At 39.6% G+C, this 51813-nt stretch carries 28 protein-coding genes and 2 pseudogenes (1 of these 30 running past the window's edge); 19 read left to right on the forward strand and 11 right to left on the reverse strand.

The features are described 5' to 3' along the window. A protein-coding gene (gene gcvP, locus NH454_RS09515) for an aminomethyl-transferring glycine dehydrogenase (protein WP_235382793.1) crosses the window boundary here: on the forward strand, positions 1-118 show its 3' portion. The gene continues 2771 nt to the left of window position 1, outside the view; only the last 118 of its 2889 coding nucleotides appear in the window; its start codon lies off the left edge, out of view; it ends in the stop codon at positions 116-118. Between the two features lie 198 nt (positions 119-316). On the opposite strand, the gene NH454_RS09520 is transcribed toward gcvP, so the two are convergent. From NH454_RS09520 to NH454_RS09530, 3 genes are read right to left on the reverse strand one after another with little or no spacing between them, the layout of a single operon-like run. Then, positions 317-6091, reverse strand: a complete 5775-nt coding sequence (locus tag NH454_RS09520) for an ATP-binding protein (protein ID WP_253038856.1) — start codon at positions 6089-6091, stop codon at positions 317-319. Continuing rightward, the gene (locus NH454_RS09525) at positions 6088-8544 is read right to left on the reverse strand and encodes a hypothetical protein (protein ID WP_253038857.1); all 2457 of its coding nucleotides are present in this window, start codon (positions 8542-8544) and stop codon (positions 6088-6090) included. The genes NH454_RS09520 and NH454_RS09525 overlap by 4 nt, the downstream gene beginning before the upstream one ends. A 3-nt stretch (positions 8545-8547) precedes the next feature. After that, positions 8548-12375 carry a hypothetical protein gene (locus NH454_RS09530; RefSeq protein ID WP_253038858.1) on the reverse strand — a complete coding sequence of 1276 codons (3828 nt, stop codon included), beginning with the start codon at positions 12373-12375 and terminating at the stop codon, positions 8548-8550. 171 nt (positions 12376-12546) lie between these two features. On the opposite strand from NH454_RS09530, the gene NH454_RS09535 reads away from it, so the two are divergent. The 8 genes from NH454_RS09535 (at position 12547) to NH454_RS09570 (ending at position 22985) form a co-directional block, all read left to right on the forward strand. Beyond that, a protein-coding gene (locus tag NH454_RS09535) for an IS3 family transposase (protein ID WP_235374360.1) occupies positions 12547-14078 on the forward strand; the annotation gives its coding sequence in 2 pieces (ribosomal slippage) (positions 12547-12994 and positions 12994-14078; 1533 coding nt in all). Between the two features lie 492 nt (positions 14079-14570). Beyond that, positions 14571-15428, forward strand: a complete 858-nt coding sequence (locus tag NH454_RS09540; protein WP_253038859.1) for a TnsA endonuclease N-terminal domain-containing protein — start codon at positions 14571-14573, stop codon at positions 15426-15428. Next, positions 15428-17707 carry a hypothetical protein gene (locus NH454_RS09545; protein WP_253038861.1) on the forward strand — a complete coding sequence of 760 codons (2280 nt, stop codon included), beginning with the start codon at positions 15428-15430 and terminating at the stop codon, positions 17705-17707. The genes NH454_RS09540 and NH454_RS09545 overlap by 1 nt, the downstream gene beginning before the upstream one ends. After that, positions 17708-19090 (forward strand): ATP-binding protein, encoded by a 1383-nt coding sequence (locus tag NH454_RS09550; RefSeq protein ID WP_105174763.1) that lies wholly within the window; start codon positions 17708-17710, stop codon positions 19088-19090. 2 nt (positions 19091-19092) lie between these two features. Further along, positions 19093-20013 (forward strand): TniQ family protein, encoded by a 921-nt coding sequence (locus NH454_RS09555; protein ID WP_105174762.1) that lies wholly within the window; start codon positions 19093-19095, stop codon positions 20011-20013. Beyond that, complete coding sequence (locus NH454_RS09560) at positions 20007-21443, forward strand: TnsD family Tn7-like transposition protein (protein ID WP_253038862.1); 1437 nt, start codon at positions 20007-20009, stop codon at positions 21441-21443. Before NH454_RS09555 ends, NH454_RS09560 begins: the two co-directional genes overlap by 7 nt. 778 nt (positions 21444-22221) lie before the next feature. Next, the gene (locus NH454_RS09565; protein ID WP_253038863.1) at positions 22222-22512 is read left to right on the forward strand and encodes a hypothetical protein; all 291 of its coding nucleotides are present in this window, start codon (positions 22222-22224) and stop codon (positions 22510-22512) included. 23 nt (positions 22513-22535) lie between these two features. Continuing rightward, on the forward strand, positions 22536-22985 hold the full coding sequence (locus tag NH454_RS09570) for a hypothetical protein (RefSeq protein WP_253038864.1): 450 nt from the start codon (positions 22536-22538) through the stop codon (positions 22983-22985). A 137-nt stretch (positions 22986-23122) separates the two neighbouring features. Here the strand turns inward: NH454_RS09570 and NH454_RS09575 are convergent, their stop codons facing one another. Then, on the reverse strand, positions 23123-23344 hold the full coding sequence (locus NH454_RS09575; protein ID WP_105174759.1) for a hypothetical protein: 222 nt from the start codon (positions 23342-23344) through the stop codon (positions 23123-23125). 271 nt (positions 23345-23615) lie between these two features. Between NH454_RS09575 and NH454_RS09580 the strand changes: the two genes are divergently transcribed. Genes NH454_RS09580 through NH454_RS09610 form a run of 7 tightly spaced genes read left to right on the forward strand, consistent with a single transcriptional unit; the run spans position 23616 to position 36422 of the window. Continuing rightward, positions 23616-27347 (forward strand): ATP-binding protein, encoded by a 3732-nt coding sequence (locus NH454_RS09580; protein WP_105174758.1) that lies wholly within the window; start codon positions 23616-23618, stop codon positions 27345-27347. Continuing rightward, positions 27340-27969, forward strand: coding sequence for a hypothetical protein (locus NH454_RS09585; RefSeq protein ID WP_105174757.1), 630 nt, complete (start codon positions 27340-27342; stop codon positions 27967-27969). The genes NH454_RS09580 and NH454_RS09585 overlap by 8 nt, the downstream gene beginning before the upstream one ends. Then, a complete protein-coding gene (locus tag NH454_RS09590; protein ID WP_253038865.1) occupies positions 27969-29216 on the forward strand; it encodes a hypothetical protein in 1248 nt (415 codons plus the stop codon). The genes NH454_RS09585 and NH454_RS09590 overlap by 1 nt, the downstream gene beginning before the upstream one ends. Further along, complete coding sequence (locus NH454_RS09595) at positions 29203-30075, forward strand: hypothetical protein (RefSeq protein ID WP_253038867.1); 873 nt, start codon at positions 29203-29205, stop codon at positions 30073-30075. The genes NH454_RS09590 and NH454_RS09595 overlap by 14 nt, the downstream gene beginning before the upstream one ends. Further along, positions 30072-30911 carry a WYL domain-containing protein gene (locus NH454_RS09600; RefSeq protein WP_253038868.1) on the forward strand — a complete coding sequence of 280 codons (840 nt, stop codon included), beginning with the start codon at positions 30072-30074 and terminating at the stop codon, positions 30909-30911. Before NH454_RS09595 ends, NH454_RS09600 begins: the two co-directional genes overlap by 4 nt. A 7-nt stretch (positions 30912-30918) precedes the next feature. Then, complete coding sequence (locus tag NH454_RS09605) at positions 30919-31995, forward strand: hypothetical protein (protein WP_253038869.1); 1077 nt, start codon at positions 30919-30921, stop codon at positions 31993-31995. Next, entirely contained in the window at positions 31992-36422 is a 4431-nt protein-coding gene (locus NH454_RS09610; protein ID WP_253038870.1) for a DUF3883 domain-containing protein, read from the forward strand. Before NH454_RS09605 ends, NH454_RS09610 begins: the two co-directional genes overlap by 4 nt. A 427-nt stretch (positions 36423-36849) precedes the next feature. Here NH454_RS09610 and NH454_RS09615 read toward each other — a convergent pair whose 3' ends face one another. From NH454_RS09615 to NH454_RS09645, 6 genes and pseudogenes are all read right to left on the reverse strand, one after another. After that, the gene (locus NH454_RS09615) at positions 36850-37437 is read right to left on the reverse strand and encodes a hypothetical protein (protein ID WP_253038871.1); all 588 of its coding nucleotides are present in this window, start codon (positions 37435-37437) and stop codon (positions 36850-36852) included. Next, on the reverse strand, positions 37427-41008 hold the full coding sequence (locus tag NH454_RS09620) for an HsdR family type I site-specific deoxyribonuclease (protein ID WP_253038872.1): 3582 nt from the start codon (positions 41006-41008) through the stop codon (positions 37427-37429). The genes NH454_RS09615 and NH454_RS09620 overlap by 11 nt, the downstream gene beginning before the upstream one ends. Before the next feature lie 12 nt (positions 41009-41020). After that, complete coding sequence (locus tag NH454_RS09625; RefSeq protein ID WP_253038873.1) at positions 41021-42232, reverse strand: restriction endonuclease subunit S; 1212 nt, start codon at positions 42230-42232, stop codon at positions 41021-41023. Between the two features lies 1 nt (position 42233). Next, positions 42234-44991 (reverse strand): annotated as a pseudogene (locus NH454_RS09630) (type I restriction-modification system subunit M). 52 nt (positions 44992-45043) lie between these two features. Then, positions 45044-45958, reverse strand: coding sequence for a restriction endonuclease (locus NH454_RS09640; protein ID WP_253038877.1), 915 nt, complete (start codon positions 45956-45958; stop codon positions 45044-45046). A 9-nt stretch (positions 45959-45967) separates the two neighbouring features. Then, positions 45968-46140: pseudogene (locus NH454_RS09645) on the reverse strand (helix-turn-helix domain-containing protein). Between the two features lie 522 nt (positions 46141-46662). On the opposite strand from NH454_RS09645, the gene NH454_RS09650 reads away from it, so the two are divergent. After that, the gene (locus NH454_RS09650) at positions 46663-48252 is read left to right on the forward strand and encodes a Na/Pi symporter (RefSeq protein ID WP_253038878.1); all 1590 of its coding nucleotides are present in this window, start codon (positions 46663-46665) and stop codon (positions 48250-48252) included. 242 nt (positions 48253-48494) lie between these two features. On the opposite strand, the gene NH454_RS09655 is transcribed toward NH454_RS09650, so the two are convergent. Continuing rightward, positions 48495-49184 (reverse strand): alpha/beta fold hydrolase, encoded by a 690-nt coding sequence (locus NH454_RS09655; protein ID WP_188726876.1) that lies wholly within the window; start codon positions 49182-49184, stop codon positions 48495-48497. Positions 49185-49543: 359 nt separating this feature from the next. Here NH454_RS09655 and NH454_RS09660 point away from each other — a divergent pair, with 359 nt between their 5' ends. After that, complete coding sequence (locus NH454_RS09660; RefSeq protein WP_199526767.1) at positions 49544-50410, forward strand: hypothetical protein; 867 nt, start codon at positions 49544-49546, stop codon at positions 50408-50410. A gap of 9 nt (positions 50411-50419) precedes the next feature. Continuing rightward, a complete protein-coding gene (locus NH454_RS09665) occupies positions 50420-51502 on the forward strand; it encodes a DUF4785 family protein (protein ID WP_235404569.1) in 1083 nt (360 codons plus the stop codon). Positions 51503-51813 lie beyond the last annotated feature (311 nt).

Raw genomic sequence — 51813 nt, forward strand, 5'->3', positions numbered from 1 at the left:
CCCAGTACCAAGCGTAGCAAAAGACAAATTCTGGCCTACTGTAACCCGTATTGATGACGTATACGGCGACCGAAACCTAGTTTGTTCATGCCCAGCGGTTGAGACATACCGTGACTAAGGTTTGATTAAATGTCACTTTCGAATGAAGTTTGAAACTACAAAAGCAAGTTTGAAACTTTAATAAAGTTTGAGAGTGAAATTTGTGAAAAGCGAGTGGCGATCAACAATTAAGTTTGTGAACGCATGATTAAGAAAAAGGCGAACCATTTATGGTTCGCCTTTTTTACATTGAAATACTCATAGCTAGCTTCAGGTTTCAGTCTTGGCAAACTAAAAAATTAAATTCGTGCTGGTTGTATTCCCTATAACTTTCTTCTGAGCTAAGTAAGGTAGCATTACAGATGTAGCTACTTTTTTGCTGAGTATCATCTAGGCTTGACCATACCCCAAGTTTTTCCTTGCTGACCGCAGTATAAGTACCACATAGGGAGCGAACTCCTTTCGGATGAATTGGTTGCCAGGCGTTATACCAGTATGATGAAAAACCAATAGTCGCTCCGTCAATAGTGTAGCAATAAAAGCCATTGTAGGATGAACCGGTAACCTTTTTGTCATCAATTGTACACATAGGAATGTAGAGTCCACGCGACTCGAGGTCTGAGTGCCAGTGTCCATACCTCATCAATGGGTACGAAGTAACGGCCATTGTAGGATTTTTATGTGGCTGACTCTCACCAAAGTCATATGACAGCTCCTTATCTAGAAGGTTGCCAACAGCAATGCAGTTGGAACGTTCTTTTATATGCATGTCCGGTGTCAGCCCTACTTCAGAGCTCACCTTTACAACAGTTAAATCAATCCAGTTATTGTCATCAATCTTAATAGGTAATGAAAATGCTAAAAGGTTATGGTTGTCATCAGTGTGAGAGAAGTTGGCTAATGCTTCTTTAACATAGTTGGTCAAATGCTCTTCATTCGGGGAGTTATTGCCATTCCAAACTGGTAACCATTTGGGTTTTTGAGGGCGAAGTGCTAGATACGCAGGTTCGATAGGTAATGCTGGTATTGATAAATGTCCCGCGTAAGAATCCGGCATACCGTAAAACTCTTTGGCTAGTTTGATTGTTCTTAAATATGCTGAACGACCACGATGGCTTGCTTGCGTATAAAATTGCCCGGTAGCTCTCTGCCTATCACTACCTAAAAAGTAGTCAATAGCTGTTACCGAAGAAGGCTGATATTTGAATGTAGTGTTCCATTCAGATTGGTAATGGCTGGTAAAGGGTAAACCGGTTCTTCGCTCTTCTTTTTTCAACCAAGAATAGTAAATGCGAGGAACATGGTTTCCCTGATAATACTCGAATCGGTTATTATCATGCGTCAAGCTAACAAGGGGGGAGTATGAGCACGCATACTCACCAAAATCTTTTGATGTCGGGTCTAACTCTGTAAGTAATAGGTCTGATAGGGGGGACCTTGCTTTAATTAAGTGACCTAGATCTTTTGGGCAGGCATAGCCCCTAGACTTGGCGACGAAAAATATGCATAACACTTCTACACATTCTGACTCTTGCTTTCTATTGGCTAAGTCTTCTTTCAATAAAGCTTCAACTTTTGGGTGCTGAGCTATCAGAAGTGTCGAAAGTTGGTCTATTAACCACAATTTAACAGAAGGTATTGGGAGTTTTAGTCTTGAAATTAACGACTTAACCAATGCTTCCTCGAGGGAGTCATCCTGACGCCAATCCCAAGCCGGTTTTGAAAGCTGAAGGTTACGAACGTCATCTTCCAGGCTTTCAACCATCGTTAAAGTAAGTTTACGCGCTTCATCTATCCTGCCACTGTGAGAAAGTAAAAATACTAGCTTGTCGTTGGGAATAATTAAGCTGCCAAATTTATCTTTCCAATTATCTGGCTGCGATGTTGTTAGCTTTATGAACTCATCAATCTTTTTAGGATACAGATCTGCAACGACTTTAAGCCTGTCAATACTACTCTCAGCTCGCTCGTACCAATCAGACCAACCACCCATTGCCTTGTGAGCTGCAACCAAAAGCCCAAAGGCTTTTGCTTTACCCTCTAATTTTTTAGCACTTAAAAAAAGGAAATCTAATAGGTATCGTTTGTCACCAAAACGATCAACAAATGTCGATGCTTGTGGCATTAAATGCTGTAGTAGCTCACACTCTTTACCCTGATCACACCAATATTTGTACCAGGTCCTCCAAAATTCACTAGTACTGTATTTTCCCTTGAGCGCCGTAGTCAGCTCTTCAAACTTGTCAGGCGGATAATCCGATGGCTGCAACGAAATTTTTTCATCAAGCTCACCAGTTGATGAACGCTTATCTTCAGTCATGTTTTGAACTTTAATACCAAGTAAGCTCTCTATTTCATCACTGACATGAATGGCCTTTGGATTTCCTTGTTCAATCTTTTCTCTCAGAATTTGGTAACAGCTCGAGTGCAACCCTGTCAGATATAAATGTTTAGTTATGGGCGAAGAAAAGTCACACCTTTCAAGTAATCTTAGAATTGTCTCTTCAGCATAATACCATTCGCCATCGCTAAGCTCTTGATCATAAACTGAAGCAGCTGTTTGCGGGTTTAATTTTGCTAATAGTGAAGATATGGAGTGCTTAGAGTGCCTAGTTTCATCCCCGTCGGTAAACTTGGATATATTGAAAACTATCGGTGATATCCGCTCTAATATTTCCAGAGCAGAATCTGGATCAGCTTCGGAAAGGTATTCCACAGCTGTTAAAACATCAAATATGGTGGGGTCTTTATGATGCCCGTAACCGAGCACAAAATCCCATGTTTTTCTCATACACCTTTCGAAAAGGGCTAGATTATCGTGTTGGAATGCTATTTGAGCGAGTTCAAGGTAAGCATTAGAATTCTCAATTGTTTCTTCTAGCTCATTTAACTGTCGAGCCTCGTCGAGTTCAATGAGCAGTACAACAGCATCATCGTCTAACAGTTTGAGACCTACCTCCTTATACCATAACCGAAGCCAGTCAACTCTGAATACACCAGAGTCAACAATTTGCTTTAGTTCATCACGCGAAACTTCAGATTTGGTTGTTATCAGGTGACAATCGGCTGCAATTTCAATCCAATCGCGCTTTAAAGCTATATCGGCTCTTCTTGTCTCCCATTTGACCTCATCTAATATTGGCCACATCGGAAACATCGCACAAACTACGTCAAAGTTTAATGTATTCCCTGCTAAAAGTTCATTTGCGATCCAATCTGAAAGCTCATTAAGCAATACATAATGATCTGACACATCCGCTCGATCTGATGTTGCACTAACTGGTAACCAAGAGAAGTCGCCTTCTGCACTTAACCTGGTACAAAGTGAAGAAAAAAACCAGCTATGATAACCGCCAGGTTTTTCAACTTTGAAGACTGTTTCCGACAGGCCATCAAAAAGGTGAGTTTTAATACTGGCAAATTTTTTCTTAGAGAATATATCTAAAAACTGAGATAACGTCTGTGAGGAAAAAGCGCTATATTCTGGCCTACGAGCAATATCTGCACCCTCTATAATGCTTAATCTAATTGCATCGAGTTCGATTTGACTGATATGATTTGAATTACTGGGTAAACACTGCCAAGCCCTGAAGAGCAGACCCAGCTCTTTTTTTGTACGGCATGCACGTCTAAAACTAGCCACATATCCATCGGGCCAATTAGAGAAGTTTTCTCCTTCAAAAATCGTATCGTAGTTAAGGCTGTCAGTTAATACTCCCGCTTTTATCAATACAGCAGCTTCAGCTTCGTTATCTTGAGAGTGTCGAGAAGACAAAAGTTTGGTTTTAGCCCGATATCGATCAATAGCCTTCTGCGATAACAGTTCTGCTTGATCAACTGCCCCTCTATACCATAATGCAATTGCCAATATGGATAATTTGGTTGGTGAATACTCGTTTTGTCCTGATATTAATTCATTTATAGATGCTTCATCAGCTAATATAAGGGAAAGCGTACTTAAATTATTGGAATCCCAAGTCTGGAATTCAGGTCCATTTATAAGCCGGGTTTTTAATGCTCTATGTCTATATGCCTCAGCATATTCAAGTTCTTCAAATGCATATGTTTCAGCTTCAGATAATAGCCTTATGCATGATTTGACTGGCATGCCAGTAATAAGCTTATCAAGTATCCAGTCCCTTACAACGCCTTCTCGTAATTCGGATGTGCTGCCCATTCGAGCCAAACAGGACCAAAGCCAATTATCCTTGAGGTGAATAGGTGCGCTTAAGTTTAGCCATTCACACACAGATGGCAGCAAGGCATTTATTCGTTCTTCGTGTTCTTCCTGACTTCTAACAAACACAACCAAGCTTTCATGAAAAGGCCTTACTCCACAAACTCCTTCAGAAAGCATGTGTGCAACGGCATCAACGCTCGGAGCATATTCATGAATATCTTTGACAACGCAACCAATCGCCGGTCTGGGCCATGCAAATTGAAATCCACTGCAAAGGTGAAGAACATCCTTTTGTCTATAATTGAGGTTACGCCAGAGCTCGGAATAGTAAGTAGTAATATTGCCATCGGAGCATGGCGGAAGCTTCTCAATTTGCCAAGAAGACAGTGCTAATCCATGATGAGACAGATACTCAGATGAGTAGATCACATGCAGTGGATAGCCATTTGTAGCCTTTAATAACGCGCCAGCACTTTTCTGAATTTCTTCATCTACATGATCCTCATGACAGTTGGAGAATAATCGACCAGATTCAATATGAAGTTTTAAATACTCGTATATCGAATTTCCAGACATTTCAGGCAACCAATGCCATTCATTCTTAGGAGAATGAGTAAGCAGTGTGTGAGGGAGTAATTCATCGTCAACTGGTTGCATTCCAACAAGTATCACTAAGTTTTCTGTTGTAGGTAGCAATTGTCTGAAGGTTTCGTCCAATGGCTTTTTATTTTTTGCATTGTCTCGCCAAACATGATCCAGCCCATCAATTAATACTAAAAAGGGTTTTCCCCTGTCTTTGTAATAATTCGCGCAGGTTACCAGCGCATCACGCAGGTTTTCAGGATGGGATGTACTTGCATTTGCTTCTTTGTGAAAGCTATTGATTTGATGTAGCAGCGATTCAGCGACGATTCTTGGGCTTAGTCTGTCTTCTGTTGTATCCCCCAATGATAAGAAATAGTGATGACGTAATAGCGGAATTTCCTGATCTTCCAATTCTTGACACAGAAACGATAGATACGTACTTTTTCCAACACCAGGCTTACCCGTTAACGTAATGACTTCGCCGTTTGAGCTGCTAATACGAGCAAGTAGAGCATTGTGAAAATCTGAATCTGGGAGGCAATAATCCTCAGGCACAGAGAATATTTCAGGTATGGGCTCTGGTCTTTTGGGTGATAAAACTTCTCTAACATGATGAAGATAAATCCAACCATTTTCTGGAGGATTATTCTGAAACATTGCCCATTCACGTGCTCTTGCGACAAGCCGCTCAACGCCTGTATCGTCGGAAAACTTCAAAAGCTCGGCTCGAACACTACGCTTTATCGTAAGGTAGTCTCCATCACTATGTTGGACGGTCAACTTCGAAAAAAGAAACATAGCAGCTTCGTGGTTTCCTAATTGTCGGATAACCTCTTGTTGTGAGTCATCATCAACCTGATGAAAGTCTATTTTTGAACCACGCAGGCAAGACTCCATAGATCTATCCGGCCGCTTGTTGGTCAATAGAACTACATCCCCAAGCTTTGCAGCAGGCACAGCATTAATAGCATCGTAGAGCTTTTTAAGAATGGAACGAGATCTAGCTGTTTTACCTGAGATTTTTAACAACCAATCCCACGTAAGGCAGTTTTCATCCTTCTCTGGGGAGGGGGTAAATTTAACTTGCCAAAAATCTTTAATGCCATTTGGCCGTTCACAAACAATATCATCTATACCTTCAGGTGTTTCATTACTGTCATTGTCTGCTTCAAATGCAACTCGACTATATGATGCAGGACTGTGAAGCCAGTTTGCTAGTAGCTTAATACCTTGCAATGTTTGGTAGTCATATCCGGTATAAATAATCGCCGAATTTTTTACTTTCATTTTATCAACCCTAAACCTAAAGCTTCTTCCTTGCCGTTTTGGCAATCTCTCCACCGTCGAACAAGTAGTGCCACACATGGGTTACCAGCAAGTTGGTTGGAGCGAACCCAGTCAACATCAATTAATGAGGCAAGTAGCTCAGTATTCATTTCTCCTTGGAGTGCGTGCCATTGGCGAATACTTGGTTGTCTGGTTAGTTGTAATTTAGGCGGAGCTAAGCTTCCTACAATGTAATAGCCTTGCTCTGGGTCATGCCATAACCTTTGAATACCTGGAATGTCTCTTAGCCAAGCTCGAATGTCTTGCAATGGAATATCAAATACTCTTGAAGCAACTTTGGCCCAAGAACCGCTGAGGCTTGAACTTACAATTTTTTTGGGCATTTCACCTTCAGGTAACTTATTGTTCATCACACTTAACAGTGCTTTAAATGCATGTTGCTTTAGTTCTTTGTATTCAATTGATGATCGGTTTTCCTGCCATAAAGTACCTAGTGCTTCATGCCAGCATGTTTTAATATCATCAAGCTGCATAAGTAAGGTATTTGCACTTTTCTCTGATAGCTCACCTTCTTCCTTCAATTCATTAATATGCTCTTCTAACACATCTCTTTCAGGTAACTGCCACTGTTTTAATGGCATAGAGATATTCTGTGATTGGAGTTCTTGCAGTGTTTCTGCAAGGTGGTTCGGAAGCATATGAGGCGTATCGTACTTAGGGTCTTGGTAGTAGATAGAAACAGATTCCGCTTTATGTATAACAATGGTCTGCCTGCGAGCAAACCTAGCATACTTTTCTGCATCACTACCAAAACCTTGCATTACCACCTGTGGTTGGTAGCTGTATGGCCATTCTCTACTCAACAATGCAAACAGCTGTTTTACAGAGGTATTAAATTTACCCAAAACTAAATCACAATTTTTTTCATGCTCTGATATGGTTGGATTAAAGGGGATGAGTACTGGTCTGTCATTTAGAACTGTAAACAGGTAACCGTCGGTTATAACAACAAGCTCTTCAGTTAGAACGTCGCGCTCTTCAGGAAGCATTGAGCTTAATTTGACCTGATCATCATGTAGCAAATTCTTTATACTTAATTCTTTGATGACAATTTCTAAATTGCGCTTCAGTGCCTCCATCCTGCTATCTGTCTCAAACATAGATAGAGCATAGTTATAGTATTCGTCTTCAGGTACTAAATATGTTTCATCACTCTCTTCGTCGCTAATTTCATTAATAAGCTTGGCTTCGATGGAGTCACCGTCTAAGTCATATGGGTTTACATTGATGTGCTGGCAAGCGACCTTAGTGCGAAGGTTAGTTGTGAGAGGGTAATGGTCTTCAATAACTCCAGGATATTGATCTAAAAGAACTAAAATTGAATCAGACTTACTGAATTCAAGGCTATCAATATTTTGAGGGGCACAATCAGGTAAAAGATGAAGTTGTGTGTTAATACTTTTTTCAGATAGCGCTTGATTAAGTGGTAACAACATTTGCTCAGCCGATATGTTCTTTGAGAACCGTAAGTCGAGCACAAGAACTTTTTCTAGCAATGCTACACTAGGCATTGTATTTCGAGTTTTTGGACCTTGTTTATATTTAGTCTTGAGAGGTAATGGCCTGAGGTTTAAGATTTTAGGTTTTAGGTTAAAACCATATTCTTGGGCTTTATCAATCAATTCATCTTGAATAGGTTTAAGCAAGCATGGCCAGCTGCCCTTGAAGGCATCTGCATTAGAAAGATCAATAAATGCGCGTTGCTTTCGTTTGTTCTTATTTTTACGTATTTCTGAATACACAGGCCCGGAAGGTTTTTCACCTTTTTTAGGTATCCAGCGCACTAAAACGTTGTTCTTATCATATACCCACATAGAATTGCGGTGTTCTGCGTTGGCTTTTGCACTGTCTAATACACGAAGTGGTACATTCTCATGAAAGAGAACTACTTCGGTCGTATTCCTATCCCTGCGTTGTTGAGTTCTACAATCTAAACTGATTGCATTGACGCCTGTACTTTTTTTAGTGTTCCAAGTATCTATTTTAAGAAGAGGCCTACCTAATGTATGACTTCCTTTGCAATGACTCCCAAATGCAGATACTTTGCGCATTATCAAACGTATCCAGATGGGGTTCATTTCAGCGGAGTATTGGACTTTCTCGGGGCGAATATCCATTCCATCTTTATTGAGAATAACCGGTGGCTTAGTGGTTTCAGAGTCCACAGCTACAAACAAGCCAAATTGCCCTTTGTAGCTGCGCATCAAATATGGGTAGTAGCGATTAGAAAGCTCTGTGTCTAAGTGTTCTTGCCACTCCTTCCATCGATATGATTTGTTCAATGGATAGTGGTAAACCACTAGTTTCTTAGCTTTTTCAGCGTCGATTTCACTGTCTAAGTAAATTGTGTGAGAAAGGGGCAATTCTCTTACTATTTGATTGTTATTGCTCACCTTTTAGTCCTCTTTCTTGTTTTGTTGTTCAGAAACCAAATCCACAAAGTGGTTGAAGCCAGTGGTTACAGTATCTTTAGCATCATGACCTATGCAGCCATTAAGTACGATAATGTCCGCCTCAGTAACAGGAACTTGCTTTAATTGTTCGTTAAATCCTACAAGTGAAGCATCATGCTCAGTACAGACAAAGTTGAGTATGGCTAGTTTGGTTTCAAAGCCTTCCGCATTTCGAATTGCTTGTAGTTTACTAATTAATCCAAGTGGGGCTTTGTCAGGTTGAGCACCATTTATTAGCCATTCTTGGTATTGCTCATCAGTTTTATCGAGGCTGTCACTTCCCCAAAATTTTGCATCTACTCTAAAATCAGTTTTTGAGACTGTAAAATCATAAAGCTCAAGTACACTTTGGCTATTTAAGGTTGTGTGAGTGGTCACGCTTTGCGAATGCAATAAAGCTCGTATTGCCTCTTCACCCAACCTTCCTTGTAATATTCTCTGAGTGATGCGAGGGTGGAGGACATATGTCTCCTCTAATTCACAAGCGATAGGATACATTGATGTCCTGTAGCCCTTTTTGTTGAACCAATCTATGATGGCGCTGTGTGACTGAATGTAGCTGTATAGTCTGTCTGGTCGATAGGGGATGCGGCCCTTACCTGGTTCACTGAAAAATTGCCATGTTTCAGGATCGTACCAGATCTCTGTGAATGAACTGCTGTGAGTTGGCTTTTCAATACAAGCCCAATCTTTTAATGGTGTATGAATTCCATAAACAAAGCTTTTGGGGTTCCAAGCATAATCTAGTTGCAGCACGGCACGCCCCAACTGTGTCCAAAGTTTGGCTATGTCATCCGTAATTTCTGGATACTCGCGTGACTTTCGAATTGCTGGAATTAGCTTATCATCAATAATACTGACAGCGTTTTCACCAGTCTGACTCGGCGTAAACATCGCACTGAAAAAATCGTTAGAAGATTCATCATCAATGGAAGTTAGCCTATCGAGAAGTTTTTGGTTTAAGTCACTCAGTATCTGTCTATGGTTAGTATAAGAAGGCAAGGCTGTAAATTTAATTAGGTCTTGAGCCAGCTGATGCGAAACGTATATTTCAACGTTACCAATATGATCCCAAACTCGTTCCAAACGACCAACTTGTTGCTGTATGTCTGCCGCCGTATTTTTTATGTAGTCCGAGCCTTTTTTATAAACAGAATTATTTAGCTGAGATATTTGGTAACCAGTTCCATCCATTACTGCTGAAATATATTTCCTATGCTCCTTTCTAGAAATTTCACCGTACCTTCGAAGTTTATCTAAATTTCGCATTTGATAACCCGCATGTGCCATTTTGTCTAAATTTTCATCGCTGTTATCCTGCGGTGAAAAATAGTAGTGACGAGACTCAAGTATGTATACACATGTAAGGTCCATACTTTTATCATTGCTCAGTTTAAAGTCTAAGTTGATGCCGTTGGTTGCTGAAGCCGTTTGGGTAATAATTAGAACAGGGTATTCTGCATCAAATGCAGCTTGGTAAGCTTCTTTAAATCCAGGACGTTTTTGGCATTCAGCGTTTAGTAGGCAGATAGTGATGTCTTGTTCGTTTACACTAATTGGAATGAAAACATCTTTGAATAGAGCCAATAGCTTGTTTTGGTTGAATTCTTTGACAACTTTTTCGTTTGTACATAGCCACTGAATGCTGTTGCGGCTAGCTTTTGCTTCATCTTCTATTAACCATTTGCGAAAATATTTCGTTGAATTTACATAAGCGAGCTGGCCCTTATGCTTTTCTTTCGTGCCAGCTACTGCAATTACATTGATAAGTTTTAATAGTGTGCTTTCTCTATGTTCCTTTGCGCTGGTGGAAATACTGCTATCGGAGTCCTGAAAAAATTCGGGAACTAAATTAGAAAGAACGTCGATTTTCTCCTGTTGGGATAACTGGTCGTCAAAACCAGAAACAGTTACTTCTAGGTCGGTTTGTCGTAGTGTTGCCTTTTTATCACTCAGGTAGGCGATCATTTTATTTTGACGTTGTATATCAGCGTCTGGTTGGCAGTAAGGTATAGGCCTTTTACTCCAGTCTTTTGGTTTATCTTTGAACTCATATCCTAAGTAGCTTTTCTGGATATCAGGCGTTCGGCATTCTGCAATGTAACGCAATGCAGAGTTGAGCCAACGAATATCGAAATGACCAAGGGCTCTTTCAATATACGATGTTGCAGATAAGCCAAATACTAAATTTCGGCTGGCTAATGAAAGTAATAATCCTTCGGGAGTTGTCGGTAAGAAAGCTCTTCGGATCTGAATACGCAAGCGGTCTAGATCATTTTTTTGATCATTTTGCTTCAGTTGCCAATTAGTAAGTCCAAATATGTTTGCATGAGTATTGGGTAGGATATTGCTCTTTCGAAGACTGTTAAGCTCTGGCAAACTAGTTTGTGGTAAAGAGAACAATGACATGCTTGGTAAAGCGCTGCTGTAGTGAGATGGGCGATAGTCATTAGCTGCGTCAAACAGTAAACTACTCAATTCTCTTAATAAATCTTGTTCCTCACCATCTGAAGAAGAAAAGTCTGACAGCATTAAACTAAACTGGCGTATATATTTTTCCATTAGTCGAAGGAATTTATCGATATCGATTTCGTCAGCTGTCAGTTTGTCGCCGTAATGCCTTTCTTTTACTGCGAATCCATGTGAGGCTTGAGTCATCGAAAGTTGGCTGCTAGTTACCAGGTGGTCAGCTCGAAATAAATATTGAGACTTAAATGATTTTCCTTCTAGATGGTCCTCTGCTGGTATAACTAGAGCTCTGTCTTCTTTCAAATTAATGTTGTTTTCTTTCAATTCATCTTCGAGATCATCTAATAATTTGGTAAGCCTTTCTCTGATCTCGGGAACTCTGCCATCTTCGTCAAATAGCATCCTTTTAAGTAATCTTCGACCACCATCAAGTAGCTGCCCTAAGCATTCAGGCGGCTCATGTACCAGTTGAGACTGGGCAAGTAATTGCTGAAGTACATCAGATTGATAATCAAATTCATCAACAAATATAACGTGGTTTTTTAGGTCGTTACTCGATATACGTACTTTTTGTGCGCCATCGTAAAAGGAAGAAAATAGTTTCTGCGTTGTCATGATTAACAGGTGTTGCTTATCATCATGCCATGCAATGCCTGGAAATATTCGGCGAACCCAGTCGTTACTTCTAAAGGCGTCGAGTTTACTTTTCACTACCTCTGCTAATTTAGCGTCATCACCATATTTTTCTTTTGCCTTCTTAGCTTCATTCTCAAGAAGCTTCATATTTTTCAACAGCATAAATTCAAGTTGTGCACAAGAGCGTTGTAAATCTTTTTTCATAAGGCGCGAATATTTACCTAACGGAGCTGAAGACTGAAAGCTGTTTTTCTCCAATATATTTGCTTCACGCATTATTTTACGGGCGGTTTTCTGTATGGCTGAATATCCCCATTTTTCATGGGGTAACAACCCCTTGTCATTCAAGGTTATTAAAGTATTTTGAGGATCTGGTAAATCTTGTGATTTGACATCTACTTCATGAGGTAGAGGCTTTCTTAGTAGGGCTGAGATGATGTTTTCATCCTGAGCGTAGATAACACTTGCCGTAAGGGCGGAACCAGTTGAATCCTTGCTCTTAATGACATTAGCGTAAACGTCATGAAGAATATTCCATCTATGGGTGACAAAAATGGACTGGTGCTTTGTTGAACTTATTTGTTCGAGTGCGGGTGGTAGCTCATCGTCATTACCATGTCGGTATAGGGCACTGCTTTTGCCGCCTCCGGTAGGACCTTGTAGCATGCAGAAACCTGCGATACCGCGTCTACCTGTTTTACGAGATTTTGGGGATTGTAATCCTAAACGGATCGCTTGGGTGAGAGTATCATCAATAATCGCATTATCCCCCTGTGTCAGGATAGTTGTCGCCTCAGTTTTTCATAGCATTAAACAGGAGGCGGAAGTTAGGTATGAGTGAGACATTATCCAGAAGAACATAAAAAGGCAGTGGTTAGTAAGTTGATTGAAAGCGGTTTATCATTACGCCAGTTCGCACAAAGAGAAGGTGTTAGCCTGTCTACTTTGTATGGTTGGCGGGATAAGTATACAGAGGCCGATTTCAGTTTGACGAAAAGTAATACGCCAGAGAATTGGACAGCAGAGCAGAAGTTTTCTGCCGTGATAGAGACTGCTGCCATGTCGGAAGTTGAGGTAAGTGAATATTGCCGGAAAAAGGGTCTCTTCCCGGAGCAACTTCAGCAATGGAAACATAGCTGTATCTCTGGTAATCAATCCGAGACGGATAAGCGTAAACAGCAGGCCCAGGAACGTAAAGCGGATAAGAAGCGCATTAAAGAGCTGGAGAGAGAGCTAAAGCGAAAAGACGCAGCGTTAGCCGAAACTGCTGCGCTTCTGGTGCTCAGAAAAAAGTTAAATGCCTACTGGGGGGAAGACGAGGACAATTAACCACGTTCTCAGATAGGCAATACTATGTTTCACTGATTGATGAAGCCGTTAGCGCGGGGGCCAGAAAGCACAAAGCCTGTGACATCATCGGCTTATCCCTGCGCACGTTACAACGCTGGCGTGACGCGGATGGGATTTGTGCAGATATGCGCCAGGAGGCGGTCAGGCCGACGCCTGCTAATAAGTTAACTAAGGTAGAACAACAAGCCATTTTGGATATCTGCAATGAAGAGCGGTTTGCCAGTCTGCCGCCCAGTCAGATTGTGCCCATGTTGGCCGATGAGGGAGTTTATCTGGGTTCGGAATCGAGCTTTTACCGTATACTGAAAGCCAATAATCAGCTTACCCACAGAGGCAAAGCAAAACCCAAAGGTACACTGGCAAAACCTGATGGGTTTACCGCTAAGGGCCCCTGTGAAGTGTGGACCTGGGATATATCGTACTGCCCCTCTACAGTCATTGGTCGGTTCTTTTATCTGTACATGATAATGGATATCTTTAGCCGTAAAGTCGTGGGATGGGAAGTATATGACTGTGAGTCTGGTGAGTATGCCGCTAACCTATTAGAACGCACGCTATGGTCTGAGAAATGCATGAATGAAGAGATAATCTTACATTCTGATAATGGCAGTCCGATGAAGAGCCTGACCATGCAAGCAAAGATGATTGAAATGGGCGTTATCGGCTCGCGTAGCCGCCCCGGTGTCAGTAATGACAATCCCTACTCAGAATCTCTGTTCCGCACCATCAAATACTGCCATAGGTGGCCAAGTGAAGGCTTTAAGTCACTGGAAGAAGCGCGAGCATGGGTGCGCGATTTTGTCCGCTGGTATAACACAGAACATCGCCACAGCCGCATAAGATTCGTTACCCCAGAGCAGCGACACACAGGTGAAGACCAACGGATACTGGCAAAGCGCACTGAGTTATATGCCACGGCAAAAGTGAGAAATCCAAGTCGTTGGTCTGGTGAGACCAGAAACTGGGATAAGATCGGAAGCGTGGAGTTAAATCCGGAGAATAAAAAAGAAGCAGCTTAACAGCTCAGGCGACAACTACCTTGAAAAACGCCGTTATAGGAACGCGCAGACACACTAGTTGTCATATTCCACCTCATTCATTTCGGGTTATCGAGGGTGATTAAAAAACACTTGTAAGGTGTTGTATCAAATTGTAGCTGGTTAAAATTGCACCTGCTTTGCCTAAATTACATCCAATAAATGTGTTCAGCAAGTTCTAGGAGGATAAAATTTGAAAAAGTTTTAAATTTATTCATAAGTGGAAAGTAGCTTTTAGAACATTTGGTTCAATAAAAAAATATTTATATTCATATTAGCTATTAAAATCCATAAAAATACAAAATGCCAAAAACGCGATTCTAAGTGAAATCAATAACATGAAAATATCAAAATGACATTCCTTATATTTATTGGTATATTATGTAAGTGATTGAATTTATTTGTTATTTTTGATCTTTTGTTTTGTCTCATATATATGTTTAGCTATAGAAATATTAGGTGGCTACAGGTTGTATGGGTAAAGTTAATTGCAGAATTAATCAAAAAGAGTTAATTAAACTTAGAGAATGGAAAAAGCGAATTGATGAAGCTCGTAATGGCAAGTTCGAACATCCACTCCAGTACTACAAACCATTTGTTAAAGTCGATGATGTAAATTCGATCAGTCGTCGTCACCTATACCACTGCCCCATTCAGAAGCGCCTCGTTCACCTTCTCTCTGATGGTGAGGCCAATGCTTATAAATTCTTAATTTACCAACCTGATGTTGTTGGAATTCGTGAACAGTTTCCTCTTCATTTACCCAAAACCTTAGAAATTGCGGAGTCTTTACAGGTTATTCATCCCCGAAACTGGAAGACTAAAGAGCTTTACATTATGACCACTGACCTACTTGTTGACCGGGTAGATTTAGAAACCGGAGAAGTTTATCAGCAGGCGGCTAATTTCAAGTATTGGGATGTAATCTATGAATATGTAAATGATCAATTGGTTGTGCGGAAAAGTTGGCGAACCTGGCAAAAGGCCTTAATTGAAAAATCTTATTGGGATGAAAAAGGTGTTGAGTTTGTTCAAAGAACCGAGCGAGATTCATCAAAAATCGCGGTTCAAAATATCACTTGGTTTCAGATGCGGCATGACTTAAACGTTGAGCATGCAGAATTAAAACGGTTCAAAGAGTACTTTATCCAAAGTTATTTGAATAATCCTCGATTATGGTTAGAAGAGCACTTAAATAATGTGTGCAAGTGTTTAGGCACCTCTTTTCGGGATGCTCAGGCTATCTTTCAGTTTGCAGCATTTCACCATGAATTTAATCTTAATATTGAATATCCCATAAGGCTATCAGAGCCTCTAGCGGTGAACATGTAATGTTTAGCGTTAATGAAGTATTTAGCGATGTTAACCAAACTATCCAGCTTAAAGTTTGTCATGTAGCAAAAAATTTAGCGCAAGTCGCAGTAGTTGATTTGGTACGCTTAGAAGATAAAAAACCAATCTGTAAACCAACTGTTTTCCAATTCGATGATTTTGCTCAGTACATCAAAGATAACAAATTAAAACGCACCATTGAGATGCTACCAAAATGGATTAACTTTGATGATGATAAGTTGCTAGCCAACGGAAAAGATAACTGGATAAAAAAACGCGACAAAAAGCTCAAGTATATTTCTTCATTATTGAATGAAGAAACTGTGCGTGAATATCTTTATGGTAACGGTGTAGGTCAACAGATAAATGAACTATTAAGTAATTGTAGCCAATGGAAAAAATCGAGTAATTATTATCGTCAACTGAATCGTTATATTACATATGGTTGCGTGAATAATGCACTTTTACCGTTTGATTATCAAAACTGTGGCAGTAATTACTTCATCCCTGAAGAGCGTGGAGAGAGTAATGTAAAGAGAGGACGAAAAACAATACCGTCCAAGTTACCGAGCCACAAACCTCAGCCTGTCTATTCTGTCGCTCCAGGCATCACCCAAAAAGAAATAAAGAAAATTAAAAAAATTGTTAGAGCTGCTCTTAGTTCTAATCGAAAAAATATTACTTCTCGGGCAAGGTTAATGTATCGGCGGGAAAATGAGTGTCGATTTATCGATGAGAAAACTCCTTACGGAACGAATAAACAACTAGTATGGAACAACGATAATGAATGTTTGTCAGAAGGTCAGTTTTATTACCATTTCCAAAAATTTCTGACTGAAGAAGACAAAATCATTGCATCAAAAGGCAAAGTTACTTTCGATAAAGATTATGCTGAGCGAAGTGGTTCTACATGGGGGCTTTTAATCGGTCCAACAGACCTATATGAAATAGATGCTACTAGCATGGATATCCATATTCGATACCCCTATTCGGATAATGAGCGGTTATCGATGGGGCGAGCAGTGCTGTATGTAGTTGTGGATGTTTTTTCTACTTGCATAGTTGGTATCTATATAGGGTTTCATGGGCCTGATTGGGCTGGAGCAGCAGAAGCTCTAGTGAATGCATTTATGGACAAAGTTTCATTTGCTGCCCGATACGGATTAAAAATAGGCCCTAATGATTGGCCTTGTCATCACTTGTGCTGTTCTTTGAATTCAGACAATGGAGGTGAATACTCTCTTGGCAATATATCATCTTTATTAAAAGCGAATCTTGGGATCAATGAATGGCAAAAAACTAGAAGCTTTATGGGGGTCGCAAAGGCGGTTTCTGAAAGGAAGTTTGGTGTTTTAAATGATAGCTTTATTCATTATCAGCCTGGAGCTGTTTATGAAGTCAGGCGCGAAGAACAAGATCCTTCACAAAATGCAGTATGGGATTTGGATACGCTTTATTGCGCAATAATTAGTGAAGTCATTTATTACAACCATACGGCGATTAGAAAAGAGCACCATGACTTTAAAGCAGCAAAGTCACATGTGGGTTTCTCCCCTCAGGCCATTTACGATTACTTTCTAGAAGAGGAAATGGCTGGTGGAAGGCCAACTGTATCAGAAGATGAGGGACGTATTCGGTTAGCGTGCCTACCTGAAGCTGAAGCCTCGGTGACAGATCAAGGCGTGTACTTTAACGGTGCTTACTACACATCGCCGTATGCACATAAAGTAAAGTGGTATTTCAAAGCAAAGAATTTTGGACGCTTCTCTATTTCAGTGAAGTGGTCTAGAACTTCAACAAATACAATATGGTATCAAACACCAGATAATGAAGTCATTGCTTTGAAAATTAAAGCAGACAAAAGTAGGCGCTATAAAGATCAATGCTGGGAAGCTGTATTAATCAGACAAATAGAAGAAGCTCGTGAAGTGCATATTGCGAAGCGCAAAAAAGCCGAACATGAATTGCAAAAAGCTCACTTTCAACAAGTACTTTTAAATCAAAATCTAGAGCAAATTAAACACCAGCCTGAAAATACCGTCAAATCTCGTCAGCGAGGTATTCAAGAGCGGAAAGAGGAGCAGTCGAAGGTTGATAAGGCCAATATTGATAAACGGAATAAGCAGGCTATTTCAAAAATAGAGTCTGATTATTCCTCTAACAGTACTACAAAGACTCCCGAGACCAATCAAGTATCAGCTGAGCCTAAAAAAACAAAAAAACGGCAAAGTTTAAATTCGCGACTGCAAGCCTCTGCAAAACATAAACAGGAGAAGTAAATGAAATTCTTTGACCCAGCTTTTCCGACCCCGGTGTTAATTGAACACGCTATTTATAAAGACCATCCTGATGAATGGCTTAACCAGAATCCATTAATCAGAGCAATTCAGGTTAAAGATTGGAATCAACTGAACAATGAAATCCCCTTTGTGCCTGAGCTTCCTGAAAATATTCATGAACTCTCTAAAGTTTACCAAAAAACGGTCCTTCGACGTTTAAGCTGTATCAATGTTCTTCACCCTTGGTCCATCGAGTTGTATGAAGATATCATGTCGTCCATTTTATTTGGTTATGTCAATAGAGATCCTCGTAAGCCTGAACTGGCGAGGTTTCAGCGTGAACTATCAGAATTATCTAAGGGTAAGAATAAAGACGCCATATACGAAAAATTGATTGTAGCGCCATTGAGCCCGCTTACCTCCACTAATAACGCTGTGGTCACAGGACCTTCGGGCAGCGGTAAGACGACTACTATTCGACGTACTTTATTAGCTATACCACAGGTAATTATTCATCCCGAGTTCGACAACACCCCTCAACGACTGACTCAGATTGTATGGTTAAGCTTCGATATGCCTGCAAGTGATTCTCCAAAGGGACTAGCTTTGGCATTTTTCAGAGCGATTGACATGGCAATAGGCACTAATTATTACAAAGATTGGAAAGGGAGAAAATCTGAAAGTATCGAACATCATTATGCGGCAATACAGCTTTTAATTTTAGAATATAACATTGGTTTTATACATATAGACGAGATGCAATTCATGTTGAAGTTCGGCTCTGGCCGAAACTCCATAACTCTACAAGCAATAGAAGCGTTATTTAATAAACTCTCAGTGCCGACTATGATTAGTTGTACACCGGAAGGACTTAAGTTATTTGACGCACAACCAGCACTGTCTTCACCAGAACTAGACACAATCACTACAACTCGACGAGTATACTCAGATCAAATTTACGTGTTTGAACTAGCTCCCGTGGACTCAGAGCTTTTTGAAAACTTGTTTTCTGCGTTTTTCCCGCAACCTCTTAGCCGTAACCCTGAAGGCTTCAGCACTTCATTCAAAATTAAAGTGGCGACTTTAACTGCTGGGTTGTTAGCTGTGATAACACGCTTAGCGCAGCTATATCATCGTATTTCTTTGAGTATAGATGACATGGATGAAGAAGATTTATTAGAGGCTGTGTTTATTGAGCAATTTGGTCCTTTGAGTGAGGCGTTGAAGCGCTTGGGGGAAACCGGTAATGAAAAGTTATTGGAAAGCTTATTAGTTAGAGATGATTCTAATAACTGCATTTGGGTGGCGGAGGAAAGTGAATCAGCTCCTAAGCAACGGCGCGAAGAAGTTCCTGATTTAAGCAATGAACACAAAAGGCAGTAGGCATGACCATTCCAAACTTTCCTGCGCCGATGCTTAATGAACATTTAATAAGTTGCTTAATGCGTTATGCGGTGTTGCAGGGCCCGAAGGAGTATATAAAAGTAGCTAAAAGAATATCTCCAGCTGTAAGTATATTAGGCAATAATAGTTTTTGGAGGCCTGTGTATAACGACATCTTGTCGTTATACATGCCAAAGTATTATGAAAAAATCGCTAGAGAGAACACGTTATTAAATGTTTACTCACATTTAGCCGGTATGGACTTGAATGAATTACTCAAACAGCAGTTAAAACAGCCTGAGCTGTTACGACTTCCATACGAGAAACTCGAACAAGTCCACAAGGGCTGGAAGTGGTGCCCAGAATGTGCCAAAGAGGATGAAGATAAATATGGGTTTCCATATTGGCATGTGGAACATCAATTTTCATTAAAGAAGCGTTGCAGTATTCATAAACAATTGTTGCTGTCTAAATGTAATCATTGTGACTTTGCTTGGACGTCCATTCTTAAAAGGGCAATGAGTGTGGGTTCCTGTCCCTGTTGCAAAAAGATAATGAACGCCAAGCGTAATGAAAGTGAGATTGATACTTGGATAGAAAAAGCCGCAGATGGCATTTTAACCGGTCACTTTGAATTGAATCGCCAATCTATTCAGAAAACCTTTAAACAGCGCTACGGTATTTTTCAAGCAAAACGATTTTGGAGTGTAGCTGAACGAAAGCAAATTTTTAGAGAGCAGCAAATGTTTAATCAATGGCTTGATAAACTTACGCTCTCAAATCACCTTGTTCCATTAAGTAACAATAAACCTCAGTCAACACGACCTGCATTTAGAGTAAGCTCCTTCGTATTTAATAATGATAAAATCACACCATTGGTAAGCCTTCTCTTTAAACGTTACTGGGAAGAAGTCTTGTGTTAATTCTTCCCGGAGAGACGATATATAGCTATCTGATTCGTCACTGTTTGAGTGACGGTTATCCCACAATAAGTTCTTCGCTAGCTAATTATTTTGATTGTACTTCAAAACAATGGAGTGCCCAATTTCCTAGCTTTATACCTCGCATTTCTGAGCTGTCAGGTGTCCCTACCATACAGTTGATAAATAACCACACCGTATTTCCGGCGTATCGACATTTTATGCCCCTGAATTTAATTAAACAGACAGAGAGATTGCTGACCTTTGGTGGTGATATGAACTTAGAATCCAAAATGTCGCTAACGGCTAATCGCATTAAACGTGAAGGTGTATTAAAGTTTTGCCCATTGTGTGTTCAACAAGATGAGATGAAATTTGGCTGGATCTATTGGCATGTTGAACATCAATTACCCGGTGTACTTGCATGCACTCATCATGGATGTTCATTGATGAGCGTACTTACAAATAGAAAAAAACTATTGTTACCACCTACTATAAATACAACTTTTATTGATGCTGAGTTTAAGGCTTTAAAAATTTCTCAGTTGAGTGAGGATCTTTTCAAACTCAAAATCCCAGCTTGGTCATTTGAAACATTAAAGGATATATATAAGCGAAGGTTATTAGAAAGAGAGCTAGCGACTCAGAATCATACAGTTCGTATTAGGTTAAAACGGTGGCGAACCGACTTAAGGGCATACTGGAAGCCGATAGGTAATGCAGCTCAAGTGAAAACTATTTTAGCTCAGAGTAATTCTTGGCAGTTTCCTGCGAATGCCATATATGGGCGAGATAAGGTCTTGCACCCTTTAAAACACTTATTAATTATTGGGCATCTATTCGACACACTAGAAGACTTTTTGTCTTTCAGCCAATCATTTGACTTCGACGATACTTGCAAACCAAATACAGAGGCTATGAGAAAGGGTCAGCTCCAAGTGGAGGTTGAAGAAAAGCCAGATGCGCAAATCATCGAATTATTGGAAAAAGGTTCCAGTATTAGAAGTATTGCCGCCGAATGTAAGGTGAGTCATGGTTACGTTAAGAAATTGGCACAAGTTAATCAGATTGATTTTGATAGAAGAACCCAATTTATAGATGATTTAGTGAGACGTACCATTTGGCGAAAATTATTTACCGGTGAATCTACAGAATCTATTGCACAAAAAGTTGGAGTTTCAAAAGGAGCGGTTGAGCAAGTTTTGTCATGTAACCCTGAGCTAGTTTTGCTAAGGAAGAAAATCCGTTATTTCAAAGCCCGTCAAACTCATCGACAAAACATTATGGAGTCAATACAGAAATATAACACCCGCAAAGACATTAGGTGCGAGAGCTCAGCAAGTTATGCTTGGTTATATAAAAATGATCATGAATGGCTATACGACAGCTTGCCTGAGGCGGTTCCAAGAAAAAAACGGTTTTTAGGTAGTTAAAATGTTGATTGCCCAAGGAGCAGAGGTCTAATGTAATTTTTTTAAAATTGGTAGACAGTTATTTATTGTTATCAATTAATCTTGTTATTCCGCAACTGCGTTGCGAAGAAAGCCAGTTAAGTAAGATACAAGCAACTCAAACAGCTAATTAATAGGTTTTTAATGCCTATCTCTCACCAAAAACATGTTTTATTGTCTCCAAATAAGAGACTACGGTTTTCAAAAAAAATTGCAAGCATGAATTTGCTAAGTCATTGATTTAGGCTATTAGTTTGCTTGTTTTGCAACCAAAATGGTAGAAAAAGTGCTTGACAGGAAAACTGTAAATTTTGGTAATTGGTTTATAAATCAATTTATTATATGAAGCCTGTTGCATGTGTTTTCTGTTTGTAGAGTATTCGTTTCTTCGGTTTTAAAGAGTGACATTGGAAATACAGAGAACTATCGAAAATGGACTGTTTGCGGCTAATTTGCTCTCAACTTATCAAAAATGGGGGATAGCTCATAATGCGTGGTTATGTTTAATGGGTTTTCTCCTCTGATTTTACTGCTATTCAAGTTTGTTAATGGGGAATTTTACAGACTTGAACTAATTAGATTGCGATAGCTTCGTTTTTTGAGTGTTTAATCGTTTTGCTGCTTGTTCGTAAAAAGTCATTAAACAATTTTTTTGCGAAATTTTAGTGACACTTCCGAGATTTAAGTGACACTTCCGAGATTTTTCCCTCTTTTTGTCTCATTCTATATAGAAGGTTTTTTATCGCTATAGGGGGCTCATATGTATGCGACTGCACTTGAACAGCACCTTCGTGAACATTCTCCGAATGTTCTTATTTACACCCCTTTGCTGGTGGACGATAAGTTTGTGTTCATTATGCGTCGATTGCTTCGGACACTGTCCGGCATGGTTGAAGACGGTGCAGTAGAGGTGCTTCATGTTGAGATATGCCCTGAAGCACATATTCCGACTGTACATTTAATGCTTCCGTTTTGGCTCAAAGAAAAAGATGTCGCATCATTATTTGATGAGACACAGCGTTTATTCCAAAAAGCGGCTGAGCGAGCCTAGAGTCTGATAGAGGAATTCATAAAATGAATATCTTATTTTTATGTACATCGAATTTAAATCGCAGCAAGACAGCTGAAGACCACTTTGCTGTGAAAGACCCACTACGCGTCTATCGCTCAGCGGGTTTGAGTGAGAAAGAGTGCAAGCGAAACAGTACAACATTATGCAGTGAAGAGCTGCTCGAATGGTCTGATGTTGTGTTTGTTATGGAAGACGAACATGTGCGCCGTATCGAGCAATACACTGGTCAGCGCTTCTTAGACAAAGTCATCAACCTCAATATTCCAGATGTTTATCAGTATGGTGAGCCTGCTTTGATAGAACAACTTGAAAAGCGCAGAGATGCAATGCAATTTGAAGAGTTGTTTGCTCGTATTGAATCGCCATCTTCAGCTCGCGCTGCATTGCGGCTATTTAACGTCAGCAGTGGAGAGTTAGCGGCAACTTTTAAGCCTAGCCCAACTGAAAACTAATCTTAAAAATTAGTGACATTATGGAATGTTCCAGAGCGGATTTAGTCTGACACCAAGGCTAAATTCAATAAAATGGGATACAAAAAGATTCATAGCAAGTCATTAACATACACGCGAGCTTTGGATGCGAGACTTCTCTATTCAAAATATTTTGGGTTCAATACTTCGATCCTAGCCAACGAACCTTGCGCTTTGATTTGTTCATCGCTTAATGTTTGGTCTTTAAATTTTTCAAGTTTAATTGAACGATTATCTTCCATGACTGTGCACAGTAAAATATCACCGATGCTTAGTTTGCCATCCTCTAACAGTTCATCAGGTAGAGGGAGGGTTCTATTTTTACCAACAGTTAAAATCATGAATAAGAACCTAAAGTATGTTGAATGTTTTCATTATAGATAAATTTCTAATATTGGCACTTTTACGAAATTCGGCTGTGAGCGAGGTCAGAAACAACGAACCAGTGATACATGGCGGTTATTCATTAAGGTTCTAGGCAAGTTTGATGCGTTGTAACTATTGGTTCTCATTTTTCAAAATGTTCAAAAATTATACTGTTCAAATAAACAGCTTTCATATATATTGTTTTGGTGTATATTAAAACGATGTACATGTATTCTGGGTGTTTAAATGGAAACTGGGTTAGAGCAAATTTATCTTCATCATTCATACTTCAAAGGTAGGCTAACTCCAGTTGAATGCTTGGGGCATACAAATAACACTGGAGGAAATGGAGCCGGTAAGACAACCTTACTTAGTTTAATACCTGTTTTTTATGGGATGGAGCCGAGCAAAGTAGTTGATAGGGCCGCTGGGAAGTTATCTTTCGTCGATCATTATTTGCCAACAAAATTATCTATGATTGTGTTTGAGTATAAGAAGGAAGGTAGCCTCAAATGTGCAGTATTGTATAGATCTCGTGATGCAGTGGCTTATAGGTTTGTTGATGGCTCAGCTAATGAAGCGCTGTTTAATCAAGTTACATTAGATACCTTGAACAAAGTTGCAAGTGTTAAAGACTGGTTGAAAGATGTAGTTGCAAGCAGCTTTGATGTTTCAAAGCAAATTTCGACCAGTATTGACTATCGCTCGGTCATACAAAACGACAAGCAACGTTTAAGGGTTAAAAGAAAAGCACAAGCGTCTTTGGCACCGGAAGCTCATAAATTTTCTCTATGCACTCATGACTCACAAATGAGGCATATTGAGTCATTGGCATCGGTTTTGATGAGACATGACAAACTGTTAGCTCAATTTAAACTTATGGTGGTTGATAGTTTTCTTACAGATCAGATTGAAATCGGAGAGGCCCCTTATCACAAAGACGACTCAGAGTATGTGAGTAGTATTGAATCATTAATTGAATTAGATAAGCACAAAGATAAGTTTTCTGAATCCATACACCAATATGAAGCATTAAAAGAATCATGGAGTTACTTACTTGCTTATCAAGCTAGTCTTCAACAGGAATTAGCCACTGTTAAAGATAAATTTGAGAAGGCGGCAAAGAGAATTTCAAGTTTAAAATCTGAGAGAAGTGAACTACAACAAAAATACAACCAAGATACTTCTGTGCTCAACACAACATTCCAAGAGCTAACCAATCAAGCTGAAACGAAGAAAAACCTTATCGATAGTATTTACGATGAGCGTGAAAGGTGGGATGAAAAAGTCGATATTGCCACGAAGCTTTCTGAGTATGGTTCATTAGAGGCGTTTAAATTCAGAGCAGAGCAAGATGCCGAACACTTTAAGCAGCTGCTCGATTCAGCTAGCGCTGAGACGCAAGCTTATGATGCAAATGTACGTAAAGTAGAAAAAGCTTCAGAACAATTTGAGAAAGCTGAAACCCAGAAAATTGCTGACTTGACCCAAAAACTACATGAAGTTGAGGTGGCTACTGAACAAAGGCTACTAGAGAAGAGCGATGAATTTGCTTCAAAGATGGAAGCTGTTAGCGAAGATAGAGCACTCTTGAGTAAGTCATTGTCTGAGGAATTGAACAATTGTCGAGTTCAGTATGAAATTGCAGGGAAGTATACAGACACTGAGGATTCGGAGTTAAAAGAGTTAAATAGTAAAGTTGAATCCTTAAAAAATTACGTTATATACGACATCGCCCAGAAAAAGTCGACTTGTGAAGCTGAAGTTCGTGATGCAAAAGTGGCTAGGGAGGACTTGCTTCAGCAAATCAAAAGACTAAAGAAAAAGTTGGAAGATACTGAAGAAAGAAGAGTTGAAATAACACGTCAGTTAAATCCAGACGATGGGACCGTAAGAAGCTTTCTTAATAAAAATATAGTTGATTGGAGAGAGTCTATAGGTAAGGTCTTGAGACCCGAGTTATTATCTTTCAGAACACTATCTCCTGAAGTATCTGATGATGCTGAAACAAACAGCATATTTGGGTTATGCATAAACCTAGAAAATGTAGTGCCTCCTGAAGAAGCTTTATCTGATGATATTTTGAATCAACGAAGAGAGGAGTTAGGGAGAGAGATAGAAAATATTAAGTCTGATATAGGTGCGGTTGAGAAAAAAGCGAATGATCAAAATAAATCAATCGAGAAGTTAAAACTACAGGCTGATGGCTTAGTGAGGGAAGAGCATCGTATCAAGAAAGAAATAGAAACTTGTACTTTGCTTCAACAAAAGACCAAACAGCGAATCGATAGCAATATCGAACGCCGACAGAAAGAAATAAATGTAAGTATTTTAGTGTCGGCTAAAAAACTCGAAAGCTTTGAGCTAGAAACAAATAATATTAAAGAAGTGGAAACTGCTAAGTTTCAGGAAGACAAGCTTGCATTTAGGGCAAATGCATCGGCAGAAATAGGTCTTTTACGGGAAGAGATTTCTGTCAAAAATGACTCTATTACCAATAGCCAAGAAGAGCTAAAAAAACGATTAGACGACTTAAAAGCTGCTTTCGATAGTCAGTTAAAGAAAAAGGAAATAGATCCCACAACAATTGATGCCGCCCGCACAAGAAAAGAGCAATCTGAAAGCAAGTATAGAGAAGTTAAGGCTTTTGATAAGGAAATTTCGGAGTATAGGTTATGGGAAAGTTCGGCTTGGGTTAAATTAGAAAATTACGAGAGTCAGCTATCTGCCCTATTAGATAAGGCTTCAGTGGCTCATAGAGAGCTTGAGTTAGCAAAAGAGCAATATGAAAAAACAAGAAAAAGCCTGACCGATGATATTGAGAGCCTCGCCGAACAGCACGATAAGCTCGAAAAGGAAGAGAAAGCGATTATTTCTATTCTTGAATCTATAGAATTACATACACAAAAGATTCCTATTGGTCACCAGCCAATCCAATTAGATGAATCATTCCCATTAGAACTACTGATTGAATCTTCGAAAGAATGCTTGAGTTCAATTAATAAACTTAGACATAAAATCAGTTCTGCTGTTAAGAAAGTTGGCGACATACTGCTGAGTACAGGCAGTACCAACAATAAGGTATTACATATCTGGAAAAACATGGAAGAGCAACGTATAGCGTTGTCTCCTCATGATAAATTTTCGGAAGAATTTCATATTGAAAGTGTTACTGATGTAAAGAGGCTAATTGAAGAGTCGATACCAGACATCAAAGCAGTAATACTAGAGTCAATAAAAACTGTGGGCGCAAGGTACATACGCTTTTATCAAGCTCTCGATGGCCTAAAAAGAAAAGTTAAAAATGTTTCTTCGAAGCTGGTTAAAGAGATTAACACTTCAAATAACTTTAATGCATTAGACAATATTAGAGTGGAGTTGGTATCCAAAGTCGATGAGTTTGACCTTTGGGGAGATCTCAGGAGCTTCAATAGTGCTTGGAATAAATGGGGAGAAACAGGAAGAGAAAGCTTGCCTGAAAAAGAGTTCATTGTGGCATTTTCCAATGTAATAGCGGAGCTAAAACAAAGCAAAATTTCTAGCTCAATAGACTCATTGGTAGATATTGATATCTCTATGACGGAAAATGGTCGACCTGTAAATATCAGAACAGACGCAGATCTTAAGAATATAAGCAGTACCGGTATATCCAAACTAGCAGTGATTGTAGTTTTCTGTGGAATGACTCGTTATTTATGTAAAGACAGAAACATTACCATTCATTGGCCTTTAGATGAGCTTGGAGAATTGTCAGATGAAAATGTGATGCTTTTATTTGATTTTATGGATCAGAATAACATCTCATTGTTTTGTGCCCAACCTAACCCTTCAGTTGTTCTTCTTAGATATTTTTCTACGAAAAATCATGTGGATAAAAATCTTGGAATTAAGAAATATGTATCTAACGAAGCTAAGAAAAAGAATCCGCTTAAATCTAAGCTATTAGCTGAAAAAGAACAGGAGCAAGCTAATGTCTAGTCGCTTTGAGAACTGCGTAGAGGAGCTTCTGAGTCAAAATATTATTTGTGAAGTCACGAATCCAGAGGGCTTCGCTTATTTAGATAATTCGGGACATGAAGAAAGCATTAATAATTTTCTCTATAGAATAGGTCGAAAGGTAGTTAGAACTAGAGATAAGAAAGGTTTTTACTGCGTATTTAGTTCCATTGAAGAAACAAAAAAGAGAAATGCAGTCGAACGACATTTTGAAAATGTCATCGTAAATTTGGAAGGCCTAATCAATTGGCTAAGGCTCGTCAGAAATGCTGGTAATGAGTCTAGGCCAATTGAAGCAGGAATGAGGTTACATGAATCCGAATTGTTGTCAGCAATAGAGGAATCCTCTTCTCTTAACTTGCAGTTGGACAATATTGCTCATCAATTTAATCGAGCGCAGAAATCTACAGAGGTGAAGTCAAAGCTACGTTCTATTTTAAACTTCTTAGAAAATGAAAAGTACTTCACTAGCATTGGTAATACGGGTTCAGTGTATATAGCTACTGCAAAGTGGTCACTGATTTATGATCAGCTAGAGTTTATTCGAATGTATGACGGCTTCGAGGAGGAAGAATCTGTAGAGCAACAAACGGAGTTGTTTTAATGGGAAGAAAAGAAGATTCAAAGGCTGCAATTCGAGCTCTTAATAAACACGTAGAGATCGTAGATGAGTCTTGCTATGTCGCTAGAGGGCAAATTGAAGATTCACCAGAAAATGAGAAGGTTATTGACTCTCTTCGCAAAAATAGACTGGCTTATTACTTGGATGAGTCCCTAGGAGTACAGCTCCATAGTAAAGTTCGCGGTTTACTCGATCATGTGACTAGTAGGCACCGCTTTAGAGAGAGGCATGGTGCTTTTTCTGGATTAATTGATGATTTAGAAAATTCAATTCAAAGCTATAAACAAGCAAAGTCACGTCGATTTAATGATGGAGAAAGATTCTTTGATGAGACAAGAGAAATCGTCATGGAACTCATGGACACACTCACTGAGACAGTAAATATGTTCCATCACGTTATTGGTGACGAATTTAGCGTGGCGTTTGATATCGATGAAAAAATTAAACTTACTACGAGATGTAAGGACGAAATTACCAAACTAAACCTAGTATTTGCTCAACTGAGTGTTGAAAAAATGAGTGATTGGGTTGGACTAGATCTCCAACTTGAAAGGTTACTGATGAAAGCGCTTAAGGGGCATGTAGACAAATGCTTAAAAGACTTGGCAGCCAGCAATCGTAAACTCGTAAAAATGCTGGATAAGTTATTGAAAGATAAAAGCGCTCAAAAGCTCAATAAACTTATCGACTCCTTTCATAACAAGTATGTATCAGAGCCAGGCTATAGGCCTAGCATTTCAGCTTTGTCTGATCTGCCTATTTGTGTCTCAATTGCGGATAAGCTTTCTCTAGGCGGTTTCGCCGATTTGGAAAGTGCAAAAGATGAAGAGCACTTAATTAATGCGGCGGTCTCGGCTCTAAAAAAATCAAAGAGTTCCAGCTTAGAATTAAGAGTTGATGAGCAAAAGGTAGAAATTACAGATGGTCGAGGTGAAGAAATTGCTGAAGAGCTAGACCCGCTCATACAAAATGTAGAGTTTTTCTTTGATGCAATCTTCGACGATGAGTATACCCAAGATCTATCCGCTATGGCTGTATTTCATAATTTGAATGTAGAGTCTACTCCAGAAGATTGGATGTTGATGATCATGAGCTATTTTGAGGCCCAGAGAAAAGCAGTACTGAAAGTAGCTGAGGTGGAAGAAGTTAGAGAAATTATAGCGCCTTTCGATGGGGCTATATATGTCAAAGACATACTCTTCAGAAAGGTTGCTCATGAAGCTAGATAAAAAGACTATAAGAGCTGCCCAAAATTTAATCAGAAGATCTCCCTGTCAAATCAGCGAATCGGCTGTTCTGCGTGCAATTGTTCAAGAACTCGAAATTGGCATAATCAGAAATAAAAAAATATATTTCACACCATCAAACCTAATTGAAATAGAAAATTATTTTAACAAGGTATTGGGAAAGCCAATTTTAGACATCGATTTAGATGTGGAAACTAGGCTTGAGGCTTCCTCCTTTTTTAGTAATGAAAAATGGGCATCTGGAGGCGTTTTTGAAGTGATGCTCTCAATGACGGGCAGAGGAATCATCCCTGGAATTAAAGACGCAATCGAAGCACAGCCAAATATTGTCTATTCCATGAAGCTTCGCGATATTGATGTCACTAAGATAAGTAAGTTAATCATCGTTGAAAATGGGGAACTCATAACAAATTGGGAACTAGTCATTCCTTCTTTACCGCTTGAATATCAAAGTGCCATCGCCGTATTTCGCGGTTATGGTAAAAATCAAAAATACTTAAACGAGTTAATTTGCAAAGTTCGGCCAGACACTAAGGTTGGAGTGTTCTTTGACTATGATGCTGCGGGAATAGACATGGCATTAAAGCTCGCTGAACATAGAGTGATCGACCTGATCATTCCAAGCATACTTCCTGAGGATGTGATTGCCAAATCAAAGCTGGAGGAGTTTGGGAATCAGTTTGAACAGTTAACACGAAGACTTAACTCTCCTGATACGCCCTATGAAATTAGAGAAGTTTTAAAGAACCTAGAAAATAACAAGTTGGCCATAACACAAGAACACCTAATCACGCATGGTGTTCCCCTGAAGTTAATTAAAAATGTGGGAGAAACCATATGATTAATGGAGGATTAAATACAAAGGAAGTAAGACTAAAAGCAATCGAGATGTTTGCGTATTGGGAAGGGGTTGTAAACGCTTCAACGTTGGCAAAATTATTTAAAGTCACCATTAGCAATATTACTAAAAGCCTCACGGAATATAGGGACCTATATCCTAATTCATTGAAATATAATAAAAGCTTAAAACAGTATGAGCCAACTTCTAGTTTCACCTGTCACTATATTGATGAAACATGGCAGGAGTATGTGGCATTTTTAAGGATTAATAGTCAAGTATATAAATCCGATTACTGGGGAGCTTTGGCTGTCGATTTTGGTCCTTTACATACTGGAAACGTTGACCCAAAAATAGTTAGGGTTGTAACTCAAGCTATAAACAAGAAGCTATCAGTTAAGGCTACTTATTACTCTCTAACCAACCCCAATGGCATCGAAAGGATTATTCATCCTATTGCATTAGCTGATAGTGGTGTTCGTTGGCATTGCCGAGCATATGATGAATATCGTAGTGAATTTAGAGACTTTCATCTTGGTAGAATCACTGCTGCGGAACTGAATGAGCCGTCTGAGGTTCAGTATGAACAAGATGAAGCTTGGATGACCATGATTAAACTGAAAATCGCGCCGCAACCCGCCTTAACTGAATCTCAGAAACAGGTAATTATGATGGACAAAGGAAAGGGGGATAGCTTCACTGTAGAAGTTAGAGCTGCTATGGCTGAGTATTATATTCAGTATCATCTTATAGATAAGGAAATAAGGGAAAGTAATCCCTTAGTCAGACCTTTGTATTTAGAAAATTATGACCAAGTGAAAGCTTGGTTGTTTGGGTAGAGATTGTATGGAAGATATGGAGTTACTTATCATTCACGATCGGCTGGAAGAAATATTACGAGCAGAAACGCATGTATTAGAAAATAAACTACTATCAGATCCTCTCAATGTTAACAGGAAAGGACATCCAAGTTTGACTGATATCTGGTATTCACCAGGTGTTGAATTTAAGTGTCTATTGGACAGGAATGTAGTTTCTTATTTGATCAGCTTGGTTAATGGTTTAGATATTTCTGAACAGAAAAACCAACAGCCCTATAGGAGTGTAGCTGCTCTGCAAGCTGTACTGAATGCAGGAAATATTTTATCGGAAACAGGTTATTCCTATCACGAATATATAGAGCGAAATGGTTTAGATAAAGCAGATGATGAGCTAGCATTATTTCGAACAGCTGATAACTTAAATCCTAATATTTACTTAGACTTATTTCTAAAGCAAAGAGATAGCATAAGTCGTAATGAACTGTCTTTGTTTAAGACTGGCGAGCTTATAGGTGGCAAGTTACCAGAGAGATTAACTTTGGTAGAGAGAAATGCAGTCATAATAAAAAAAGCGATATCTCTAGCTCGTTCTAAACGAATATCTCCATATCAAACCATGCTTGAACTGATGGATTGGATATATGATGAGTATATGTTTTCAGCACCATCATTTCACTTTTTATCTGTTTATTTTAGTAGCTGGAAAATTTCAAAAATGCTCAAATCTCATGGGCCTAAAGATCTTAGGAACGCTATATGGGATATTTCTTTCATTCAACTTCTAATTAAATACTGTTGTGAAGACAGCGACTCTGTTTGGTTATTTAGTTCATTTGATAAAGCAATTCATTCCGTTGTTGACCTCACATTCGTCAGAAGGGAAGAAGATGAAAGCATGTACATGGAAAGGCTTGAAAACTCATATGCGTCTATGTGGGGAAAGAAAAATGGTTACGGTAAAAAGTTACTGAATAAATTGGTAAAAATTAGTGAAAATGGCGACGATCCTCAGAGGAATATAAATCTGTTTAATGGCAGTGCAGAATACCAATTCGATTTAAGGGCGAGAGTTCAAAGGGAATATGAGGAGGCTTTATCTTGAATAATATAGCGACTATGGAGCCAATTAAAGAGCAAAACATTGGTATTAAGGCAGAGATCTTAGAAGAAATAGTTCGCCGAAAGGAAGTCTATAAAAAGTCCCCAGCAGATATGATTTCTGCGTTCAACCGTGAAGTTGAAACTGAAAAAGAGTACAACGGAAGACAGTTACTTGAGCTTCTTCAAAATGCTGATGATGAAAAGTCAGATGAGGTAAGAATTGAATTAGATACTAAAGCTAATTTGCTAAGTATTAAAAATAGAGGAACTGGCTGTAGCGCTTTTAGCTCTAACGGAATTAGATCTTTAATGATTTCTAATTTGAGTACTAAAACATCTAAAAAGTTCATAGGAAATAAAGGACTTGGCTTTAGATCGATCATTAATTGGAGTGAATCGATATCAATTAATAGCAACAACCTAAGAATTGAGTTTTCAAATGAAATTGTAAATGGTGTTTTTGATGAGCTGTTTTTACCAGGAGAGCGCAATGCTATTAGAAAAGCACAAAATTTACCTGATTCAATTTATCCTATTCCATTCCTATCTATTCCGAAGTTAACAGAGGAAATAAATCAAGACTGGATCACGTCAATTGATATACGATACAAAGTTGGCTTCCTAGGTGATATTAAAAAGCAAATAGACGAGTTAAAGAGTGAGATCCTACTCTTTTTAAACTCTATTAAGACATTAACAGTTTTTGTTGATGGAAAGTGTATCAAGGCAATAGATAAAACGGATCTTAGTGAAAAATGGAACGTCTATGAACACAAAGGAGAATTACCTAAAGAGTTATGGGATAAAGAAAGTGAAGAAGAGTTCTTTGATTTAAAAATTGCTCTGCAAGATGAACTCTGCTGTGATATTCGAGAAATTTTCGCATATTTCCCTACTAAATTAGCTGTTGACTTTCCTTTTATTATTCATGGAACCTTCGAATTAAACAGCTCCAGAAATGAGATAAATGACAGTGAAAAAAACCGCTTCATTTTAAGAGAGTTAGTTAAGTTAATTATTGATACAGCGAAATCTTTAACGAAAGGTAATATTAGTTACAAAGCTATTGAGCTTTTGTCATACAACAATCCTAATAACATTCTTATGGAGCTGGGGTTCTACGATGCTATTGATGATGCGATCAATACTTTGGAGGTGTTTCCTTGTGTTGACGGAACTTATAGAAAAAAATCAGAAGTTATATTTATAGATGCGCTTTCTAGTTTTGTGTGCTCTATTAACCAAGAGTTCGTCTTTGAAAATTTGTTAATCCCCTTAGATGGCACTGCCGACCTTTCGAGTTTAAATTTAAATGGAAGTGTAGATACTGAAAAATTGAGAGTTTTAAGTAAAAATATAAATAGCATAGAAGACAGAGCTTCTATGATTTATATGTTTTACCACACTTTCAAGCCTGATGAAAAATTAGAGCTTTTAATTGACTCAAGTGGAGCATTGATTTCTCTTGAAGATGAAGTATATACGCCTTCATCGATAGATATTAGTGTACCTGATTATGTCAGTATCAAGTTTATTCATAGAGACTTGTTTGAATTATTGATCAAAAAATTTGAGATTGATTCGAATGAAAAAGCTCGTGAATTGCAGAGAGCTTTGAGACAAATCACAAATATTCAACAGTATCAGCCTATACCGGTACTTCAGAAAATAGTTTCAAATGCAAACCGTTTAATTAAAGAAGACAATAACAAAGTTGAAGAAATACTAACCAGTATGGTTCGTTCTCTTTATGAAAATTTCAATAAATTGAACTCTCCACAACAAATACCTGATTCAAAAATCCAACTTTACAATAAAGAACATACTCTGACTGATGCAAGCGATTTATATTTATCTAAGGACTACCCTTCTGGAACTTTAAATGAGTTCTTATTTGAAGGCATATTCAGAGATAATGTATTTCTATGTGCACCTTCCAAATATAGGTTAGGTGAAGAGGATCCTGATAACTTAGAACAGTTCTTTTTATGGCTAGGAGTTAACAAAAATAGTAAGTTTAACGAAGTTAAAGGTAGAAGAAATTTAGAGTACGAAAAATTTGTTTTTCAGTGTGTTCCTCGCCCTTCAGGTTATAGATTTGGTTCTTTTCATTACAAGGAGATCGATAACTTTGAGCTTATTGCGCAAAATATTTCTTTAGAAAAGCTAGTCATATGGTTTATCCAAGATAAAGACATTTATAATCAGTTAGATGATTCAGCAAATACTGACAAATTTAGTTTTAACAAGGACAGAGAATATCATGGGTCTTATAGCCATAACATCTCACGTAAACCTTCATTTATTAAGTATCAAGTAAAATCTCTCGGGCTGTTTAGAGACTTCTTTTTCGCTAATGAGAAGCTAAGCCCTCTTGTAAATAGCATCAGCTTCAATTTTGATTATGAGCAATTCAATTATTTCGGTATTAGTCGATCAGATGTTGAAAGTTTGTTATTAAAAATTGGTGCGACTGATAAATTTGAAAAACTATCTTTGGAAGCAGTACAAAGAATCATTAGTGAACTTCCGGTAAAGTCCCCTGATGGGCGACAGACTCAGGCAATATATAAGTTGGCGGTTAGGCATTTTGAAGTCAATAAACAACCTTTGGACAACCAAGAAACGAAGCTTTTTGCTTTAAAAGGAGAAACTCGTTCTTATCAATCTGCTGATAAAGTTTTTTACAATGGAAATATAAAACTACCGAAGAAGATTGCCGCTAGCGTACCAGTGTTAAATTACCCAAGAAGACAAAACACTCAAAATATTATCGAGTTTTTTGGAGTGCAGAATCTAAATGAACTAGATGTCGAAATTACAAGTACATCCTCTTTACCTTCTTTAAGTAGTAGCTTCTCGTCATTTTTAGAGGAAATTGCCCCATATATTTTGGTTTATCGAATACAAGATATTGAAAAAGATCAGTCTGCGAAAGCAGAACTAGCAAAATTGAGACGGTACAGGGTCGTTTTATGCGATGACGTTAAGTATCAGATTAATGGAGAAAGTTTTGAGCTAGAAAATAATGACTACATTAAACAGGATAACGACTTTTTCATTAAAGTTAGACCTGAGTCAACGGTCGGAGATCTTAGACATGATTTCGATTTTCAAGAAACCTTTGCAGATATAATAGGATTAATTTTCGATATTCAGGACACCCGAGTATTCCGAGATGTTGTCAAAGAGGAAGCTTCGTATCTAGAAAAAACTATTAAAAATGATATTGGTGAAGAAGAGTTAATCAGAACAAGAGAATTACTAGGAATCTCAGATGAACTGTATTCATTTTGGAAAACAGTCTATTCCTTATTAGGTAAAACTTATAGGTTTGAGTCTGATGATAATTTGCTTGAAAGTGTGTCGGCTGAGCTTGAATTGCAAATTGATGTTAAAAGAATAGATTTCAAGGAGTTGGATGGCCTTGAAAGTTGCAGCGCGATAGAAGAGCTTTTTGCGGAGAAGGGAATAAATGTCGCTGACTTCAATTGTTCAGAATTTGCGTACTATAAGATAGATTTATCAAAGTATCATGTTAGTAAGCTAAAACAGGCGTTCGAGAGAGCTTTATATTTGTTTAAGAAGAAGTTGTATCAATGGTGCATAGTAAATTCTAGAGAATCTCAATTTACTCATTACATATCACAATACGAGAGTAACGATAATTTCATTATTTTATCAGCTAGACAAAATAAACAATCTTTTGAAATGAACTACGAAGAGTATGTAAACAACTATATCTCAGATGTTTTAGGGCAAGAATCTATCGAAGAAGCACAAATTGATTTTGAAGCCGTGTACGATAAACACGCTGAATTAATTGATATTGATAGGGTTGAAGGTGATCAAGAACTAATGAGTCTAATGTTTTTTTCTCATAAGTGGGACGAAGTTAAAACTCGTATAAATGAAAAATTTGAGCCTGAGAATGTTACAAAGAAACCTCACGGTGTTGAGGGTTCTGTTCGACAAACCAAACGAATAAAGAGTGCATCTCTTAGTAAACCAAGAAATATCAAAAGCAACCAAAGTAAATCGAAGAAACCATTTAAACACTCAAAGTCATTATCGGATAACAATAGAATCAACGGTAAAAGATCTGAAGAAGACGTTTATAATTCTCTTGTTAAACAGTTTGGTAAACAAAAAGTTACTTGGGTATCTAAAACTAGTGATGGCGATGGTTACGATATTAAATATATCAATGAACTTGACGTAACGAAGTATGTTGAAGTTAAAACTTACTCTGGTGATAGATTTCATTTGAGCAGGAATGAGCTTGAATTTGCTAGGAAGAATATTGGGAATTATGAAATTTTCTTAGTCTCTAATGAGATTCTTAGAATTGAACATATAGACTTTGATGATAAAGAACGGTTTCATCTAGAAAGCAGAGAATATGTTGTTTCGTTTACAATAGAGTAGTGAGTCTCACACTTGTTAACCATTTGTGAGATGGCGAGGGAATAATTAAGTTTAAATAGTTAACTTAATCATCTATGGATAGCAGTGAAAACACTAAAAAACTTTTGTAAATTGGGAAATTGTAAAAATAGGAGTTTCAAACTTTATTTTTACAATAGCGTCCAAAAGTAAGGTTTTAATTGTTATGTTTCAAACTTACCTTTGGTCTTAATTCCTTTTAAAACAATGTACTTAAGTTGCAAACTTTATTCTAAAATGACATGATTGTCGATCTCGAATAAAGATTGCAACTATCGGAATTAAGTTTGCAACTTAAATAAAGTTTGCAACCGATAGTTGAATTCTGAGGTCATTAAAATAAAAAAGCGAACCAGAGATGGTTCGCTTTTAGTTTAAAGTGCATTCGAAATTGTTTGAGTTACTCCATTCATCTATATAAGTTCACATTAATGTGAACCACATTGATCAGCTCACCACTTGAATGACGATGATGGCTGTTGTAACTCCATTTCATAGTACGGTCTTCGGTACATCCTACTTGTTCAACTGGTAATTCTCTGTCAGCTCTATTGCGAAGCTTGAGCACGATATTCGATATATCAGGGCTTGCAACATATTCCAGAACATAACCACGGCTTTGGCGACCTGTAGAATAGCGGGAAATCAACTGAGCTATTGCTTTTGAGTGATAGCTTGGCCCTGAATATATTTTTGCTTCGGCTAAACGTTTTTCTGTGGATTTAACGCTCTCGGATTTAATCGTAAGATCAACTCGCCCATTACTGTAGCCTTCGCGAACAACTGATAGCCCAGGCATGCTTAACGCCGCAGCTAGGAAAGCAGAAAGCTTCTCCTCACAGTCACCATTCAAGTGATGGGCTTCTGCCTCCATGCGTTGAACACATTCTTCAAAATGTAGATCTAAAAAATCGTCGAATTGCTCGGCCGTCTTTGCCTCAAAAAGTTTCCTCAAAACAGGAAACCACTCAAACAACACTTTTAAGCTAGTGCTCATGAATAGCCTCCATGTGTTCAGGAACTAGCCAACGTATAGAGAACTGCTCAGCCCAATCAGCCGAATCGCTTTCAACAGCAGCCACTTGTACCTCGTCGAAATTGTAGGATTGCAATTCATTCGACTTATCTAAACTTATGAACTCTCGGCGAAGCAGACCCACGTCGCTGGCAGACAGAAGATTTAAAATGGGAAATAGTGTATTCCTGATAGACAGGCCACTGATTTTTTCAAGCGCTTCTAAATCCGATAGTTCAATATAACCTTGCTCATTCACATCTAAACGGCCTAATAATTCTTTAACAGCGCTAGACCAAACATCTGCTTCTCCAAATTCACTCGTAACAATATTAATTGCTCTTTTCAATAAAGCAGGGTACCCAAGGTTCTCTATATCAATAACATCAATAGAAGAGTCAATTAAAAGTGAATCGTCCTTTTCAAAGATAAATGCTCTAAGATGCTTATCAATGAGCACATTCACTTTAAATGGAGGAATCGCTCTACCTTCCAACTGCTCAAAGAATGCTTTAGCTTTATCTTTGTTTACAGTAGATTTAAGAGTATCAAAACGCCCAAAACGGTTAATGTTTTCTTCATTGAACACGCCATTGGTAAATTGTAGTAACAGGTCTTTGTCTAACCCTAGCGCATTTACAATACCGTCGATGCGAGCTTGTTCTGCCTGGCTTTGATAACGATTAATGTAATCTCTAAAACTATTGCCTTCACTAAGACGTGCATCACCACGCTGTAAATCATTCAAGAATAATCTAGCATGTCGTTGTTCTTCTTGTGTGAGGGATGAAAATGACTGATGCAGCTCATTCAGCGTCCGCTCTGTCTCCTCTGCACTAACCCCGCTATTTAACACACGTAAATAACGCTCGAATCGGCTATTCATGTAGTCAGAGTCAATTCGACCTGTATCAATTTCAGTCAAATAGCCCACTATATCGAATGGAATTTCCGATTGTGAGTTGCTCTGGTCGCGCTCGCTTTTATTTGCCAGTTCTCGATATCGCAAAGCCAAACCGAGATACACTTGTTCATTACACTCAAGTGATTCATCTGTCCAATCTAGACCTTGAATTTTCGCGGCTTCAAGGTGTTTGTTGAAATCACGATACAGTGCTGCAAATTTCGCACAAGCTTCGTCATCTTCTGGCAGATGTTCTAAATCTTGTACACCCGCATTGCTAAACACGGTTTGGATTTCAGAAAAAATTTCGTTCATCGCCTCAATGTTGCTTTCTAACTTGTCCGCGAACAAGCCTAAAGGCTTATCTCCAGAATAGAGCTTCACTGCCTCCTTAATATAGCGTTCCATCGTGTCTGGGTAGCGATAATAACGGATGGTACCATGCGGCTTGTCGGGGCCAAATAAACGGTTAGTGCGTGAGAAAGCTTGGATAATGTTCTGGTATTTGATCACCTTGTCTAAATAGAGCGTATTCACCCATTTAGAGTCAAACCCGGTCAACATTTGGTCAACGACAATCATTAGATCAAGCTGTTTCTCTGGCTCTTTATGGATGCCTTCATACGGCTTTTTGTGCGACATCCGCGCCGCCATATCTTGCTTGAACTTCGCGTGACGGCCGAAGTCGAAGTCTTGACCAAACTTCGCGTTATAATCCGCCATGATTTCTTCGAGACCCTCCGCCTTAAAGGTTGGACCGCGCTCTGCACAGCCATCCACACTATTTTCCCCTTCATTGTTGATGTTAGGGTCAAACAGCGCCGACACTTTGAGCTCAGGTTTGGCGGATTTGAATCGACGATAGTAATCGATCGCTTCCGCAATGCTACTGGTGGCCAAAATGGCATGAAATTTATTCGCTTGGCTTAATATTTCCCACTGCTCAATGATATCTGCAACGACTTGCTTTTGATGCGTAGCCGTTTCATATTGAGTTTTCGGTACGTAATCTTCAATGCCTTTTTCATAGCTACCATCAGGCAACGCTTTCCCTGCCAGCGGTACATCATTCATAAAGTGGTTAAATTTTTTCTTCTTTTTGGGGTCTACTATTGCTTCAGAGACGGTTTGCGCTTTTGCTTGCTGCAAAGCGACCGCTTGTCTTAACTCCCGCTCTTTGAAGGTGCGTATTTTGTATGGGTCAAAACCCAATACATTTTTATCGCGGATACCATCGGCAAGGCTATAACGGTGCAGTTCATTGCCAAAAATATCGGGCGTAGTGGTACCTTTAATCTCATTTTCAGCTTGAATCGGTGTACCAGTGAAGCCAAAAAACAATGCCTTAGGAAACGTTTTTTTGATGATGGTTAGCATGTCACCAAACGTTGAACGGTGTGCCTCATCAACAATAAACACCATGCGCTTTTCACGGATGAGTTCAATATCCGCTGAGTTGGTGGCGGTACCTTGGTCGTCAACCGCTTCATAGATGTTGCTCATTTTTTGAATGGAGCTAACGATCAATGTCTCTTTCGGGTCTGAGCTTTTTAGCTTTGTTACCAACACATCGGTGTTTTCGGTGGCTTGCACCTCTTCTCTGTCATCAGCAAAGTTGCGGTACTCTTTAAGCGACTGCGAGCCAAGCTCGATGCGGTCCATTAAGAACACCACTTTATCGGCATCACGAGATTGGGCAATTAACTGAGCGGACTTAAAACTAGTCATGGTTTTGCCCGAGCCCGTGGTATGCCAAACATAACCACCAAGCCGATCAGCATTCGAGCTAATCTGTCGCCATTTGGTTTTCGCGACCTTATCAGAGATAGCATTCGCGGCGTAGTATTGATAACTACGCATCACCTTGAGCACCCCATCGGTATTATCCGCTACCGTGTAAAAACCGATTAACTGATGCGCCATTGGAATCGAAAGCAGTTTTGATGCCACCTCTTTCCAGTGATTGATGGGATCATTGTTCACATTGCCCCAATTAAACTGGTAGTCAGGGTTAAACTTGCCATCGGCACCTGGGTTGGTGAAATATTTCGACTCTTCTGGCTGCATGGCTACAAACACTTGCACCAGTGAGAACAAGCCACTAAAGATCCCCTCTTTGGAATACTTCTCAATTTGGTTCACCGCTTGGCTCACAGGAATACCACTGCGTTTTAATTCAATGTGGAACACAGGCATGCCGTTGATCAGCAGCATAATGTCACCACGGCGATCATTCCGCAGTGGACTACCACGCTCAAACTTAGGTTGCTGCACGATTTGATAACGGCTTTGACCTGCTGCTATCTCTTGTCTGTCGTAGATCTTTAAGCTGACTTCTTTACCCAAATGTTCTGGGTCATTCTCGTTGTCGCGCTTGATCGCAACAGTTTTACCATTAATAAAGCCATTGAGCTTAAACGGGGTTTTAAGCTCTTTGATTTGCTCCATGATCTGTTGCATCTCACTATTCGTGAGGGGCACATCATTGAGGCGATCACGTTGGCGGTTGTTCTCAAATAAAATGTTTGCCCAGTTTTGTAACAAGTCGGCTTCGGTTTTGTTTTTAAGAACCTCGCGCTCCCAACCTTTATCAATCAGAACTTTGATAAAGGCTTGTTCAAAATCCGCTTCTCTATTAAAAATGGTCATCGGCTATCCTTGTTACACGAACATTTTATCTAAGCATGCTTGCTTAATGTTTTTTAATTTAGTGATTTGTTGTTGGTGTTGATTGATCAGTCCATCTAACTTTTGGAAGTAATTCCCTATTTTTGATTGCTCAACCAAACATGCTGGTAATTGAACAGTAAGTTTAGATAGTACTTTCTGACTCACTCCTTTGGCTGTTCCGCCACTCGCTAGTGCAGAGAGCTCTCTAAACACTTTGGGACTTCTTAACAGGACTGCTAAAAAGTCCTCTGTGATAACTTTTGATTTAACTCTGAATGCTATCGTTCTCTGGCTCAGTATGTATTTATCAGAATCTGGAACTTGAGCTACATTTCCCATTGGAGCTTCAGTAGTAAACAACACCTGCCCCTTGTGTAATTCTGAGCCTGTCATCCAGCGCTCATATAGATTTTGGTCACCAAAATGAGGATCAACGGAAAAATCGATGTAACCCTGCTTTACATTCAAAGCAGATAGAGCCCTATATCCAGTTGGACTCCAATCTAATCCCAGTTTTTTAGGTGTACGTCCCCTAAAGTCGATTATGGATTCAATATTTTCCAACAACGAGCTATCCAACCAATCCCCATTGAACCCATCAAAACGAATTTCTGGCACATTTTCACCTGCCTTTGGAAACATTTTTTCCAGCATGGCTTTTTTCAGGTTGCTGAGCTTGTCGTGCTTTTGTTGGTGTTGGTTAATTAGAGTGTCGAGCTTTTGAAAGTAGTTACCGATTATTTCTTGCTCATCATTATCAGTTATGTAGACCGGCAGGTTCCTGCAAACATCCTGATTAATCTTAGGCTGTGCTGTCCCTGTGTTGTACTTGTCATAACGCAAACGCTCTAAGCTTTCGCACAAGAAAAGATTGTTATTACCTTGCTTCGCTTTAAGTACATGCGCATGATTGTTAACCCAATACTGGCCACTAGCTAAAAAGGATACTCTATAATTTCTATCTATGATGTTTGCGCCATCTTCACTTAGGAGAATCATCTCTTCATCAAAAATATAATCTTTAACATAATCAATGATTCCAGAAGCCCCATAGTAGGGGTATGGACCAGGCTCTCGAGCACTTTCGGTAATCGGTTTTCTTCGCTCATCATGGAACTGCGCTACATCCTCTATCTTCAATAGCTGCCAGTTACCTACAAAATCATTAAAACGAATTTCAGGTACGTCTTTAGTCATACTCATGTTATTTGCCCTTCAGCAACTTAGTCAGTTCCGCTAAGCCCAGCATATCAAACTCATTGCCTGTCAATTGGCCCATCATTTCTGCTAGCTCATTTTCTGAAGTTTGAATCTCATTAGCTACTTGGGAGTAGGTCACAGCATATTTGTCTGCAAGGTGTTGCACTTTGGTGGTTAGGCTATTAACCACAGCATTGGGCAACTCCACCAGTTCATCACATAGCGGCGTAACCCATTTAAGTTCTAACAGAGTGTTGATCTGCTCATTGGACAGGTTCTCTATTGTCGACTTGGTATTGATATGTAGCTGTAGAGCTTTCTCTTTGATATCCGCTTTTAGCTCCGCTTTCTCATCAAGTAACTGACTTGCCTTAACCAGTTTGCCTTCAATAGTTTCGGGGTCAAAGCTAAAATCTGCACGTAACACCTTCAGATATGCGTTCACTTTAGCTTTGGCGTAAGTGCCGTTTTTGCTGGCTTCTATTTGATGCCATTGAACCTGCGGATACTCTGCAACAAATGCTAATTTTTCTTCCACCTTGGCTTTACTATCAAGCAACGTAATATACTTATTAAGAACGGCTATCTCTTCAGAGTTAATGCCTAGATAGGCATCTATTACTGCTAGACCTAAATCGGCTTTAGCAAAAGCATCATTATTGTCATTGAGTACAGAATCGTCTTCTTCCTTGAAATACTCAATAAGTTCATCAATATTCGAAACAACCGCACTGAGGTTGTCTTCTTGCATTTTCAGCTCGTTTAAATCATCAATCAGATAGGTTTTTTGCACTAATTCAAACGGCATAATGTGGCCTTTCCAGCCGTCTTGTACTTCGGTCTCTTTGCCTTTGACTTTCTTGGTGACCATATTCGGATCAACCTGCGTGGTTGCCTTAAACCCTTCGGTTTGCATCATTTCAAGGTCGGCACTAATGATCTGCCACTGATCACTAAGCAGTTGGTAGGCTTGGTATTTATCCACCAAAGCTATCGGCTGCATGCGCTTAAACAGTTCAACACTCAATTTCGCTTGTTGCCGGTTGCGGTTAACCTCTTCCCAGCTATCAATTAAGGTGGTGCTTAGGTACTCATCAAAGCCATCAAACGCTTGGTTGTATGCCTCAATAAACGCAAGCAGTTGTGGGTGCTGTGCAATCGTAGTTTGCACTTGGCTCTTCTCAACCGCCAATTCGCTGTAGTCAGATGATTTCGCGCTAAACAGCGCATCATGAAGCTCTGGCAAGGCATCCCAGTACTCCTTTAGGGCGGCTATTTCACGATTTGGAATGCCGCCCAGCATGGTCGCGTGAAGATCCCACGTTTCAGCAGCGGGTGATGAGTCTACATAGCGTGGAATATTTAGGTTGTAGTCGTTTTGTTGAATGGTTTTCTTGCTCACCACTTTCGAGAACTTGTCATTATCTTGGCGGTGAATCACAGCATCGGTGATGCGCTTGATGTCTGAGTCTTGCAGTTTGTTGTTTTTGCCTTCCTTCACAAAGTGTTTTGAGGCATCCACAATCAATACATCATTATTTTCACGCTTCTGTTTGAGCACTAAAATCACAGTTGGGATGCCCGTACCAAAGAAGATGTTGGCTGGTAAGCCGATGATGGCATCAATATGGTTGTTTTCTATGAGTTGCTTACGGATCTCACCCTCTTCACCCCCACGGAAAAGTACACCGTGTGGCAGTACAATGGTCATAATGCCATCTGGCTTTAGATGGTATAAATCATGTAGAAGAAACGCAAAATCGGCTTTGGTTTTTGGTGCTAGGCCAAAGCGTGCATAACGCGGGTCGTTCTCTTTGTTTTCTGGGTCCCACTTTTGTGAATAGGGGGGGTTGGAGACTACAGCATCCACATACAGAGGTTGATAAGACTCTTGCGGGTTGTTTTCATCAAAGTAAGGCCAGTCATCTTCTAGTGTATCGCCATTACGGGTGGTGATGTTATCTGGCAAAATTCCGCGCATGATCAGGTTCATACGAGTTAAGTTGTAGGTACTTTGCTTAAGCTCTTGGGCGTAGTATTTGATGTCATCTTTGCTCTTAGCGTATTTGGCCACTGAGCTACCGATGTTAATCAACAATGAGCCCGAACCACTGGTTGGATCGTAAATCTCAATCTCATCTTTGTGTTTGAGCTCGTGCGCGGTGATTTCAGACATCAATAGAGAGACTTCATGCGGCGTGAAACTCGCCCGCTTTTTTTCCCGCATTGGCTGCAAACTTTTCGATCAGGTATTCATAAATGTAACCCAGCACATCATAGCCAAGGTTCCCCGTCATCGGGATGGCTTTAATGAGGTGAAGTAAGTCGCTGATTGCTTTGGTTCGCTTACCAGAGGTTTCCCCCAGTTTGCTTAAACCCGTTTCTAGCGTGGTGAAGATCCCTTCAAACAGTTTTTTATGTTTTTTATTGATCAAACGGTTAAAGGCTGACAACGCATCACGAACATTCGACTCATCAAATTCTGTGCTTGAATCCACCCAAGTTGAAAATAAATTATCATAGGCAATGAAATACCCTTTTTCTCTACGAATATAATCTACTGTTTCAGTGTCTTCTTCGGTCAATGCCTTAATGTCATCTTGTGTCATCTCTTGCTCGAGAAGAAAGCTCACTTGGGTATCGCTCAGATATTTGTAGAAAATAAAGCCTAAGATGTAGTCTTTATATTCATTTGCTTCGATTTTTGAACGCATCTGGTTGGCTGATTCCCAGATTTTTGCTGCGAGTTGTTGTTTATTCATTAGTAAAATTAGTCCTAATTCTTAACTAGAGCGTAAACTTTTGGTTGCTGGTTTACGCTTCAAAAAATTCTTCGTCTATTTTCTTCAGGTATAATACCTGTTCGTCACGGCTGCCGATGTTGTATCGCAGCATGAGTTTTGCTAATTCAGTACCATTGATAAGTACAATGCGAGTGCCTAAGTTTTGTGCTGTCTCGATGGCTGATGCAGTGAACTCAGAAGTAGTAATAAAAATACCTTTCTGCGCTTTTTTAAGATTTAGCGCTCCAAAGAAGTCTCGGATGTCACCAGCACTTACGTTGTTGCCTTTGGCATAACGCTTAGCTTGGATATAGATTTGATCAACACCCAGTGGGTCTTGGTCTATAACGCCATCTACGCCATTGTCGCCTGTTTTACCTAGCGCATGTGCTGCACCTTCGCCTGTTCCGCCGTAGCCCATGGCGACGAGTAGCTCAATTAATAGGTCTTCAAAAAAAGCAGGGGTGACTTTACGGGTTCTATCGAGGATATCTTGAGCAAGTGCATCGTTAATCTTTTTGTAGGCAGCTCTTAGCGCTTCATCAGGGGTAATGTCTTTGTCTGACTCTACATCAATGCTAGGGGCATCTGATTCATTTGTCTTTTGCTTAAATGCGACAAATTCATCAAATTGCTTTAGATAGTCATTGTCAATTTTAACACTGGGATCTTTCAAAGCTGATATACCACGAGCGGTGATCACAAAATGTGCGCGTCGTGTGGTTTCAAGTAAGCCTGCTTTGGTTAGGTAAGTCCTAGCCCAACCAACACGGTTATCAAGAATTGATTGTTTGCCGCTTGGCAGTGTCTCTTCACGCTCAGCTTCAGATAGACAGAACTTATCAGCTAACTGATTTATTACATCGCGCAACCTAACTTCTTTGCCATCAGCTTGATGAGCTATTTCTAGAAAGGGGCGCATGAATTCTTGATAACTAGGGATCATATAACGTCCTTATTTTTGTTTTTGTTCTTCAATCCACTTTTCCAAATCTACGCGCTTAAAGCGCCAACTTCCACCCACCTTAAAACCGGGCAATTTACCTTCACTTGCAAGACTATATGCCGTCTTTCATTTAGCTTTAGGTAGGTGGCGATCTCTTGAATGGTCAAACTATCATCGGCCACGTTTAATCTCTGTATTTGAACAAATTGATAGTATGAGAAAATGGAGGAGTAAGCAATTGATCGCGACTGATCTTAATCGACTTTTTTGCTGGTTTTATGATTTATGAAATAGGAATTAGCTCTTTCTTTTTCCTAACCCTATTACCAACCTAAAACCAACCCTATGCTGTTAGCACCAGCACCAGCACCAGCACCTAGCACCTAACTAACATGTGTTCTTAAACTGATAGCTTACGACTGAAATCTCTTATGTATATCGCGCGAAATAAATTTCACGCCTACGGATGAGCATTTCAATTTAACTATGCGCAGGCACAATCTAATCTAACTTCTAACGACTGATATCTAATATCTCCTTTTTTGTTCGGCGTTAAAACGCCTCCTACGACTCGAATCTCGTTCCTCGCAACTCGCCCCAAAACCAGTTACTTTGTTTTCGATCATTGCGCTATAAGGTACTCAAACCTATACTTTTTGTATCGATCTTGATTAACAATATCAGCACTTTATAAGCATAAGCGAATGGAAAATCTGAACATAGCCATGGCTGGGCTAACCGCCATTATCCTTTTTATTTTTGGGCTTGAGAACTTTTCTCGGGAAATTGAAAGTATATCGGGGGAGCGCTTTCGTAAATCGTTGAGTCGCGCGACTAACATTCCTATTTTTGGGGTGTTAATTGGTGCTGTGGTGACGGCCTTTATTCAATCGAGTTCTGCGACGTCGGTGATCACGATAAGCTTGGTAAATGCGGGGGTGTTAACGTTTAAAAATAGTGTCGGTATTATTTTTGGATCAAATGTGGGCACTACCATAACGGCTCAGCTGGTGGCTTTTAAGCTGACGGTATTTGCTCCTGTGATTATTATTATTGGCTTTTTTCTGTCGCTGACTCGCAATCGCTTTTCTATTTTTGGTAAGGCGATTTTCTATTTCGGTTTTGTCTTTTTTAGCCTTAACCTGATTTCATCATCACTTGCGCCATTACAAAACAACCCTGCATTAATTGAGATTTTAACTCAGCCGCAAAACCCACTTTTAGCGATTTTAGTGGGCTGTGTATTTACTGCTATGGTGCAGTCGAGTTCGGTGACTACAGGGCTTGCCATTGTTTTTACTCAGCAAGGTATTTTGGGGCTTGAGAACGCGGTACCCATTATTATGGGGGCGAATATTGGTACCACAGCGACTGCTATGATCTCGGTGTTTGGTATGGATATCGCAGCAAAGAAAGCGGCGTTGAGCCACCTGTTGTTTAATGTGGGTGGGGTACTTTTATTTCTGCCTTTCATTTTATTGTTTGGTGATAAGTTAAGTGAAATTACGCTTGATCCCGCTGTCGCACTGGCAAATATTCATTTTATTTTTAATGTGGTTGCCAGTTTAGTTTTTATTGCTTTTGTTAACCCCTTTACGCGCTTTGTCGATTTTTTGCTTGGTGAAGGAAAGATGGACTTTGAGCGCCTTGAATTGCCCACCTACCAAGAAGATGAAGAGTTTCAGCATGTCGTCGATAAGTTAGAGTCAGGTAACCAACAGCTGCTTAACTTCTTAAAAGAAAACTACAATCAGGTCACGCTGAGCTTAGAGACTAACTACAAAGGTATTCAAGATACTGCACAAAAGCGCTTGGAATATGCCAGTTTTGTTGAGAAGGAATACATCACTTATTTCACTACTATTGTTAGTAAAATCAATGACGAAGAGCAGTCACGAGAGTTAATGCTGCAAATTAACCGTTTTGATTATTTGTTCCAAATTCATGATTCCATCATTGATCTGTTTGAAAGCAAGCGGATTATGAATGAACAATTTATTGAATTAGAAAGCGATATTTTGATTATGATCCGCGAACTTTCGAGTGATACGCTGACCTTGTTCACCCATACCAGCGAGAATTTAGAACAACCTAAAAATGACGAAATAGATAAAGCAGCTAGGTTATTGCAACTGCATCTGAATCAGGCGCAGCGTAAGTTATTAATGCTACTTGCTGATACCAACAGAAAAGATGCCGGTACACTGACAAATTTCGTCACCTATTCACAGCGACTCAAAGATAAACTGCTGAACTTACATAAAATGTATTCACGCAAAAATGCCGAGTTGTAGGAGGCATTTTTAATGCTGAAACCCAACAAGTTAGCAAGTTACAAGGGGAAAGGGTAAAGGGGGAAGGGAACTATCAGTTTTCATCTATCAGATTGAAAGTTAACGAGTTTCGAGTTGTAGGAGGCGTTTTAACGCCGAACAGGTAGCAGCGGGTTTACCCCGCGTTCTTAGATTAAATTGTTCATGGTTAAAACCATTCCTACGCGATATAAAATCGTTGCTACAATCTCGCTAACTTGCAGCTACTGAATCAAACTCACTTGTTTCACATATGTATCGGTTTGTAAACCAAAGTGGCCGAGAACATAGGTGTAGGTGGCATTTTCATTCCATAATCGGCTGCTGTGAATGCCGTACACATAACAAGTGCCAGTTGAGCAGACGATTTGATCAGAGTAGCTCTTTATGGAATACACTTTGTCGCCTAATGCTTCTCCATAAATGCTATTTAATAATGGGCTGCCAACCGATAAGCCATAGTAACCACATGTGCTATTCCACACATTGTATGGGTAAACACCACAACTAAGCAGGCCGCGCGCGGCACCTGCAACACCAACAAAGGTATCAACATCTGATGCCATGCCTAGCTTATAAATTTGCTGGGCTGCGAGTGTAACCCCCATTGAATGGCCGATAATATCGATCTTACCTGTGCAAGATTGGTTGATTGCAGTAAGAATAGCGTTACGTACGGGCGTTTCTTCACTGCCGTTATGATCGTTGCAACTCGCGCAAGATTTAGAGCCCCAATCTGGGGTGAAAATTTCACTGTCGACATACCCTTTTCGTTTTAATTCGTTGATTGTGTTATTCCAACTCGAAGGGGATGCGGTATTACCATGTACCAGTACAACGTTATCTCTACATGCTGCAAAAGCAGTTGTGCTCATACCTGCGCATAGCGCAATCATCGTCAATAGGCGTTTCATTGTGTGTTCTCCTGTTTAACATTTAATTTACAACGTATGAAATTTAAACAGGGCTGGATATAGTACTTTCGTGCAGCGATACTATTTCGCATTGTGCAATGTATACCGTTTTATTTTGCTAGCACTGTAGGCGTGAAATTTATTTCGCGCGATGAACTTGTTCGGCGTTAAAACGCCTCCTACGACTCGAATCTCGACCCTTTTTTTTCTCCTAAAATCTAATAATTTGTACTTAAAAAACACCCAAAAGTTAAATTATTGTAAATTTATTCTTGCTTTCGTACCTGTTTGGTCTATGTTTTTGGTCGGAGGTCACTCCTCCAACCTGATAGATATAATTACAATCAACAGGAACACACATGAAAATAAAAACACTCTCACTAGTGCCAGCTTTAATGTTAGCAGCGGGTATCAGCCACAGTGCTTTTGCTGCGCAAGGAGTCGCATTTGTGCACGGTACAGGCCAGCAAAGCGATGCGTATAATGACTATTGGACAGGCAGTTTTGTCGACACAGTTCGCCAAGGTTTACCAAACAGTAGTAATTACACGGTCATTAATTGTGATTTTGATCAGTATATGTGGGCAGATGCGGCATCTGGCTGTTTAGCAGGGCAGCTCACTACATTTATCAATAATAAAAACATCACTGATTTAACTCTGATCACCCATTCTAATGGCGGTAATGTAGTGCGTTGGATTTTATCTAACCCAACATGGGATAGCCGTTATCCAAATATTATTAGCAAAGTCACGCGTACCATTGCTCTGGCTCCTTCAAGTGGTGGTACGCCTCTGGCCGATGCGGTCATAGCAGGTAATTCGTTCGAGCAAAGCTTGGGTTGGCTTTTAGGTTACGGCAGCGATGCAGTAAAACAACAGCAGGTATCTTGGATGGCGTCGTATAACGCACAGTGGTTGTATGGCACACCAAACCGCCCAAGTTTACCGTCTCGATTCGAGACCGTGGTGGGCAGTGATGTTGAATCAGCGGTATGGGATAGCGACAGCTATTGCGGTGGTTATCAAAATCAAGTGGGCCTTGAAGTAACACAAAACTGGTTAGACAGCTGTTCAGATGGCTTCTTAAATTGCAGTTCTCAGTCGTTAGCTGGGGTGGTGTGGTTTACCGATAAATCACGAACTAAAGGCCGTGAACCTTTAAGTCATCAGCAAAGCCGACGCAACTGCTTTGGTTTGCCAGACATGCTTAAAAATCGAATTTAGGAGCCCGCTATGATTAATAAGTTAACCACACTCGCTGCTGCAATTATGCTTGTAAGCAACGCAGCACAGGCTAATGAACAAACGGTTTATCAGTTTCCTCAAGTTCAACCAGCATTGAGCGCTCAACTTGAAACACTAGAAAAAGACAGCGTTGAGTATTGGCAGAAAGTTTCGGGTAAAGAGCTTAAACGCGGCGTGCCTGTATTTGTAAACCAAGCTGATAACTTTATTCGCATTGCGCCAAAAGCACGTTTTGATAACGGCGAAGTATTTAAGCCTCATGGCTTACAGCTAGATAAGCTGTCGGTACGTGATGACAACTTTAGACAAATGCCAATGCAAACTATGGTTGCACAAGAACAAATGGAAAATGCAGGGTTTAGCGATGGCAGCGTTGGATTAAAGCTTGGTCAGGTAAATGGCAAAGCAATGTTAAGAACAAGCCAAGCGCTTAACGATAACGACACCTACTTGCTGCATGTGATTGAAAAAGGCTCGAGCAATGCTTTGCATGCTAAATCGCAGTTTAAAGTGAAAGATCAGCAACAACGTGTCGCTATGCAGCTAAGTATGGGTAAAAAGCGCTTTAAAGATAGTGATGTGAAGTTAACGCTTTCAAGTCCTGATGGCGAAAAGCTAGATGTACGTTACGAAAATGGTGAAGCCGTATTTAATTACCCGCTTGAAACCTTAGGTGCAATAAATGGTTACTATGAGCTTGAGGCCAGCGTAGACACTAAAGTGAATGGTCAAACGGTAAAACGCTCTATAAAAATGCCGTTTGTGCATAGCTCACAAACCATCAGTATGGATAAAGCCAAAGTAACAGCGCTTGGCAATAATAAATACCAAGCCAAGGTACCGGTGCAAGTGACCGACTCAGGTCGCTACGCCATTCGTGCAACCTTAACTGGCAAAGGCGATAAAGGTGAACGCATCAAACTAGCAACGGTTGAAGTAGCAAAACAGATTGATAGCTATGATAGTTTCACCATGCCTTTTGTGGTCACCAAAGCAGCCAAAGCCCCATATGAGCTGGTGGATATTGAACTTACCGACCAAACGCGAATGTTAAAGTTTGCTGGGGAGTAAAGGATAGCTCTTATTGTATGTTGGGTGGAGCGAAGCGAAGCCCAACAAGTTAGCGAGTTACAGGGTAAAGTTTGCGAGATATGCGAGATAAGAGTGTAGGCGTTATTACGCCGAACCGGTAGCAGCGGGTTTACCCCGCGTAATTTACAGTTTTTCTCTGTTTAGCGCGAAGCGCCTCGGTGTACTTATATGGACTCCCCGTTTTTTGTCAACGGAGTATTTATTAAATAAAGATTAGATGCTGGCTTATATACGGACTCTATTTGGGGAGCTACCCCTGGTCACTTTAATGTATTCGCCCCTTTATGACT

The organism is Pseudoalteromonas sp. Ps84H-4, from assembly GCF_024124645.1.
GTDB classification, from domain to species: Bacteria; Pseudomonadota; Gammaproteobacteria; order Enterobacterales; family Alteromonadaceae; genus Pseudoalteromonas; species Pseudoalteromonas lipolytica_C.

Coding starts and splice junctions, on each gene's coding strand:
- NH454_RS09570 (WP_253038864.1), top strand. CDS start 22,536: ATGAATATCTTATTTTTATGTACATCGAATTTAAATCGCAGCAAGACA.
- NH454_RS09585 (WP_105174757.1), top strand. CDS start 27,340: ATGTCTAGTCGCTTTGAGAACTGCGTAGAGGAGCTTCTGAGTCAAAAT.
- NH454_RS09555 (WP_105174762.1), top strand. CDS start 19,093: ATGACCATTCCAAACTTTCCTGCGCCGATGCTTAATGAACATTTAATA.
- NH454_RS09665 (WP_235404569.1), top strand. CDS start 50,420: ATGATTAATAAGTTAACCACACTCGCTGCTGCAATTATGCTTGTAAGC.
- NH454_RS09640 (WP_253038877.1), bottom strand. CDS start 45,958: ATGATCCCTAGTTATCAAGAATTCATGCGCCCCTTTCTAGAAATAGCT.
- NH454_RS09600 (WP_253038868.1), top strand. CDS start 30,072: ATGATTAATGGAGGATTAAATACAAAGGAAGTAAGACTAAAAGCAATC.
- NH454_RS09660 (WP_199526767.1), top strand. CDS start 49,544: ATGAAAATAAAAACACTCTCACTAGTGCCAGCTTTAATGTTAGCAGCG.
- NH454_RS09615 (WP_253038871.1), bottom strand. CDS start 37,437: ATGAGCACTAGCTTAAAAGTGTTGTTTGAGTGGTTTCCTGTTTTGAGG.
- NH454_RS09575 (WP_105174759.1), bottom strand. CDS start 23,344: ATGATTTTAACTGTTGGTAAAAATAGAACCCTCCCTCTACCTGATGAA.
- NH454_RS09565 (WP_253038863.1), top strand. CDS start 22,222: ATGTATGCGACTGCACTTGAACAGCACCTTCGTGAACATTCTCCGAAT.
- NH454_RS09530 (WP_253038858.1), bottom strand. CDS start 12,375: ATGCTACAAGGTCCTACCGGAGGCGGCAAAAGCAGTGCCCTATACCGA.
- NH454_RS09620 (WP_253038872.1), bottom strand. CDS start 41,008: ATGACCATTTTTAATAGAGAAGCGGATTTTGAACAAGCCTTTATCAAA.
- NH454_RS09590 (WP_253038865.1), top strand. CDS start 27,969: ATGGGAAGAAAAGAAGATTCAAAGGCTGCAATTCGAGCTCTTAATAAA.
- NH454_RS09545 (WP_253038861.1), top strand. CDS start 15,428: ATGTTTAGCGTTAATGAAGTATTTAGCGATGTTAACCAAACTATCCAG.
- NH454_RS09650 (WP_253038878.1), top strand. CDS start 46,663: ATGGAAAATCTGAACATAGCCATGGCTGGGCTAACCGCCATTATCCTT.
- NH454_RS09655 (WP_188726876.1), bottom strand. CDS start 49,184: ATGAAACGCCTATTGACGATGATTGCGCTATGCGCAGGTATGAGCACA.
- NH454_RS09625 (WP_253038873.1), bottom strand. CDS start 42,232: ATGAGTATGACTAAAGACGTACCTGAAATTCGTTTTAATGATTTTGTA.
- NH454_RS09605 (WP_253038869.1), top strand. CDS start 30,919: ATGGAAGATATGGAGTTACTTATCATTCACGATCGGCTGGAAGAAATA.
- NH454_RS09540 (WP_253038859.1), top strand. CDS start 14,571: ATGGGTAAAGTTAATTGCAGAATTAATCAAAAAGAGTTAATTAAACTT.
- NH454_RS09580 (WP_105174758.1), top strand. CDS start 23,616: ATGGAAACTGGGTTAGAGCAAATTTATCTTCATCATTCATACTTCAAA.
- NH454_RS09550 (WP_105174763.1), top strand. CDS start 17,708: ATGAAATTCTTTGACCCAGCTTTTCCGACCCCGGTGTTAATTGAACAC.
- NH454_RS09520 (WP_253038856.1), bottom strand. CDS start 6,091: ATGAAAGTAAAAAATTCGGCGATTATTTATACCGGATATGACTACCAA.
- NH454_RS09595 (WP_253038867.1), top strand. CDS start 29,203: ATGAAGCTAGATAAAAAGACTATAAGAGCTGCCCAAAATTTAATCAGA.